Annotated in this window: 48 protein-coding genes and 1 tRNA gene (1 of these 49 running past the window's edge); 21 read left to right on the forward strand and 28 right to left on the reverse strand. The window is 59.3% G+C overall.

Translation table 11 applies throughout. The features are described 5' to 3' along the window. Window positions 1-572: 572 nt before the first annotated feature. The 5 genes from ACUN9V_RS14940 to ACUN9V_RS14960 form a co-directional block, all read right to left on the reverse strand. Window positions 573-812 carry a hypothetical protein gene (locus ACUN9V_RS14940; protein WP_445511982.1) on the reverse strand — a complete coding sequence of 80 codons (240 nt, stop codon included), beginning with the start codon at window positions 810-812 and terminating at the stop codon, window positions 573-575. A gap of 165 nt (window positions 813-977) precedes the next feature. Continuing rightward, the gene (locus ACUN9V_RS14945) at window positions 978-3227 is read right to left on the reverse strand and encodes a flagellin N-terminal helical domain-containing protein (RefSeq protein ID WP_445511983.1); all 2250 of its coding nucleotides are present in this window, start codon (window positions 3225-3227) and stop codon (window positions 978-980) included. Between the two features lie 132 nt (window positions 3228-3359). Next, on the reverse strand, window positions 3360-3572 hold the full coding sequence (locus ACUN9V_RS14950; protein WP_445512052.1) for a flagellin: 213 nt from the start codon (window positions 3570-3572) through the stop codon (window positions 3360-3362). A gap of 241 nt (window positions 3573-3813) precedes the next feature. Next, window positions 3814-7845, reverse strand: a complete 4032-nt coding sequence (locus tag ACUN9V_RS14955) for an O-linked N-acetylglucosamine transferase family protein (RefSeq protein WP_445511984.1) — start codon at window positions 7843-7845, stop codon at window positions 3814-3816. Window positions 7846-8007: 162 nt separating this feature from the next. After that, window positions 8008-8883, reverse strand: coding sequence for a flagellin N-terminal helical domain-containing protein (locus tag ACUN9V_RS14960; protein WP_445511985.1), 876 nt, complete (start codon window positions 8881-8883; stop codon window positions 8008-8010). 822 nt (window positions 8884-9705) lie between these two features. On the opposite strand from ACUN9V_RS14960, the gene ACUN9V_RS14965 reads away from it, so the two are divergent. Next, window positions 9706-9948 carry a hypothetical protein gene (locus ACUN9V_RS14965; protein WP_246837788.1) on the forward strand — a complete coding sequence of 81 codons (243 nt, stop codon included), beginning with the start codon at window positions 9706-9708 and terminating at the stop codon, window positions 9946-9948. Window positions 9949-10179: 231 nt separating this feature from the next. Here the strand turns inward: ACUN9V_RS14965 and ACUN9V_RS14970 are convergent, their stop codons facing one another. Next, complete coding sequence (locus ACUN9V_RS14970) at window positions 10180-11904, reverse strand: PilZ domain-containing protein (RefSeq protein WP_445511986.1); 1725 nt, start codon at window positions 11902-11904, stop codon at window positions 10180-10182. Between the two features lie 457 nt (window positions 11905-12361). On the opposite strand from ACUN9V_RS14970, the gene ACUN9V_RS14975 reads away from it, so the two are divergent. Then, on the forward strand, window positions 12362-13813 hold the full coding sequence (locus tag ACUN9V_RS14975) for a mannose-1-phosphate guanylyltransferase/mannose-6-phosphate isomerase (RefSeq protein ID WP_445511987.1): 1452 nt from the start codon (window positions 12362-12364) through the stop codon (window positions 13811-13813). A gap of 130 nt (window positions 13814-13943) precedes the next feature. Here the strand turns inward: ACUN9V_RS14975 and ACUN9V_RS14980 are convergent, their stop codons facing one another. From ACUN9V_RS14980 to ACUN9V_RS14990, 3 genes are all read right to left on the reverse strand, one after another. After that, window positions 13944-15320, reverse strand: coding sequence for a mechanosensitive ion channel family protein (locus ACUN9V_RS14980; protein ID WP_445511988.1), 1377 nt, complete (start codon window positions 15318-15320; stop codon window positions 13944-13946). A gap of 148 nt (window positions 15321-15468) precedes the next feature. Next, the gene (locus ACUN9V_RS14985; protein ID WP_445511989.1) at window positions 15469-16455 is read right to left on the reverse strand and encodes a Bug family tripartite tricarboxylate transporter substrate binding protein; all 987 of its coding nucleotides are present in this window, start codon (window positions 16453-16455) and stop codon (window positions 15469-15471) included. A gap of 182 nt (window positions 16456-16637) precedes the next feature. Then, window positions 16638-17564, reverse strand: coding sequence for a LysR family transcriptional regulator (locus ACUN9V_RS14990; protein ID WP_445511990.1), 927 nt, complete (start codon window positions 17562-17564; stop codon window positions 16638-16640). A gap of 166 nt (window positions 17565-17730) precedes the next feature. On the opposite strand from ACUN9V_RS14990, the gene ACUN9V_RS14995 reads away from it, so the two are divergent. Continuing rightward, entirely contained in the window at window positions 17731-18984 is a 1254-nt protein-coding gene (locus tag ACUN9V_RS14995) for a CaiB/BaiF CoA transferase family protein (RefSeq protein ID WP_445511991.1), read from the forward strand. Beyond that, a complete protein-coding gene (locus tag ACUN9V_RS15000) occupies window positions 18984-19961 on the forward strand; it encodes a hydroxymethylglutaryl-CoA lyase (RefSeq protein ID WP_445511992.1) in 978 nt (325 codons plus the stop codon). Before ACUN9V_RS14995 ends, ACUN9V_RS15000 begins: the two co-directional genes overlap by 1 nt. Window positions 19962-19973: 12 nt before the next feature. Here the strand turns inward: ACUN9V_RS15000 and guaD are convergent, their stop codons facing one another. Genes guaD through xdhA form a run of 4 tightly spaced genes read right to left on the reverse strand, consistent with a single transcriptional unit; the run spans window position 19974 to window position 26329 of the window. After that, entirely contained in the window at window positions 19974-21305 is a 1332-nt protein-coding gene (guaD, locus tag ACUN9V_RS15005; protein WP_445511993.1) for a guanine deaminase, read from the reverse strand. Further along, window positions 21302-22276 carry a xanthine dehydrogenase accessory protein XdhC gene (xdhC, locus tag ACUN9V_RS15010; protein ID WP_445511994.1) on the reverse strand — a complete coding sequence of 325 codons (975 nt, stop codon included), beginning with the start codon at window positions 22274-22276 and terminating at the stop codon, window positions 21302-21304. Before xdhC ends, guaD begins: the two co-directional genes overlap by 4 nt. Continuing rightward, window positions 22273-24837, reverse strand: a complete 2565-nt coding sequence (gene xdhB, locus ACUN9V_RS15015; protein ID WP_445511995.1) for a xanthine dehydrogenase molybdopterin binding subunit — start codon at window positions 24835-24837, stop codon at window positions 22273-22275. The genes xdhC and xdhB overlap by 4 nt, the downstream gene beginning before the upstream one ends. Continuing rightward, window positions 24821-26329, reverse strand: a complete 1509-nt coding sequence (gene xdhA / locus ACUN9V_RS15020; RefSeq protein WP_445511996.1) for a xanthine dehydrogenase small subunit — start codon at window positions 26327-26329, stop codon at window positions 24821-24823. Before xdhA ends, xdhB begins: the two co-directional genes overlap by 17 nt. Window positions 26330-26589: 260 nt before the next feature. Here xdhA and ACUN9V_RS15025 point away from each other — a divergent pair, with 260 nt between their 5' ends. Beyond that, window positions 26590-27216, forward strand: a complete 627-nt coding sequence (locus ACUN9V_RS15025; protein WP_439282887.1) for a TetR family transcriptional regulator C-terminal domain-containing protein — start codon at window positions 26590-26592, stop codon at window positions 27214-27216. 385 nt (window positions 27217-27601) lie between these two features. On the opposite strand, the gene modC is transcribed toward ACUN9V_RS15025, so the two are convergent. The 8 genes from modC to ACUN9V_RS15065 form a co-directional block, all read right to left on the reverse strand. Next, on the reverse strand, window positions 27602-28729 hold the full coding sequence (gene modC, locus ACUN9V_RS15030; protein WP_445511997.1) for a molybdenum ABC transporter ATP-binding protein: 1128 nt from the start codon (window positions 28727-28729) through the stop codon (window positions 27602-27604). Then, window positions 28726-29439 carry a molybdate ABC transporter permease subunit gene (modB, locus tag ACUN9V_RS15035; RefSeq protein WP_110691745.1) on the reverse strand — a complete coding sequence of 238 codons (714 nt, stop codon included), beginning with the start codon at window positions 29437-29439 and terminating at the stop codon, window positions 28726-28728. Before modB ends, modC begins: the two co-directional genes overlap by 4 nt. 12 nt (window positions 29440-29451) lie before the next feature. Continuing rightward, a complete protein-coding gene (gene modA / locus ACUN9V_RS15040) occupies window positions 29452-30243 on the reverse strand; it encodes a molybdate ABC transporter substrate-binding protein (protein ID WP_445511998.1) in 792 nt (263 codons plus the stop codon). 90 nt (window positions 30244-30333) lie between these two features. Beyond that, window positions 30334-30717, reverse strand: a complete 384-nt coding sequence (locus tag ACUN9V_RS15045) for a winged helix-turn-helix domain-containing protein (RefSeq protein ID WP_110691747.1) — start codon at window positions 30715-30717, stop codon at window positions 30334-30336. 79 nt (window positions 30718-30796) lie between these two features. Further along, window positions 30797-32218 (reverse strand): PepSY-associated TM helix domain-containing protein, encoded by a 1422-nt coding sequence (locus ACUN9V_RS15050; protein WP_445511999.1) that lies wholly within the window; start codon window positions 32216-32218, stop codon window positions 30797-30799. 184 nt (window positions 32219-32402) lie between these two features. Then, window positions 32403-32798 carry a DUF2946 domain-containing protein gene (locus tag ACUN9V_RS15055; protein ID WP_075563784.1) on the reverse strand — a complete coding sequence of 132 codons (396 nt, stop codon included), beginning with the start codon at window positions 32796-32798 and terminating at the stop codon, window positions 32403-32405. Window positions 32799-32892: 94 nt separating this feature from the next. Continuing rightward, window positions 32893-33465, reverse strand: a complete 573-nt coding sequence (locus tag ACUN9V_RS15060) for a methylated-DNA--[protein]-cysteine S-methyltransferase (protein WP_445512000.1) — start codon at window positions 33463-33465, stop codon at window positions 32893-32895. Beyond that, window positions 33462-34841 (reverse strand): DNA-3-methyladenine glycosylase 2 family protein, encoded by a 1380-nt coding sequence (locus ACUN9V_RS15065; RefSeq protein ID WP_445512001.1) that lies wholly within the window; start codon window positions 34839-34841, stop codon window positions 33462-33464. The genes ACUN9V_RS15060 and ACUN9V_RS15065 overlap by 4 nt, the downstream gene beginning before the upstream one ends. 159 nt (window positions 34842-35000) lie before the next feature. Here ACUN9V_RS15065 and kdsA point away from each other — a divergent pair, with 159 nt between their 5' ends. Both kdsA and ACUN9V_RS15075 read left to right on the forward strand, forming a co-directional pair. Next, window positions 35001-35846, forward strand: a complete 846-nt coding sequence (gene kdsA / locus ACUN9V_RS15070; RefSeq protein WP_110691750.1) for a 3-deoxy-8-phosphooctulonate synthase — start codon at window positions 35001-35003, stop codon at window positions 35844-35846. Further along, the gene (locus tag ACUN9V_RS15075; protein WP_210403272.1) at window positions 35846-36421 is read left to right on the forward strand and encodes a KdsC family phosphatase; all 576 of its coding nucleotides are present in this window, start codon (window positions 35846-35848) and stop codon (window positions 36419-36421) included. The genes kdsA and ACUN9V_RS15075 overlap by 1 nt, the downstream gene beginning before the upstream one ends. Before the next feature lie 91 nt (window positions 36422-36512). Here the strand turns inward: ACUN9V_RS15075 and ACUN9V_RS15080 are convergent, their stop codons facing one another. Together ACUN9V_RS15080 and ACUN9V_RS15085 are read right to left on the reverse strand one after the other, a co-directional pair. Beyond that, complete coding sequence (locus ACUN9V_RS15080) at window positions 36513-37241, reverse strand: LrgB family protein (protein ID WP_445512002.1); 729 nt, start codon at window positions 37239-37241, stop codon at window positions 36513-36515. Next, window positions 37238-37606 (reverse strand): CidA/LrgA family protein, encoded by a 369-nt coding sequence (locus ACUN9V_RS15085; protein ID WP_445512003.1) that lies wholly within the window; start codon window positions 37604-37606, stop codon window positions 37238-37240. Before ACUN9V_RS15085 ends, ACUN9V_RS15080 begins: the two co-directional genes overlap by 4 nt. A gap of 243 nt (window positions 37607-37849) precedes the next feature. On the opposite strand from ACUN9V_RS15085, the gene ACUN9V_RS15090 reads away from it, so the two are divergent. Next, window positions 37850-37926, forward strand: a tRNA-Pro gene (locus tag ACUN9V_RS15090). A gap of 107 nt (window positions 37927-38033) precedes the next feature. On the opposite strand, the gene ACUN9V_RS15095 is transcribed toward ACUN9V_RS15090, so the two are convergent. Further along, the gene (locus ACUN9V_RS15095) at window positions 38034-39488 is read right to left on the reverse strand and encodes an SLC13 family permease (protein WP_439282904.1); all 1455 of its coding nucleotides are present in this window, start codon (window positions 39486-39488) and stop codon (window positions 38034-38036) included. Between the two features lie 304 nt (window positions 39489-39792). On the opposite strand from ACUN9V_RS15095, the gene ACUN9V_RS15100 reads away from it, so the two are divergent. From ACUN9V_RS15100 to ACUN9V_RS15150, 11 genes are all read left to right on the forward strand, one after another. Next, on the forward strand, window positions 39793-40275 hold the full coding sequence (locus ACUN9V_RS15100) for a DUF2489 domain-containing protein (protein ID WP_439282906.1): 483 nt from the start codon (window positions 39793-39795) through the stop codon (window positions 40273-40275). Window positions 40276-40674: 399 nt separating this feature from the next. Next, window positions 40675-41556, forward strand: coding sequence for an OmpA family protein (locus ACUN9V_RS15105; RefSeq protein ID WP_439282908.1), 882 nt, complete (start codon window positions 40675-40677; stop codon window positions 41554-41556). A 307-nt stretch (window positions 41557-41863) separates the two neighbouring features. Then, the gene (thrS, locus tag ACUN9V_RS15110; RefSeq protein WP_445512004.1) at window positions 41864-43777 is read left to right on the forward strand and encodes a threonine--tRNA ligase; all 1914 of its coding nucleotides are present in this window, start codon (window positions 41864-41866) and stop codon (window positions 43775-43777) included. Window positions 43778-43798: 21 nt separating this feature from the next. Further along, a complete protein-coding gene (infC, locus tag ACUN9V_RS15115; protein ID WP_075563794.1) occupies window positions 43799-44338 on the forward strand; it encodes a translation initiation factor IF-3 in 540 nt (179 codons plus the stop codon). Window positions 44339-44431: 93 nt separating this feature from the next. Further along, a complete protein-coding gene (gene rpmI, locus ACUN9V_RS15120) occupies window positions 44432-44626 on the forward strand; it encodes a 50S ribosomal protein L35 (RefSeq protein WP_071230088.1) in 195 nt (64 codons plus the stop codon). A 36-nt stretch (window positions 44627-44662) separates the two neighbouring features. Then, window positions 44663-45013 carry a 50S ribosomal protein L20 gene (gene rplT, locus ACUN9V_RS15125; RefSeq protein WP_075563795.1) on the forward strand — a complete coding sequence of 117 codons (351 nt, stop codon included), beginning with the start codon at window positions 44663-44665 and terminating at the stop codon, window positions 45011-45013. Between the two features lie 158 nt (window positions 45014-45171). Continuing rightward, window positions 45172-46191, forward strand: a complete 1020-nt coding sequence (gene pheS, locus ACUN9V_RS15130; protein WP_445512005.1) for a phenylalanine--tRNA ligase subunit alpha — start codon at window positions 45172-45174, stop codon at window positions 46189-46191. A gap of 28 nt (window positions 46192-46219) precedes the next feature. After that, entirely contained in the window at window positions 46220-48601 is a 2382-nt protein-coding gene (gene pheT / locus ACUN9V_RS15135) for a phenylalanine--tRNA ligase subunit beta (protein WP_445512006.1), read from the forward strand. 28 nt (window positions 48602-48629) lie between these two features. Next, window positions 48630-48938, forward strand: a complete 309-nt coding sequence (gene ihfA, locus ACUN9V_RS15140) for an integration host factor subunit alpha (protein ID WP_075563798.1) — start codon at window positions 48630-48632, stop codon at window positions 48936-48938. A 131-nt stretch (window positions 48939-49069) separates the two neighbouring features. Next, window positions 49070-49531, forward strand: a complete 462-nt coding sequence (locus tag ACUN9V_RS15145; RefSeq protein ID WP_445512007.1) for a flavodoxin domain-containing protein — start codon at window positions 49070-49072, stop codon at window positions 49529-49531. 23 nt (window positions 49532-49554) lie between these two features. Then, the gene (locus ACUN9V_RS15150; protein WP_075563800.1) at window positions 49555-49923 is read left to right on the forward strand and encodes a hypothetical protein; all 369 of its coding nucleotides are present in this window, start codon (window positions 49555-49557) and stop codon (window positions 49921-49923) included. 253 nt (window positions 49924-50176) lie between these two features. On the opposite strand, the gene ppnN is transcribed toward ACUN9V_RS15150, so the two are convergent. Both ppnN and ACUN9V_RS15160 read right to left on the reverse strand, forming a co-directional pair. After that, entirely contained in the window at window positions 50177-51541 is a 1365-nt protein-coding gene (gene ppnN, locus ACUN9V_RS15155; protein ID WP_439282918.1) for a nucleotide 5'-monophosphate nucleosidase PpnN, read from the reverse strand. Between the two features lie 33 nt (window positions 51542-51574). Next, on the reverse strand, window positions 51575-51862 hold the full coding sequence (locus ACUN9V_RS15160) for a YfcL family protein (protein ID WP_075563802.1): 288 nt from the start codon (window positions 51860-51862) through the stop codon (window positions 51575-51577). Window positions 51863-52261: 399 nt separating this feature from the next. On the opposite strand from ACUN9V_RS15160, the gene ACUN9V_RS15165 reads away from it, so the two are divergent. Then, window positions 52262-53182 carry a LysR family transcriptional regulator gene (locus ACUN9V_RS15165; RefSeq protein WP_445512008.1) on the forward strand — a complete coding sequence of 307 codons (921 nt, stop codon included), beginning with the start codon at window positions 52262-52264 and terminating at the stop codon, window positions 53180-53182. Between the two features lie 182 nt (window positions 53183-53364). On the opposite strand, the gene gcvP is transcribed toward ACUN9V_RS15165, so the two are convergent. Both gcvP and gcvH read right to left on the reverse strand, forming a co-directional pair. Then, window positions 53365-56265 carry an aminomethyl-transferring glycine dehydrogenase gene (gene gcvP, locus ACUN9V_RS15170; protein WP_445512009.1) on the reverse strand — a complete coding sequence of 967 codons (2901 nt, stop codon included), beginning with the start codon at window positions 56263-56265 and terminating at the stop codon, window positions 53365-53367. A gap of 104 nt (window positions 56266-56369) precedes the next feature. Further along, the gene (gcvH, locus tag ACUN9V_RS15175) at window positions 56370-56777 is read right to left on the reverse strand and encodes a glycine cleavage system protein GcvH (protein WP_075563805.1); all 408 of its coding nucleotides are present in this window, start codon (window positions 56775-56777) and stop codon (window positions 56370-56372) included. A gap of 669 nt (window positions 56778-57446) precedes the next feature. Here gcvH and ACUN9V_RS15180 point away from each other — a divergent pair. Further along, window positions 57447-57671, forward strand: partial view of an alanine/glycine:cation symporter family protein gene (locus tag ACUN9V_RS15180; protein WP_445512053.1) — the 5' portion only. The gene runs 1113 nt beyond the window's last position; 225 of the gene's 1338 nt are visible here — the first part of the coding sequence; its start codon is at window positions 57447-57449; the stop codon falls past the right edge of the window.

Consider the following 57671-nt stretch of genomic DNA (forward strand, 5'->3'; position numbering starts at 1 on the left):
ACCACACAGGCTGCTTCCTGCTTGAATTCCGGCGTAAAAGATCGTCGTTTCCTGCTCATCAGACACCTCGCTAATGGTGGCAAGATTACCACCTATGCTGATGTCCGGTGTCATTGGACCACTACACATACCAACCAGATAATCCGGATACCCAATATTCATTGACTTTTACTCCAACACTGTATCTGAAACAGAAATCGAGTGAAGGTGATGGAGCCGGGCATCTCGAGCAAGGCATGCTGGCGCTTACTCGAGGGATAAAATCCGAAAGGTCGGGGTACCGCACTATTACGACAAGCGCACTTGATGACTCTGTCGCTCGGCCCGTACTTTCAGGGCCTATCTACCGTCTAAAGCGACGGGGCATCTACCGGTGGCTGACGACACCAGTCTCTAGGGTTATCGACGGCGATGCGATAATCTGAAGGGGGGCGGTCTAGGCGGGTGCAAACTCACAAGCCGCGTTCGCGTCTCAACGGGCATTGGTATTAAACGTCGGCCTAGCCGCCATTCGATGTGTCCATCGAGATGTCTGTCTAATCCATGGAGGGCTGTCGGCTTTTTTCTATCGGTTAAGATTCACGGCAGAGCTGATTAAGTACCGACGGCTCGGATTCGACAAGATCGAGCATCGCATGCGTATAAGCCTTTTGTGACTTTACCGCACGTTGATATAGGGCATGCACTTTATGGTACTCCGCCGGCATCGACTCGTCGGCATTCTCGGCTTCGAACTTCGCCACCAATGCCTTGGCATCACCGATAACCTTTTGCAGTTCCTCGATAATGAATTCGTAATCTTCTATTGTCATTGAGGTCGACCTGGGCAGCGACATTTTGGTGCATTGAATCACAGAGAAGCGTGGGTGGTTAAACCGATAAAAGGGGCGTTTTAGTAATTTATCATGGGTTAAGTTTGGATACAAAAAGGCCGGCTTGCGCCGGCCTCGATTGCCACTTCAACTTCGTGTCGCGAATTACTGCAGCAGAGACAGAACGCCCTGCGGGACCTGGTTGGCCTGGGCCAGAACCGAAGTGCCGGCCTGCTGCAGGATCTGTGCTTTGGTCATCTGAGATATCTCAGTCGCATAATCGGCATCCATGATGCGCGAGCGGGCAGCGCTGAGGTTGACTGTCTCCGTGGTCTGCTGCGAGATGACGGAATCCAGTCGGTTATGCATGGCTCCCAGATGGCTACGTTTTGCATCGACGGTTGCGATGGCACGACCCAGCGCAGCGAGAGGATTTTCCGGCTGACGTAGCCGGATATCCTGATCGACTTCCGTCAAATTGATAGTCGTGTGGGCAATGCCATCGTCATCCACACCATTGGCATCCGTTTGAACACTAATATTGTAGACGCCAGAGCTGACGGTTTGAGACGGATGATAAATGATAACGTCGCCATTGCCGTTGACCGTCTTGATAAGAATATCGCCGCCTTCGTCGTCTACTAACGTGGCGGTTTTATAGCCGTCTTCACCAGAATCGTCGTTATTGACCGAGAAGTAGTAATTACCGTCCCCGTCCGTTCGTAGAACATCACTGAAAGTTTGGCCATCCCCATCGGTATAATTGACAGTGACGTTTCTCGGATCCAACGTGACGATCGAGTAGCCGGAAACCGTGTCGACCTGGTCCATGTCAGCATCGAAGACACTTGGAGTGCTGTCGCTCTGGATAGAAGCGATAATCGTGCTGGCAGCACCGTCAGACGTTACGCCGACAGCCGCGTGATGGAACCGATACTCACTATTGGAGACTTTTTCTTCGACATAATAGTCACCGGTGGTGCTCTGCATCAGGCGGGTCGTAGCGGAATCCATGGTAGTTCCATCAGCACGTTGAATCTCAATAGTATTGTCGACAGAGACCGTCGGAGAAGCTTCAACGGCGGTGACAGTACCGAAAGGCGCGGCCTGGCGTGCTGTGTCATCCTGGGGGGAGAACGTCAATGTCGTATTGCCGTCTTCATCGGTCACGGCAGTCGGGTTGGTCGCACGATAATAAACCGGCTCGCCAGCGTCCTCCGACTGAATATAGTAGTTGCCGCCGCCATCCTGAACGATCGATTCGGCGCCGCTCATCCACGAAGTGCCATCAGCCGCATGGTATTTAACGGAAACCCCGGCGTCCGATAAATCGTAGCCATCGACGTTGGTTACCGGACTAAACGTGGCGGCTGTGAGAACATCACCGGTCGAGGCACTGACCACGGCCCGGGCCGTATCCGCTTGATAATTCAACTCAGCAGCCTGATAGCGTAACTCTCCACTCGTGCTGTCGGTCGTTTGGAGGTAGTAGTGATCGTCGTCTCCGAGAACCAACGCGCGTTCGTTGTCGTCGCTCAATACCACATCGTTCTCGTCGCGATATTCGAACTGGCTGAAATTCTCGGCTTCAATGGTAGTGCTGGGTGTGTAAATCGGCTGGACGGTCTGAATGACTGTGACCTCGCTGCTATCGGTCGCAGTCGTGTGGTAAGCCTGAATGCCAGCGTTGTAAAACGCGGCGTTGCCCTCGGTGTCGGTCGCTTGGGTGTAGTAGCCAAATCCATTCGAGGCGGAATAACGCAGATCGGGGTCAGTCGCGGCGGTGTTCGTATAGGTGACATTGGTTGAACCGTCGTTCAGTTCGATATCGCGTGCTCGTCCCAGCACGGTATCGCGTGGCGTAACGTCGCCGCTGATGCCCACTATCGTGAAGTCCTTCAGCCCCAGCGACTCCGAATCGAAGCCGGGCGGCGTCAGATCGATCCCTAGTTCCTGACCGTCGTGAGTACCCACCTGCAACTTGACAACACCCGCCTGGCCGTTCAGAACGGAAATGCCATTAAACTCGCTCGTTTCCGCGAGCCGATCGATTTCCTTGAGGTTTAGATTAATCTCCGCCTGTATCGCATCGGCGTCGTCGAGGTTCAGCGTACCGTTGAGCCCCTGGACGGTCAGTTCACGCACACGCTGCAGCCGCTCGTTGATTTCATCAAGTGCGCCCTCGGCGGTTTGCGCCATGGAGATACCATCATTGGCGTTGCGCTGTGCCTGATAGTGCCCCTTGATCTCCGAAGTCATTCGGTTACCAATCGCCTGGCCGGCAGCATCGTCCTTGGCGCTATTGACGCGCAGGCCCGACGCCAGACGTTCCAGCGACGTCGAAAGCGCGTTGCCGGTGTGGCGTTGATCTTGTTGTGCCTTGAGAGAGGCAAGATTGGTATTGATAACAGACATGTGAGGTCTCTCTAGTTCTTAAGATCCTTATCGACAGAGCGGCTAAAATCTTGAATTTTTTTAACGAAACCGGAGCGTAAAAAGGCCGGCTTGCGCCGGCCTTTATTTACCACCTCAACTTCGTGTTGCGGATTACTGCAGCAGAGACAGAACACCCTGCGGGACTTGGTTGGCCTGAGCCAGAACCGAAGTGCCGGCTTGCTGCAGGATCTGTGCTTTGGTTATCTGAGATATCTCAGTCGCATAACCGGCATCCATGCTTTGCGAGCGGGCTGGGCGTTCAGACCGACTGTTTTCGTGGTTTGCTGCGAAATAACAATACCGATTAGTTAGAGCCGCTGAGATAGGAGTGAAATTGTACGCAAGCTCTTAACGTCGTTATTATTTTTATGAAAATAATTAGTAGGAATGTCCTGGCCTAATTGCAACCTTCTTAAGATTGCAAGTTAGTTTGATGTAAGGTTTAATTCACTTTAAATAAATGTAGTTTTTATGTAGGTGGCATATGTCGTGTTATTATAAGAGCGCTTTATGAATAAGCGTTAGGCGCAGGCATAAGCATGCCTGCGCATTCCAGATGCTTACTTTAGCTGAATATGCTTGACTCCCAATCGATTATGGCTTCATTGCGCGTTATGAATTTTTCGGGCACATGTTTGACACTTTTATACCTGGCAACAATTTCATCATAATTTTGACTTAGAATAGTATTCTCAGGGTCTAGGCCTTTAACTATCAATAGTCCTGTTGGATATGCATTTAAAAATGTAATATGCAAATTCGGTCTATATGCTTCTAATATTTCTACTAACTTCCAAACATCTCCTGTCCAGTTTTGTGTTATGCGCTCCCTAAGCGCTTGATTTGGATGGCCAGGAAAAATATCGTCAATAGCTACAATTGTATTGTAATGTGAGTGTTTCTCGACATTTATGAAATCTCTCAAAGCATACTCGAAAAGGTGCATGCCATCAATAAACGAAAAGTCAATGGTATCATCTATTGTTTCATTAGCCGTAGTTGCAAAAAAGTCATCGCTAGTCATGTTAAAAATAACATGATTGCTATTAAGTGGGTGCGAAATACATGGGTTCGGATCTATACCTATCGAATGACATTTAGCAAGAGCTAAACTTTTTCCTGTTTGAACGCCTATTTCTAAATAAATATTAGGCTTTGCTTTTGCATGAATAGTTGCTAAAACGACATGTTTGTCAACGTTACCAAAAACATACTCCTCGTCATAAAAAGTTCTATCTAGATTATATGGATTTTTCTGTAACCCAAACGTATTTTTTCGTCTGTTATTGAGGAGGTCTCGGTCATGCTTGTTACCTCCACCTGTTAAGGCTTTATTGTAGTCAATTTCAATAAGTACGCTATTCGAGTCATATATGAACTGATTAGTCATTTGCGCAATTTCAGTAATTTCATCATCAGCGCAGTGAGAGTTGTATTCATCAAAAAATAAACCTTGTGAATATATCTTACTCACCCAAGATGAACGGACCATGCCAAATGAAGCTATTGATCCTGCCCATTTCCCATCATTAAATGCCAAAAGTCCTTTTTTGGATTTTTCCATTGTTTTGTAAGCTATATCAAGCCAATGCATACCAGGGAAGGCATCCTGTGCTAAATATACAACATATTTGCTAGATAGCTTGTTAAAGACAGTATTGGCCGTGCTGATAAAGCCTAATCTTATGTCGTCTATGATAATATAAATATGGCATTTTTTAGCAGACCTAGCATGTAGTATAGCAGCTGTCTTAACTCCTTCTTCAAGGTTAATGCAGGGCATAATGACTGATATTTCATGGCCGTTATTTGAAGGCGTTTCAATATTGCTGGTACGTATGATAGTGGTTGCTTCGTCAAGTTTTATATTTTCCTGCAAAGAAAAGGAAAAGTAGTGTTCTGCAAGTTTTTTATCAAAAGCGCCTAGCAGTGCAAGCGACTTTTTGTTTCTCCCTAAAGCCAAGTGCAACAAAAACGCTGTCTTTAACTGTTGCTTCGCAGTGAGGTTTGAGTGTCGAACAAATATTGCATCTGCATAACTTAGATTGCCAGAAAAATCATTATCAAAAAGACAGTGAAGGTTTTCTTCTGTAGAGTATTTTTCGTTACATAATTTGTAAAAATAAAAATCGTTTTTGTTGGCCCAGCGTGTGAGAGATTCTAGATTTGCTTGGTCTTCGTACTCAAAACAGAAATTTACTCGAATCTGAAGTAATAGGGTCTTTGATAGCGCCCTAATACCGTGTTTCAGAATAGTCAAGTTGTTATGTCGGCCATCGAGGATCAACATGTCCAGGCTTTCCAAGCCTTCGATACTGTCTAGGGCGATGCTGGGAATTTCCAGTGTTTGGAGTGTATCGGCACCATTAGAGGTCATTGATTTCAGACTGGCAACATTGTCCTCGCCTTCAGCGATTGTGAGCGTGACGAGCTGGCCGTTGCCCAGCGTGACTTGCGGAAAGTGCTGGATTTCGCCGTATTGTGCCAGTTCCTGTGCATTGCCGGATGTGTTTATTGGGTCGAATGCCAGTACGGTGATGTTACCCGAGCCAAGCAGCTCCTTGGCGTCGCTGCGCATGGCGATATTGGCGCCGTTATCAAGAATCGTGACGGGGCTTTCCAGGTCCCAGTTAAAGCCAGTCTGCAACTCGGCAGATAGTTTTACGGGCTTACTTTCATCTTCGAACCAGGCTTGCCCGCCTTTGTTGAAAGTCAGAGCTGCCGGTGCCTTACCTTCACAATGGCGTTGCCAGATGGCGCGCAGCGTCTTATGTAGATGGCGCCCGAATCGTGGTCCATCGCAGACGGGAGACTGCTCGAGATACGTCCGCAACGCAGCTCGAATTATTGCTAGGCTTGGTAGATCCGAGGCAAGTTCGATAACACGCTGGCGATACTCTTCCCAACTGCTAACGACCAGTTCCTGCATTCCCGCGTTGGTCAGGTGCGTTGCCGAGTGTCGCCCGGCGAAGGTTGAGCCAGGCAGAGTGACTACGGGTACGCCCATCAGCATGGCTTCGCAAGTAGTCAAGCCTCCGGAGTAAGGCCAGGGGTCCAGAGCAATATCGACGCGATTGTAGCTTCGGAGCAATTCCTGATGCTTGGATGGACCTTCAAGAATCAGGCGTTCTTCGGTGATGCCAGTTTCGGCCATCGTGTTGCGGATTCGCTCGCAAACCTCGGGGCTCGAGTATTGCCCGCCTTTTAGAAATAGACGGCTATTAGGCAGCTCATGCATGAGCTCGGCCCATTTCTGGAGAACTACATTATTCAGCTTAGCTGGATTGTTGAAGCATCCCAGCGTGATATAGCCATTGGCGATTGCGGGCAGAGCGGTAATGGCCGGTGTGTAGTAGGGCGGGTGATAGCAAACATAATCGTCTGGCAGGCGAATTAGCTTTTCGGTGTACTGATCATCCACGCCGGGTGGCGTTTCAATGCTGTCGCTCAGGAAGTAGTCGAACTCCGGAATGCCCATGCTACTAATCTGGGTACCGACCCACTTGATAATCAGTGGCGCCGGTTTCATTACGATGGCGGGTAAGCGGCTATTGGAGCCATGCCCTGCCAAGTCGATCAGGATATGGACCTCGTCGCTGTGAATATTTTCGGCAACCTGCTCATGCTCGAGATGATAGATGGGACGCCATTGCGTCGCGATTTGCTGAATGCGCTGGGCAATGAAGTCACCGGGTTCACTGTCACTATAGACGTATAGCTCAATATCTTTCGGTAGATGAGATAGCGCGCTGGTGATCATCCAGCCGACAGGATGCAGGCGTAAACTACCGGAAATAATACCGACACGGAGCTTGCCTCCGCTTGCCACAGGATCAGGAGCGTGAGTGTAGGGGGACTCGCAGGCAAACTGCCGTTGCCATTCTTGTGCAGCTTCAAGAACATTCTCTAACGTACTGTCGGGGTTGTAATGCCGTGACAGGATCTCATTAGAGTAAGCTGTCGCATACTTAGGAGCTAGTTCTTTGGCTTTTTGATAATGCGCTTCAGCCTTGGCGAAGTCCGCCATATCCTTATAGTAGTTACCAAGACTGTTATGAACGGTCGGGTCTTTGGGCTGCAACGCATAAAGCTTCAGTAGCTCATCCATACCCTCTTGGAAGCGTAATGATAGCGAGAGCACGACGCTGCGCATGGAGAGTATTTGCGCGTTATCAAAGCCCAGCTCCTTGGCTTGGTCGAGATGCTGCAAGACGTCCTGACTATTCCCCGATTGATGCAGCATGCTGGCCATATTGTAATGACCCTGGGCATTGTCCGGCTCCAGCTCAAGACTTTTTTTCTGAAGTGCCAGCGCCTTATCAAGTCGGTTGGTATGAAAGCACGCTCGTGAGTATGCATTCAGTACCAGCGGATCTTCTGGCGTCAGATGAAAGGCGGTTTCCAGTGAGGCGGCAGCTTCGGCAAATTCCCCCGACTGCAGCAAGCAGTTACCGAGTGCCTTCCAGGCAAAGGCATCATTGGGATAGCGCGTGATGAGTTTCTCGGCTGTCCGTTTGGCTTCCCGAATGCGATGACTTTGATACAGCGTCATGAACTGTTTCTGCTCGGAGGGGGGCGTCTGCTGAGGTGTGGTCATGGTCACTATCACGTATGGGAGAACTGGGCTTTACGTGATTTTGACAGCACCTTGTCAGGGCAAAGCCGCAAATAGCGGCGGATTCGCATGAATACTTATGGAATAGGCAAAAAAAGGCCAGCGGATGCTGGCCTTTCCATAACTGCCTTGCTAACTGCGGAATTACTGCAGCAGAGACAACACGGACTGCGGTGTCTGGTTGGCCTGAGAGAGGACAGAAGTACCGGCCTGCTGCAGGATGTTGGCACGTGTCATGTTGGAAACTTCGACGGCGTAATCGGCATCTTCAATGCGCGAACGTGCAGCAGAGAGGTTGGTGGACGTCGTGGAGATATTGTCGATCGCGGATTCGAAACGGTTCTGGACCGCACCGAGGTCGCTACGCGCGTTGTCAACCGAGCTGACCTTCGTATCCAGATCCTCAAGCGCCTTGGCGGACATCACGTCAAAGCCAAAAGCGCTGACGCTACGGGCTTGACCATTGACAGAAGCCATTGTGCCAGTAGCGCCAGCAGTGTAAGAGGTGTCATAGGCGTTCCAACCGCTGGCAGAACCGATCTTGACATTGATCGTTTCACTGTCATTGGCACCAACCTGGATTTTGAACGTGGAATCCTCGGACTGGGAGAAGAGCGCAGTGCCGTTGAAGCTGGTCTGATCAGTAACCCGGTTAATCTCGTCCAGACGCTGATTGACTTCCTTCTGGATTGAGTCGATATCCTCAGCGCTGTTGGTGCCGTTCTGAGCCTGAACCGTCAGTTCACGGATACGCTGGAGGTTATCGTTGACCTGATCCAGTGAGCCTTCGGCGGTCTGGGCCAAAGAGATACCGTCGTTGGCGTTACGGCTGGCCTGATTCAGACCAGTTACCTGAGAAGACATGCGGTTGGCGATGGCCTGACCGGCGGCATCGTCCTTGGCACTGTTGATGCGCAGGCCGGAAGAGAGACGCTCCATGGCGGTGGACAGCTCATTGGCTGACTTATTCAGGTTCTGCTGACCGATCAGAGCGGTGATGTTGGTATTGATAACTGCCATTGTCGTGATTCCTTATCTCGGTTGAGAGGGCGCTTCTCTAAAGAGACCGCAACCTTAGGCCTGATCCGCTGCGCTAATGGCAGCTGGTGCCGGATCGTGGTGCAACGGCCCGTGGCCGTTGACCCAGTTATCGGCGCTACCCGGATTCGCTTTAGGACGATTTCACTTTTTTGATGAGGATGTTTGTAATGATTGGTAACGAGCTACGAGCTACGAGCTACGAGCTACGAGCTACGAGCTACGAGCTACGAGCTACGAGCTACGAGCTACGAGCTACGAGCTACGAGCTACGAGCGGAAGAGAGAAAGAGAGAAAGAGAGAAAGAGAGAAAGAGAAGGGAGGAAGGGAGGAAGGGAGGAAGGGAGGAAGGGAGGATGAGATTGCGTACCTGGCTGCGTCGGCGAGGTAACACTATGAATGCCTGGCAGCGCTGGCCGGAGGCCGCCACGATAGTGGCTGCGAAAGCTATCGCGACAGTGGCGCAGGCCGGAGGAGTGCAGGGTGAGGAATCTTGAGCGATTCTCGTGGTCCGAGATGTAGCGATGGCTGTCGCCGGCCGGTATTTTTGGTGACTATTTCCAAGCATTCAGCGCCGTACAATGCCTTTCAATGCTTGCCGTGACCGTTGATAGTCAAAGAAGGGTGGCGGTATTGATGATTTCTGGGGTGTTTTTCGCTAGACTCATGTGCTGTTTTAGAGAGCCACGGCACTATTTCCCGCCAGCAAATTTATCATCCCGTCCAACGCTGGCTCAGGCCGTTTTTCATCAGACTTTATCGACCCGCAATCGGGTCGTTTTTCAGGATGTTTAATAACCTATTATGTCTCGTATGATGGATGAACGTGAAAAACTTCGTAAGTTTCGGGAACTCGATGATGCCTTTGCACAGGCCCTTCGTGAGATGGATGGCGGCTCCCGCCCGGCATCGAGCAAACCGGAAGCGCCGGCCGCTCACCCTGAGTTCGAGCTGCGCCTGCAAGGTTTGATGGACGAGTACGCATTGAGCCAAGGCTGCGTGCACACCATGCTCAGCACGCTTTTGGAATTCAAGAAGATTGTCTAGCAGAAACAGGCTTTCCCCGTTTTATGACTGCTTTTAATAATCGAAAGTCGTATCGATGACCATTTCGTACTGGTCATCGATAAGTATCGTTTGAGTGATGATGTTTTCCGAAAATAATAATCTTTATTTTCCGTGCTGATTATCGTCTCGTTAGTAGCTTTGATGGTTTGATAGCTTTTGCCGAGGTTGTAAAGGACCTAAAGAGATAGTCACCAAAGAATTTTTACGACTTTAGACTCTGAGGGGCGTAAGTCCGTAGGTCAGTGGATTGACGATTTCTTCCAGTTTCCCTATTTGCGGAAAATCGTCGGCTACGAGTATGTAGTTGAGATTCATGTCCAGAAAATTCAAGTTCTTGACGACGGCGACCTTCATTGGAATACCCTTGGCGTCGATTTCCATGATCCACGCCAGATATCCTCTGGAAAACTTCGCCAGGCTGCCGATCGGATACAACCCGTACTGCTGGATATACTCGACGAGCAGGCTTTTATCGTAGGCGCCGGAGGCGTCGTTGATCCAGCGGTAAGCATCCAGTGGCGGCCTTCCCGGGTTGCCATTGCGACCGTGGGTCAGTTTGTTGACGGCTTTGATGACCGAAATCGTCTTGACGAGACTGGAGAGATCTTCGGACGATTTGCCTTGAGGATAGCCGGTGCCATCCAGCCGTTCATTGGCATTTTCGAGGATGTCGTGACAGACCGGGCTGGGCGACCATTCCAGGACCGAGAGTCTTTTCAGCAGCGTGGTCGAGTGGCCTTTGAGTATCGCTCTCTGGCTGGGTGTCATGTGGGCTTCGAGAGAGGGCAGCTCGGGGCTGATAAGCAGCGGTTTGCCCAGCGTATGCATGAGAGCGCCGACAACGGCCTCCCTGATCTGCGGAGAGTGGGGATCCTGCGTGATCAGCATATCCGCCAGCTGTCCCGCTACCTGCACGGCATGCCTGACCCAGTCCGGCTCCATCAGCAGCGAGGCCAGATCATATAGCAGCGCCTTGCGATCTCGCATCGCCATATCGATCAAACGGTCGGCACTGTCGTAAAATATCTTTTCGCGGAAATTGGTTCCGGCCTTGATGAAAAGAAACCCTATCTGAATCTGGTTGGCGATCTCGGCCACGCCACGCTGGATGGAGGGTTTCATTTTACCGCCTTGGCTATGGGACTGACGAAATTCCTTGTCCTTGTTATTCGCGATGAACAGGGGCGAATGATTCGTGATTTTCTGGTTGGTGCCACAGCGGTAGGCGGCTTCTCTTTCAGCATCCCTGACGTGCTGATAGATGGCTTCCTGCTGCTCGGAGTTCATGTTGATGAACTGTATGCCGACGGCGGTATAGCCCTGGCTGCCGATAGGCCGAATGTGCCGAATTTTGCCTTCCGAGAAAAAAGTCTCACCGTTAGGAAATTCCAGGGTAATGCCGGGAAGTATCTGATCGACTGTCAGGGCGATACTGTTGGCTATCGGAATCTCCAATAGACAACCGCCGATGGACAGATTATGCAGAAAGCCGTTGATACTCAGGCTGTGACGATAGACCTCCAGCCTGACGTCTGCATGCATCCCTAACACGAAGGGAACGCGAGCCGAGCGGCCGATACCCGCGCCGGCAATAGCGTCAGGTAACTGGCATTCGAGTCGGTAGCTGAAGGTATCGGTTTTCAATATCTTCGCCGGTGCCGAATAAACGCTGTAGACCTCTCGGTTCTGAGGGGCCGTGGGCTTGGCGGCTTCGATATCGAAATTGAAACTGCCTTCGTTGGCATACCTCTCGATATCTATATCATTGAGTTGGACTTTCAAGACTATTCGGCCGGAATCCTGATCGATATCGAGGATGTCGGCTTCAATGGAATAATCTTCGTTCTCCGAATAGACCGATAGCTTGTGCTGGTACTGCGTCAGTGACCGAATGACTCGGGCGGAGAGGTTGGGGGCGCGTGAGTTGCCATTCATAAGTCACCCTGCGTTGGTCGTGTGTTTTCTTTTTTTAATAGCTCTCGAGCAAAGCCGCTTAAGTATAGTTTGGTGATGCCGGTCAGCGGTCCGCTGCCTAATCCGCATTCTAGGTACTCCTTCAAGCATAGGGAAGATAGGTATATGTCTTTTGCTATCGCTTTTGCTTAAGCCCGGTGAAACTTCTTGTTGCTTTTCGGTCAATCGCGATCGTATTCGGATGCCGACGATGTCGACTCGATGTTTGTAGTCTAAGTTAACTTAGCTGGCTTGGCCGGGCGGGTTGCCGAATCTCACCCGTCGCTGAAGCGGTAGCGTCGTGAAGGCCAAAACCGTTTACCCTGACGACTGGGCGCGATGCCTGGCGATGCCTGGATGCATCGAGTTAGATATCGTGGCCTGTAGGAGAGAGCTCGATGCAGCAGATATCCATTCCAGCGAAGCCAAGGATGCGCGCATGCTGATCCCCGTTGTTCTGGCCGGTGGTTCCGGCACTCGCTTGTGGCCGATGTCGCGGGCGAGCTATCCCAAACAGTTTTTGCCGATCACCGGAACGCGCAGCATGCTGGTGGAAACCCTGGCGCGTTTCGAACCGCTGGCTCCGGGGGCGCCAATCGTCGTGTGTCAGGAGGCGCACCGGTTTGTGGTGGCCGAGCAACTGCGGGAGGCCGGTTGGTCGGCGGATATCCTGCTCGAGCCGGCGATGCGCAACACTGCGCCGGCCATTGCCCTGGCCGCGCTACAAGCCATGAGCCGTGATCCGAACTCGGTGATGCTGGTGTTGCCCGCCGATCATGCAATCGCCAATCCCGAGACTCTGATCCGTGCCATGACCCCGGCGCAGGCAGCGGCCGAGCAGGGCAAGCTGGTGACCTTCGGTGTAAAGCCGACGCGTGCGGAAACCGGCTACGGCTATATCGAAAAACGCACCGATACCGATACCGGGAGCGACCCCGAAACGAGCGAGCCACTCGGTAACGACAGCGCGGAGCGCGCGGTGCCGGTCGAGCGCTTCGTGGAGAAGCCCGATGCGGAGACGGCGCAGCGGTATCTCGATGGCGGTCGGCATCTCTGGAACAGCGGGATGTTCGTGATGCGTGCGGACCGCTACCTACGAGCACTCGAGCAGCATCGGCCGGCCATGCTGGCGGCGGTGACCCGCGCCTGGGAAGGCCGTCAAGCCGATCTCGATTTCCTGAGAGTCGGCGTCGAGGCCTTTAGTGCCTGCGAGGCGGAGTCGATCGACTGCGCGGTAATGGAAAATACCGCGGATGCCAGCGTGGTGGCGCTAAATGCCGGCTGGTCGGATGTGGGTTCATGGCAGTCGCTGTGGGAGATATCGGCCAAGGATGACAACGACAATGCGCTGCGCGGCGATGTGATCGTCGACGAGGTTTCCGGCAGCCTGATCCACAGCGAAAGCCGACTGGTGGCGGCGGTCGGCGTCCGAGACCTGATGGTGATCGAGACGCCGGATGCGGTCATGGTCGCCCATCGCGATGCCGCCCAGGCGGTCAAGCGGATCGCCGAGACGCTCAGGCATCAGAGTCGACCGGAGTGGGACCAGCACCGCCGTGTGCATCGTCCATGGGGCAGCTACGACGGCGTGCATCGCGCCGAGCGTTATCAGGTCAAGCGTATCAGCGTGAACCCCGGCGGCCGGCTGTCGTTGCAGAAGCATTTCCATCGCGCGGAACACTGGATCGTGGTCCGCGGCACAGCGCGAGTGACGCGTGGCGACGAAACCTTCCTGCTGGAAGAGAATCAATCGACCTATATACCCTTAGGCGTTGTCCATCGGCTCGAGAACCCGGGCAAGATCGAACTGGAGCTGATCGAGGTTCAGAGCGGAAGCTATCTCGGCGAAGACGATATCGAACGGTTCGATGACGTCTACCGGCGGGAGTGACCACCAGTCTCGATCATGATCCCGGCTGAACAGCGTTGCCTTGACCGTCGCCCTGGGTCTGATTCGGTGTATCGCCCTGTGTGACGCCCTGCGCATTGCTCAGAATATCGCCCAGGGTGTCGCTCTGTGCCTAGCCCCTCACCAGCGAAGCGTCCGAATCCGATAGCGGTGGTTGCGGCGCATTGCCGCCGTCGCGTTGTGGCATATCCAGGCGAACGGTCGGCAGGTGCTCAGGATAATTCCGGCAGATGAAGTCGATCAGACCTTCACGGATCTCGCAGCGTAGATCGAAGGTATTGGGGCCGCCGCTACTGCTGACCAGCACGCGCAGTTGCTTGTTGCGCTCGGTCATCTCCAGCAATTGCACCTTGCAGACCCGGCCCGTCCAGAACGGCGACGCCTCGGCGATTCGCTGGCACTCGGCGCGTAGCGGCGCCATCGGCAGGTGATAGTCGGCGTAGAGAATGACCACGCCGATGAGATCCTTGTCGCGCCGAGTCCAGTTCTCGAACGGATGGTCGACGAAATAGGTGATCGGCAGTACGACTCTCCGCCAGTCCCAGGTGCGCACGACGGCGTAGGTCAGCGTCAGTTCTTCTACCCAGCCCCATTCGTTCTCGACGATGACGGAGTCATTCAACTGGATCGGCTGGGTTAGTGCGATCTGGATGCCGGCGATCAGGTTGCCCAGCACCTTCTGTGCCGAAAAGCCGAGCACCACGCCCAATATCCCCGCCGAGGCCAGAATGCTGGCACCCAGCTGACGAACCTTGTCGAACACCATCAGCATCGAGGCGAGCGCCAGGATGATGATCACGAAATTGATCAGCTTGCGCAGCACCGTGATCTGGGTATGGACCTTGCGCGCGATGGCATCTTCGTCGTCGAATTTGTAGCGCTCGCTCAGCGCGCGCTCGCTGATATTCACGCCGTGAATCAGCACCCCGGCGATGACGCCGATCAGAATCAGACTGGTGAGATCGTGCAGCGCCGCATCGAGACTGACCGAGGTGATGAAAATCGGAAAGAGGGAGAACAGCACGAGGATAGGAATCAGCGCGGCCAGGCAGCGCGCCATGAACGGCACCAGGAAGCGCTCAAGTATCGAAGTACGCGAATCGCCCCAACGGTCCATGGTGTTGACCAGCCGCCGAGCCAGGCGGATCAGTAGCCAGACGCCAAGCAGCGCGGCGCCGAAATGCGCCACGGTCATGATCAACGAGTGGCCCTCGACTTCATCGGGAATCAGGAAGTAGCCGGCGCCGAATAATCCATAGATCCACAGCACGCCCACTAACGGCGGATGTACCGCTTTTGCCGTCGTGCCGAGCAGGTGCAGGCGGCCATCATCGAGCCGCCGCAAGCGGAAGTGAATATATTTGAGCAGCGCGTGGGCAACGACGGTCGCGCCGATAATGGCTGCCGCCGTGATCCAGAACGGCAGCGCATCGAGCCAGCTTGCGATGAGGGTGTTGATGAACGTCGCATTGAGGACGGATTCGTTCATGGATGAGCCTGTTATTGATGTTGTCGACTCATTCCAGCTTAGGCGCTTTGGCTACGACTTTCGTCGCAAATTGCATTTCTCTGATCGCCGCAAATGGAAAACGCGCTCGCTCGGAGCTCGAGCGAGCGCGTCCAGCGGGATGTCCCGGTTACTGGGAAAGGCCAATCTGGCGCGAGATATCAGTGATCTGAGCGATCTGGTCGTTGACGAACGTCGTGAAGGCCTGGCCATGCATCTCGAAGGGCATCAGACCGTTCTGAGACATTACGCCTTTCCACTCGTCGCTGGAGTACAGGGTATCGATGGTATCGACCCACCAGTCGTAGGCGTCGTCGGAGACATCCGCCGGTATATAGAAGCCACGCCAGTTGGGGGCGACGGTATCGATCCCCTGTTCCCGCGCCGTCGGCCATTCGTGCAGCTTACCGGGCAACCGTTCTTCGGAAAGGATCGCCAATGGCCGCAGGTCACCGGACTCGATAAAGCTGATCACTTCCGAAATATCACCGGTGAAGGCGTCGACGTGACCGCCCAGCGTCTGTGTCACCGCTTCGCCGCCGCCGTTGTATCCCAGATAGGCAATGCGCGCCAGATCGTCCACCCCGGCCTCGTCGGCGGCCATCAGCAGCTTCAGATGATCCCAGCCGCCGGTGGCGGTGCCGCCGGTAAAGCTCACCGCACGAGGATCCTTCTTGAGCGCCTTCATCACCTCGGGCAGCGATTGATAGGGAGAGTCCGCGGCGACGGCAATCACACCGTAGTCGGCGCCCAGCGTGCCGATCCAGTTGACCATGCTGGCATCCATGCCCGGAAACTGACCGCGAGCCAGACCGGTGGTGGTCACGGTGCTGGCGGCAACGATCACGTTCTCCTGGCCGGCGCGCTTCTGCACCACGTGGGAGAAACCGACGCCGCCGCTGGCACCCGGCATGTTGATGGTCTGGACGTTGCCGTCGACCAGTCCGAGATCGGCGAGAACGCGTCCGACGGAGCGACAGGTGAAATCCCAGCCGCCGCCCGGATTGGCCGGAGCGATACAGTCGATCTTTCCGGTCTGTTCGAAAGCCTGGGAGGTACTGGCTGCACCCCAGAGTAGGCCTCCGGCAATGAAAGTGATCAGGGTGGATCGAATCATGGCGTGCTCCTTCGTCTTGTTATCGGTCTATATCGCTCGGCAAAGAGCAACTGGCCCAGAGCCGTGGTCGATGAAGGCCGTGGTCGATGAAGACTGTAGCGAGCGGCGTCAGGAGACAAAATTGTTATTTGAACAAGCGACCCTTCGCGGTTTCCGAAGGATTTGCACCTTGGTCGTAACCTTCACGATCTCGAATCGCCAGGGGGTTCAGCGTCTCGCGTACTGACACCGGCCAGATGCTCGACCATCTGGCGGGCGATCAGGGGCAGCGCCTCCAGGTCGCGCACGCCAATGACCAGCTCGCGTTCCGCCCAGGCATCGACCAACGGAATCGTCGCCAGCGACAGACTTTCGCGATAGGCCGCAACGGCGCGGGCGGGAAGAATCCCGATCCCCATGCCACGGTCGATCATCCGGCAGATGCCTTCGAAGCTGCGCACCTGAATGCGCATTCTTAGCGGCCGCGCCAGGCGCTGAGCGTCCTGGTGTAGCAGCGCCTGAAGTGAAGAGTCCTGCTCCAGGCCGATGAAGTCGTAATCCATCGTGTCGGCAAACGCCAGACTCGTCCGACTGGCCAGCGGGTGATCTCGCGCGGTAACCAGTACCAGCCGATCCCTTCGGTAAGGGCGAATCAGTAGTCCCTCGGCGGGGGTATGTCCCGAAAAGATGCCGATGTCGGTCAGGCCGTCGCGCACCGCCGCGATGATCTCGTGGCTCAGGCGCTCCTGCATGTCGATGCGAATCTGCGGGTAGCGCCAGGTAAAGTCGCTGAGGTCATCGGGGAGAAACTCGATCACCGCCGAGGTATTCGCATGCAGGCGCACGTGCCCCCGGATGCCCACGCTGTACTCGCTGAGATCGGCATTGAGATGGTCCAGGCTGTCGAGCATGTGTCGGGCATGATGCAGAAGCGCATGGCCGGCGGGCGTCAATTCGACGCCGCGAGGACGGCGGTAGAGTAGCGTCGTCGATAACTGGGTCTCGAGGTCGCTGATTCGTTTACTGACGGCCGCCAGTGCCAGATGCTCGCGCTCGGCGGCGCGGGTCAGGCTTCGCGAGTCGGCGATGGCAACGAACAGCTTGAGCGTCGTGAAGTCGAGTCGTTTCATGGCGATGGCGCCTGCGTGCGGCAATGATCGCCTCACTCTAGCGTTCGCGATCGGCGAAGCCTAGCTTGACGATCGCCTAATTGTTGCGCGTTGCTGACTGAGTCAATCTTGGTCGGGCGAGGTCTGCTGGATGAGTAGTGGATATGAAGTGATAAAGGAGATCGACATGGCGGCCAGCAACGACATGGCAGTCAACGACAATGCGCAGGCGCTAGCGGGACTCAAGGTGGTGGAACTGGGTCAGCTGATTGCCGGCCCTTTCGCCAGTAAGCTGCTGGGCGAGTTCGGTGCGGACGTGATCAAGATCGAGCCGCCGGGAACGGGGGATCCGCTGCGCAAGTGGCGTGTGCTCAAGGATGACACGTCACTGTGGTGGCACGTCCAGACCCGCAACAAGCGTTCGCTGGCGCTCGATCTGCGCTCCGAGGAGGGCCAGGAGATCGTGCGGCGACTCGTCGATGAGGCGGACATCGTGATCGAGAACTTTCGTCCCGGCACGCTGGAGAAGTGGGGGCTGGGTTGGGAGGCGCTGAGCGAGCGCAACCCGGGCCTGATCATGGTGCGCATCTCCGGTTATGGCCAGACCGGCCCTTATCGCGACCGTCCGGGATTCGGCGTGATCGGCGAGGCGATGGGCGGGCTGCGTTATCTCTCGGGCCATGCCGGGCAGCCGTCGGTGCGTGTGGGGATCAGCATCGGTGATTCGCTGTCGGCGCTGTACGGCGTGATCGGCGCTTTGCTGGCGCTGCAGGAGCGTCATCGCAGCGGCCGGGGCCAGTACATCGATGTCGCGCTCTACGAATCGGTATTCGCGATGATGGAGAGTCTGATTCCCGAGTACGACGGCGCCGAAGTGATCCGCGAACCCAGCGGCAGCGCCTTGCCGGGGATCACGCCCTCCAATGCCTATCTCTGTGCGTCGGCCGAGGCCGAGGGTGAGGGTCAGGGTCAGGGCGAGGAATACGTGCTGATCGCCGGCAATGGCGACAGTATCTTCAAGCGCCTGATGACGGCGATCGGCCGTCAGGATCTCGCCGACGATCCGCGCTTCGCGCATAACGACGGCCGCAGTCGTCACGCCGAGCTGATCGACGGCGCCATCGCTGACTGGACCCGGCAGCACCGGCGCGATTACGTGCTCGACGTGCTGGAGAGCGCGCACGTGCCGGTCGGTTATCCCTATACCGCGAAGGACATCGTGGCCGATCCGCACTATTTAGCTAGGGAGATGATCGAGACCATCCAGCTGGGAAATGGCGAAACGCTCAAGGTGCCGGGCGTACTGCCCAAGCTGAGCCGGACGCCGGGTCGCATCGACGGGGGCGGACCGGCGTTGGGTCAGCACACGCAGGATGTGCTCGACGAACTGGGCATCGACCGCGAGACCCAGGCCAAGATGCGTGAAAGAGGAGTGATCTGATGACCGATTTGATGCCTGGTTCGATGCCTGATTCGATGATCCGGACGAACACGCAGCCTCGCATTACCATCAACGATGTGGCGCCACGAGACGGTCTCCAGATCGAATCGCGATTCGTGCCGACGGAAGAGAAAATTCGGCTGATCGATGCGCTCTCCCGCACTGGCCTGGCCAAGATCGAGGCGACGTCGTTTACCTCGCCCAAGGCGATTCCCAGCCTGCGCGATGCCGAAGAGGTGATGCGGGGGATCGAGCGTGTACCCGGAGTCGACTACGTCGTGCTGGTGCCCAACGAGAAGGGTGCCGAACGTGCGTTGGCCTGCGGCGTCGACGAGATCAATCTGGTGCTGTCGGCCAGCGATAGTCATGGTCGTGCCAATCTGCGCATGACGGCCGAACAGTCGCTCGAACGCTTCGCCAACATTCTCGAGATCACCAAAGGCAGCAACGTCTTCGTCAACGCCTCGATCTCGACGGCATTCGGCTGCCCCTTCGAGGGTGACGTGCCCTTCAAGCGGGTGCTCGGGATTACCGAAAAACTGCTGGCACTGGGCGTTCAGGGAATTTCGCTTTGCGACACCACCGGCATGGCCAACCCGCGCCAGGTTGCCGACCTGTGTCGTGAAACGTTGAGCCGCTGGGCGTGGCTGCCGTTGACGCTCCACTTTCACAACACGCGCGGCATGGGGCTGGCCAATGCGCTGGTGGCGTGGCAGAACGGCGTCACCCGCTTCGATGCCTCGCTCGGTGGATTGGGCGGCTGCCCTTACGCGCCGGGCGCCACCGGTAACGTCTGCACCGAGGACCTGGTGCACATGTTCGAGCAGATGGGCGTGGACACCGGCGTGGATCTCGAGCGTCTGATGGCGGCCGCCGAGCTGCTGCCGGCGATGATCGGCCATGAGGTGCCGGGGCAGGTGGTCAAGGCCGGTACCTCGGATCGGCGATATCCATTACCGGAAGCGGCTGGCGGCTGATCTCGTCCGGTGTCATGCCGCTACCGCATCGCGCTCGTGAACCAGACGACCGTTGGCCCAAGTCGCCGCCACGGTGCGATCGTCGCCCAGCATCATCATCGCGAACAGGCGCTCCGAGAGCGTCTCCGTCTGGGAAAGCCGGCGTGACATCAATGGCGTCGCGTCCGGGTCGAGCACGACGATATCCGCCTCGAACCCGGCCTGCAGGCTGCCGATCTTGTCAGCCAGATGGAGCGCCCGCGCGTTACCTAGCGTGAGGCGGTAGAACCCCTGCCAGCCGGTCAGCGCCTGACCGAGCAGTGCGCCGACCTGATAGGCGCCTTGTAAGGTGCCGAGACCGGATAGTGTGGTTCCCGCACCGACGTCGCTGGCAAGCGATGTCGTAAGACCCGCATCACGACACGCCAGCCGATCCATCAGTCCGCTACCCAGAAACAGATTCGAGGTCGGGCAGAAGGCGATATTGGCGCCACGCTGAGCCAGGCGGCGGCGCTGATCGTCATTCAGATGGATGCCATGGGCGAAAGTACTGCGCGGCCCGACCAGGCCATAGCGCTCGTAGACGTCCAGATAGTCCCGGCTTTCCGGAAACAGTTCCGCGACCCAGGCCACCTCGCCGCGATTCTCCGATAGATGGGTCTGTAGATAGAGATCGGGGGCGTTGTTCAGCACGCCCCCCACGGCGTCGAGCTGCTCGCGGGTGGAGGTCGGTGCGAAACGTGGCGTCAGCGTATAGCTCAAGCGGTCGCGGCCGTGCCAGTCGGCGATCAGACGTTCGCTGTCACGCACGCCACCCAGCGTATCGTCGGTCAGGGCGTCCGGCGCGTGACGATCCATCAGCACCTTGCCGGCAATAATGCGAAGCTGACGGCGCTGAGCGGCACTGAAGAAGCTGTCGACCGACACCGGATGCGAAGAGCAGAACACCTGGGCGGTGGTGGTGCCGACGCGCAGCATCTCGTCGAGGAATCGCTCGGCGCCGGCCTCGGCATAAGCGGCATCAGCGAACCGGCATTCGGCCGGGAAGGTGTAATCGTTGAGCCAGTCGAGCAGCTCGCGACCGTAGGACGCCATGATCTCGAGCTGGACGTAATGGACGTGGCTATCGATGAAGCCGGGCATCATCAATTTGTCGCGGTAGTCGACGATCTCGATACCGGGCGGCAGTTGGTCGGCGAGTACCTCGAAAGGCTCGACAGCACGGATATGCCCGTCGACGATCCAGATCGCGCCATCCTCGAGATAGCGCGTGGTGGCGGCCAGCGGCGTCGCTTCCTCGCCGGGATCGTCGAGGCAGGTGAAAAGCGGGCCGCGCAGCAGACGTTGGTGAGTGTTCATGGTCATTCTCTAGCAGGATCTTTGACGAATGGGGCGCTCTCGAGCGGTTCGAAAGCGGAGAAGGTATCACGCCAGGTTTCCGGGGAAATGCCGCGCTGGGCCGGTTTGCTCGACGGTCGTTGCTGGGCCAGCAGCTCGGCGGCAACGCTGATCGCGATTTCCTGCGGACGTTTGTTGACCGTCGAACCCAGGCCGATGGGGCAGCGAACCCGGGCCAGCGCGGTATCGTCGAACCCGGCGGCGGCCAGGCGCGAGCGAAAGCTGGCCCATTTGCTTCGCGAGCCGATCATGCCGATGGATCGCCATGCCTCTTGGCTCGAGTTTGTTCGAGATAGTAGTGCCGCGATCAGCGCACGATCCTGGGCGTGATCATGGGTCATCACCAGTACATGGCTGGCGGGCGGAATCGCCGCCACGGCGCGGTCGATCCCTTCGGCGTCCGGGGTCAGCTCCATCGGCCGAATGCGAGCAGGATAACCGTCGTGGCCGTTTTGCAGCGGAAACGCCTCGGCGCGGCTATCGTACCAGTCGATGCGCCAAGGTAATGGCGCCAGAAGTTCCACCAGCGCCTGGCCGACATGCCCGGCGCCGAACAGCGTCAGATGACTTTCGGCACCGGCGAAGACTTCGATCAGCACGTGGACGAAGCCGCCACAGCACTGACCGGAGCGACCGCCCAGCGGAAACGCTTCGAGATAGGTGCCTGCCGCCACGGGCGTTGCCTTGAGATGCCGGCGAGCGGCCTCGATCACCTGCTGTTCGAAGTGGCCCCCGCCCAGGGTGTCGATGACCTCCGTCGGGGTAACGACCAGCTTGGCGCCGGGCTCGCGCGGGGTCGAGCCGGCGGCGCCGACCACGCTAGCCAGGGCGTGGGGCGCCGCGCTTTCCTGCAGTCGATGCAGCGCGGCGTGCCAGGTTTCGTGCTGGTCCAGGGCTTCGAGAGAGCCCCGCGTCTCGGGCGAGTCGCCAGCGCTCATGGTGTCGCTCCGGTGTTCGAGTTTTCGGCTTCCGGCTTTTGGGCGCTCGGCTTTTGGGAGCGCAGCGCTTCGGCGGCCATCAATACGCGCTCCGGCGTGGCCGGGGTATCCAGCGGCGGGCTGACGCGATAATCGGTGAGGCTCGCCAGCGCGTCGCGCAGCGCCGACCACACCGAGATGCCCAGCATGAACGGCGGTTCGCCCACGGCCTTGGAGCGATAGATACTAGCCTGGGAGTTGGGATGGCCTTCGAGCAGTTCGACGTTGAAGATCGGTGGCAGGTCACCGAACGTCGGGATCTTGTAGGTGGCGGGGCCATCGGTCAGCAGACGGCCGTCGTCGTTCCACTTCAACTCTTCGCTGGTCAGCCAGCCCATGCCCTGAATGAAGCCGCCTTCGACCTGACCCAGGTCGATCGCCGGATTGAGCGAATCGCCGACGTCGTGAAGGATGTCGACGCGCTCGACGCGGTACTCGCCGCTCAGGGTATCGACACTGACCTCGCTGACCGATGCGCCGTAAGCGAAATAGTAGAACGGCCGCCCCTGCCCGCTGTCGCGATCGTAGTGAATCAGCGGGGTGGAATAGAAGCCGGTCGCCGACAGCGAGACCCGGCCGAGATAGGCGGCCTGGATCAGTTCTCCCCATGACACCACGGCCGTCGACGCGCCGGTGTCGGTGACGAGCTTGCCGTTTTCGAGATGCAGCCCTTCGCGGTCGAACTGATAGTGCTCGGCGGCGAAATCGAGCAGGCGCTGGCGGATCTGGGTAGCGGCATCGCGTGCGGCCATGCCGTTGAGATCCGCGCCGCTGGAGGCCGCGGTGGGCGAGGTGTTGGGGACCTTGTCGGTGCGGGTGGCGCTGATTCTCACCGAGTCGAAATCGATACCGAGCTCCCGGGCGACGACCTGACACACCTTGGTATGCAGACCCTGGCCCATTTCGGTTCCGCCGTGATTGATCATCACGCTGCCGTCGGTATAGACGTGAAGCAGGGCACCGGCCTGATTGAGATGCTTGGCAGTGAACGAGATGCCGAACTTGACCGGCGTCAGCGTCAGGCCACGCTTGATCACGCTACTTTTGCGGTTGAATTCACGAATCGTGTCGCGCCGTTGCCAGTAGTCGCTGCTGCGCTCCAGTCGTTCGATGATCTCCACCATCAGCGGATGCTGGTCGACGTGCTGGCCATAGTGGGTGGTGTCACGTCCTTCGCGGTAGAGATTTCGCTTGCGTACGGTCAGTGGATCCTGGCCGACATGGCGGGCGATATCGTCCATCGCCCGTTCGACGATCATCATGCCCTGGGGTCCGCCGAAGCCGCGGAAGGCGGTATTCGAGGCGGTGTGGGTACGGGCACGATGGCCGGTCACGCGTGCCGCGCCCAGCGAGTAGGCGTTGTCGGCGTGGAACATGGCGCGATCGACCACCGCTTCGGACAGATCCGGCGAATGGCCGCAATCGCCGATCAGGGTGATATCGCCGCCGACGATCACGCCGTCACTGTCGAAGCCCAGACGGTAACGATTGTGGAACGGGTGGCGTTTGCCGGTAGCGCGGGTGTCGTCGGCCCGCGGCAGACGCAGGCGTATCGCGCGTCCCGTGCGGCGGGCCAGCAGCGCCGCCATGCACGCCCAGGGCGCGGCCTGAGTCTCCTTGCCGCCGAAGCCGCCGCCCATGCGGCGATTCTCCACCGTCACCGCGTGGAACGGGATATCCAGCACCTCGGCGACCAGTTTCTGGGTCTCGCTGGGATGCTGGTTGGAAGTGTAGACGGTGACGCCTTCATCTTCGCTGGGCACGACGAGGCAGGCCTGGCCTTCGAGGTAGAAATGTTCCTGACCGCCGACGAACTGCTCGGCCTCGAGCACGTGGGGCGCGTCCGTCAACGCCTGCTGCCAATCGCCGCTGACCTGCACGTGCGTCGGCCGCACGAATTCGCCGGCCTCGGCGGCGGCAACCGGATCGAAACGGGGCGGCAGCGGCTCGATTTCGACGACAGCCGCCCGGACGGCGCGGCGTGCTTCGGCATAGCTGGTGGCGGCCACGGCAAACAGCGGTTGCCCGACATAACTCACTGTCTCGTCGGCGAACATCGGATCGCCCGGGAACACCGGGCCGATATCGCGATGCCCGGGAATATGCTGCGCCGCGATGACGTCGACGACGCCGGGCATCTCGCGTACCGCGTCGAGATCGAGTCGCGTCACCCGCCCATGAGCGATCTGACTCAGACCGACCATGGCGTGCAGCGTGCCGTGAGGCGCTGGCAGATCATCGATATAGCGGGCGCGACCGGTGACATGCTGGGTACCACTTTCATGAGCCTGGGCGTGCTTGTTGGCCGTGGCTGATGGGCGCGGCGTGACGGTGTCACGGGCCACCGGCTCGTCGCCTTCGAGGCGGCCGGTCTCCCGGTCCGGCTCCGATAACTCGGATTCGATCTGCGCTTCCAGCGACGCCTCGGTATCTTTCCGTGGCGCTGCGGTTTCGGACTCGGACCTAGCCGTTACGGTCGTGGCACGTGAAGAGTTGAACAGCCGTTTAGTGAGCGTACGCATCGAGAGCCACCTCCGGCGTCGGAACGTTCGAGTCGGCCCGAGCCAGCGTCAGCCGCCAGCGTTCGAGCAGATTGACCGCGGCGATAAGGCGGTAATCAGCGGAGCCACGGGCATCGCTCATGGGCGTGAGTGAATCGCGCAGCGCCTTTTTGGCGATTTCGAAGGCTTCTTCGCCGGGCGCCTGGCCTTCCAGTGCCGCCTCGACGGCCTGGAGCCGCAATGGAGTCGCCGCCATGCCGCCGTAGGCGACGCGGACGTCCGCGAGAACGCCGTCCCTCAATCGCCAGCGAAAAGCGCCCAGCAGTGTCGAAATATCGTCCTCACGGCGTTTGGAGAGTTTCCATACCCGCAGCTCGTGATCGGCCCGGGGTTGGGGCAGATAGATGGCGGCAACACACTCGCCGGGCTCGAGCGCCGTCTTCTTGTAATCGAGGAAGAACGATTCGAGCGGCAATTCGCGGATACCCTCAGGGCCGGCCAGACGCAGCCTGGCATCCAGCGTCAGCAGCACCGGCGGGGTATCGCCGATCGGCGACGCATTGGCGATATTGCCGCCCACGGTAGCGCGGTTGCGAATCTGGTCCGAGCCCAGCCGGGTCAGCAGATGCGCGAACGCCGGATAGTGCTCGGCCAGCAGCGGCTCCCATTCGCGATAGGTAACCGCCGCACCGATCCACCAGCCGTTGGCGTCTTCCTCTATCTGGCGCAGTTCCCGTACCTGACGCAGATCGATCAGCGTATCCAACCGCTCAAGGCGCTGGGTCACGTCGAGCCACAGGTCTGTTGCACCGGCCACCAGCGGCGCCTCGGGATGGCGTTGCATCGTGGCGATGAGTTCGGCCAGCGTGGCCGGGGTCTGATAGCCGGGAGTCGACGAGTCGTCATCGGCTTCTGCGGGTTGGCGAGTCAGCGCGCGAATCTGGTTCTCCAGCGCCGGATCATCGGCCCAGGGCGGCCGAACGTCGGCGCGGTCGACCATGCTCGAGGCGGCATCCCGAATCGGGCGATAGCCGGTACAACGGCAGAGATTGCCGCCCAGGCTGGCTTCGAGTCGGTGAGGATCCAGTGCTGCACCCGGCGTCTTGCGCTGCTGCTCGTGCAGGGCGAACAGTGACATCACGATGCCGGGCGTACAGAAGCCGCACTGGCTGCCATGGCACGCCACCATCGAGGCCTGCGCCGGATGCAGCGCGTCACCTCGGGCGAGACCTTCGACGGTGATCAGGTGCGCGCCCTGAAGCTGGTGCGCCGGCGTGATGCAGGCGTTGGCCGTGCGATAGGCGAGTGCTCGGGGGGCGCCTTTGGGATGGCCGTCTTGGGGATGGCCGTCTTGGGGATGAGCGATCGCCACGGTGCAGGCACCGCAGTCGCCGGAGGCACAGCCCTCCTTGGTACCACACTGGCCGAGCGGACCCCGTAACAGTTCCAGCACGCTGGTGTCGGGGGTGACGGCCACGCGTTGGGATTGGCCGTTGAGAAAGAATTCGATCATCGGGGACCCGTCGTTATCATTGTTTTGGTCAATGCGAGAAAGCGGTTCGTCAAAATCCTGACCGATCGGTCAACTTTGAACAGCGTCTTCGATTCCAGCCGCGATGGCAAGTGCTCTCTACCAGCGTTTGAACCGACCCGCCGGCAGACAACCCACCCAATTCAGCATAGCATCGGCACCGTGGACCACTAGGGCGCGTCCCGGGGCGGGCGATTTCATTTTGATAGATGTTTGCAGATAGATGTGTGCAAGGAGCTCAGGTGGATAATCACGATCTTCCCGAAACCACGGCTCGGGAGCGTAACGAGCAGCGCATTTTCGAGGCTGCGGAAACCATCTTCGCCCGGCACGGTTACCGTGGCGCCAGCATCCAGGCGATCGCGGCGGCGGCCGGCATTCCCAAGTCGAACGTTCTCTATTACGTCGGCAGCAAGCGACGGCTCTACGTCACGCTGCTGGAACGCACGATGTGGCGGTGGAACGAGATGTTGAGCGATATCGATGTCGATGATTCCCCGGCAGAAGTGCTCGAGGCCTTCATTCGCAGCAAGATGCGGCTGAGTCAGACCCATCCCCAGAGTTCACGGCTTTTTGCCAACGAGATACTTCAGGGAGCGCCGTTTCTGAAGGAATCGCTCTTCGACGAGATGCGGGAATGGATGGACGCTCGCACCCGGGTTTTCCGTCAGTGGGCGGAGCGCGGGCTGATGGATCCGGTGGATCCCGTCTGGCTGATATTCCTGATCTGGTCGGCGACCCAGCATTACGCGGACTTCGAAACCCAGATCGTTGGCATTACGCCTCGCAACGAGCTTGGAGAAGAGGACTTCCAGTCGGCCAGTGACTTCCTCTGTCAGGTCATCATCAAGGGGTGCGGGGCGCGCTAGCGAAACCGTCGATCGGTATTGGCAGGGGACGAAGGCTATCGATTGGGAATCGGGTAGAAAACGGCGGGGGGCAGAAGAGCGAAGATAATAACCACTGATTCAAACTCGGATGCGAATCCCTTCGCGCTCGACTTCCTGTCGAGTCTCAACCTTGAGGGCCGGCAACGTCCTGTTGCACTGCTGTCGATCCCTGAACGCGCTCCTTGCGAGTGCGTATCATCCGTGAAGGTGCCTCCTTGCCGCAGCGGCATCCTGCCGTTGCCAGTGTAGCCGACTCGGGATCGACAAAGCGAACCGGAAACTCGCTAAAAATCGTTAATTTACAAAGTGATACGCCTGTTTGTTTGTTCGCTTGCTAGCTTTCTTCAAGTCATTGTTTTGTAGACTATAATCGGGAGTCGAACGCGACGCTTCGGATCAGCGCGACGATGGAATCGCCCACTTCGAGTTGCATTTCGTCACAAGCCTGACGAGTGAGTCGGGCGCGAAGCCGCTGGCGGCCGAAAATCAGTCGGACTTCGTTGGCGCTGGGTTCTTGCGGCGATGGCTCTATCGCCTCGATGGTGGTGTCGAGACCATTGCGATAGCTGGTGCCCTGGGGCATGGCATGCGCCAGAGCCACATCACGGACGCCGACGCTGAGACGTATCGACGTGCCGGGAGGCTGGTCGACCGCGGGGATGCGTAGCGTCTGGCCGTCATCGAGTGTGACCCGTGTCAGCGAATAGCGGTGATCGTGATCGACGACTTTGGCGCTCAGCCGCGTGGTGGCATCGAAGCCGCCCAGCCGATCGGTGAGGTCGAGCCGCATCATCAGCTCGTCCAGTGGTCCATGAGCTGACAGCCGCCCCTGTTCGATCAGCGCGAGATGGTCGGCGATCGCGACGATTTCCGCGGTGTCGTGGCTGACGTAGAGCACGGGGATGTCGATCTCCCGGGTCAGCCGTACGAGATAACGCAGCAGTTCCTGCTTGCGCTCGCCATCCAGCCCGGTCAGGGGCTCGTCCATCAGCAACATTCGTGGCTGAGTCAGCAGGGCGCGACCGATGGCAACGCGACGGGCCTCGCCGCCGGACAGCGTCCCCGGTAAACGTTCCAGAAGTGATTCGATACCCAGCAGCGTCACGAGATCGTCGAAGCGCGAGCGAGCGGCCGGCGGCATGCCATAGGTCAGGTTGCCGCGAACGCGGTAGTGCGGAAACAGTCGCGCTTCCTGAAACACGATGCCCAGCTGGCGTCGATGAATCGGTACATGAATCTCCTGCTGGATATCGCTCAGCGTACGCTCGCCGAGCCGGACGTATCCGCCATCCGGGCGGTCGAGACCGGCAATCAATCGCAACAGACTGGTCTTGCCGCTGCCGGACTGGCCGAACAGCGCGGTCACCCCGCTGGCAGGCACGGCGAGCGAGACATCCAGATCGAAATCTCCCAAGCGCTTGTACACGCGGCAGGCCAGGGCGTTGCTGTCGTCGCTCGTACGGTCGGTGTGATGATGCGAAACATCGTTCATCGATCACGCTCCTCGAGACGCTGCCGGGCCCGGCGAGCCAGCCATTCCGACGCCATCAGTGAGAGCATGGCGATCACGATCGACAGCACGCACAGGCGCGCCGCGGCGGCTTCCTTGCCGGGTGTCTGGATCAACGTGTAGAGCGCTAACGGCAGGGTGCGCGTTTCACCGGGAATGTTCGAGGCAAAGGTGATGGTGGCGCCGAATTCCGACAGCGCCCGGGCGAACGCCAGCACCGTCCCGGTCAGCAGTCCCGGTATCGCCAGTGGCAGCGTGATCGTGAACAGTACGCGCCAGCGATTGGCGCCCAGCGTCCCGGCGGCCGCTTCCAGTTTGGGGTCGACCGCTTCGAGCGAGAGCCGCACGGCGCGAACCAGCAGCGGAAACGCCATCACGCCGCCGGCAATCGCGGCGCCCTGCCAGGTAAAGGGCAGCGACAGGCCGAAGCCTTGATAGAGCCACTGGCCCAGCCAGCCGTTGCGTCCCAACGATAGCAGCAGCAGATAGCCCACCACGACCGGCGGCAGCACCAGCGGCAGATGAAGCAGGCCGTCGAGCAGGGCCTTGCCGCGAAACTCGTGGCGCGCCAGTAGCCAGGCGACGGCGATGCCGGGAAGCAGAATCCAGCCGACCGCACTGCCAGCGATCTTCAGGCTGAGGGTAATGGCCTGCCATTCGGCATCGGAGAGCGCTATCGACTCGAATAACATCAGGATTGTGACTCAGTCGGCGTTCGCAGGGGTGAACCCGTAGCGGGAAAAGATCGAGAGCGCATCATCGCCGGCCAACCATTGCCGAAACGCTTGGGTCGCATCGCTCGGCTGCGGGTCGACCACGGCGAGGGGATAGGTGATCGGATCGTGACTGTCGTCGGGGAAAACGCCGACCTCCTTGACCCGGTCACTGGCTTTGGCGTCGGTTTCGTAGACGATACCCAGCGGCGCTTCGCTACGTTCGACCAGCGCCATGGCAGCGCGCACATTGTCGCCGTTGGCGAGGCGCGATTCCAGCGCATCCCATTCGCCGATCGACTGCAGCGCCTCCTTGGCGTAGATGCCGGCCGGCACATGACTGGTCTCGCCCACCGATAGGCGTTGGCCGTCTTCGAGCTGCGACGCGATCGAGGTGTCGCCGCCGGGCGTGAAGTCCGCGATGTCGCTTTGCGCCGGCGCGATCAACACCAGCCGGTTCCGGAGCAGGTCCACGCGCTCGCCGAGCGTTACGTGCTGGTCGTCGAGCCAGTCCATCCACTGTTCATTGGCGGAGATATAGATGTCGGCCGGCGCGCCGCTGGCGATCTGGCGCGCCAGCGTCGACGATGACGCGTAGACCGGGACGATATCGACGTCATGATCGGCTTCATAAGCGTCAATTGCGTCGTCCATGGCATTGGTCATCGAGGCAGCGGCATAGACCTGGACCTGTGCTCCAGAATCGCCGGCATGGGCCGCAACCGGGAGGAAAAAGAGTGCTGCCAGCCAGTGGCGCTGAATTCGATGAGCCGGAGAAGTCATGGGTTTCTCGCTATGTCTGAATGGAAATAACGGGAAATCACTATAGACGCCGGCGATGCATTGGTCGACAGAAAAAACGAGGGCTGGTTATCAGTCGGCGCCGTTTTCTTCGGCCGGAGGCCGGGGGGAGAGATGATTCAGCAGCGCTTCGCCGTGGCGATTGCAGGCCAGATCGGCCATTAGCCGGTGGTACTCCTCGATGAGCGCGTGGCCATGAGCGGTCAGCGTGGCGCCACCGCGCTGGGTACCGCCGGTGACGGTATCGATCACCGGCGCAGCGAGATGGCGATTCATGGTCTCGAGAAGCTGCCAGGCCTTCTTGTAGCTCAATCCCATTTCCCGGCACGCCGCGGCGATCGAGCCATGCCGCCCGATCGCCTCCAGCAGCTCGATCTTGCCGGGACCGATCACGATCTCCTTGTCGACGACCAGACGAAGTTGAAATCGCGGCGACGGGTGGTGCGTTCGGGTCATGGCGGCATCATGGTGGTGGCGAGGTCCTCATATTAACACGGGCTCGTTTTAACACAGACGCTCGCCTTGGGCCCATGGTTCACGCCGTCTGCGCGACTTCGCGGTAGGTGCCGAATCGCCAGCGCAGCCAGTCCACGATCACGAACAACGCCAGGCTGGCTCCCATTACCGGCAGCGCGTAGCCGCAGGCCAGCGCGATGAGAATGGTGCAGATCTGGGACCGTCGTCCCATGCGCCGGAAGAGCGCGGTCAGCGTCTGCGTGTCGCGGGAAGCCGTGGCTCGCCGACGCCACCACATCACGTAGCCCCAGCAGATCAGTGTCGCGAGGCTCGCAGCGAAGGCGACCAGCACCAACTGATTGGCCAGTCCGAACAGTACCCCCATGTGCAGATCGATCCCCCACCGGGTCAGCTTGGCGGCCAGCGGGAAGGTGGCAAAGTCGGTTCGATCGGTAACGGCAAAGGTCTGCGGGTCCAGTGCGACCTGATCGACCTGGGTCGGCCATTCCCGGCCGATCTCGCGAATCTGCCAGGCCTTCTGCGGCGAATCCGGCGGCACGATCTCGATCTTGTCGGCATCGATGCCGGCGGCTCTGGCTGCATGCAGGGCTTGGTCAAAGTCGTCCAGCGACAGTGCCGTTTCGTCGGTCATGTCCATCCCGGCGTGTTGCTTCGCGGCATGATGGGCGGCGTGAGGATCGGCGTTTTGCGCCGAGCCGGAATGCCCGGCCAGATCGGTGGAGACGCTGGGCGTGCCCCAGCCCCAGGCATGGCGCAGCTGCGCGATGTTACCGCCGGCCCACTGAGACCAGGTCAGTCCCGTGGCGGAGAAGAACAGCAGCCCGATCAGCGCGAAGGCCCCCAGGGTTGCATGACGCTGGCGCAAGCGCTGCGGTCCGTTCGCCTGCCGTACGGCGCGTCGTCTCTGCCACCACAGAAAGCCGCCACCCAGCGCGGCGATCCACAGCCAGGAGGCAGCTAGCTCGCTGTAGAGACGGCCGACATCGCCCAGCAGCAGGCTACGATGGAACTGATCGATGGTGGTGCGCAGCGGTAATACGCCGCTGGTCCCGTAGACCGGCATGTCGCCTCGGATCTCCAGCGTCACCGGGTCGACGAACAGCGCGCGATGTTCCGAAGCACCGTAGTCATCGCCGCCGAACATCACCCGTGTCGTCATCCCCGCTTCTGGTGCGGGCCGAACGGCCGCGGGCGGGGAAGCGATCCCGGCTTCGGGGGCTTGAGATGAGCCTCCGAGGGCGTGCTGGGCAGCCTCGATCTGGCGTGACAGTGGCTGCGCTTCGCCGCTGCTCTGCGTAGTCAGGGCGTCATGATAGAGCCAATTCTCGAGCTGCGGGGTCAGCGCGTAGGCAATGCCGGAGAGCGCGGCTACCAGCAGGAAAGGGCCGATGAAAAGGCCGACGTAAAAATGAAGGCGCATGATCAGTGCGACCCATGCGGAAGACGTGCGGCGATCGGCCGCCGGGGGAGCGGTGTCCATGGTGGAACTCCAAGCCTGAGCCAGTATGCAGCGCCAGGATGCCGAAGCATCGAGCGCGTACGGAACGTCGCCGGCCATGCATCCCACGAAACTGCAATCTCGAAGAATGCAGTCTCGGGGAATCCGGTCGCGAAGATTTCTATCTCGCGAGACGGCAGGCAGCGGCGATGAGAGACGAGTGGATTCAGGCTCGGGGCGGTGCTCGCGAGGCGTAGCGGGGGTAGACCGGTGCAGTGGACGGCGACGTTTCGATCGCCAGCAGTGGGCGAGCCGCTGGCGGCGGCGTCACCGGGGGCATCACTCGAGGTGGTTCGATCCCCGGGGCATGCAGGAAGAGCTCACAATAGCCGCACGCGGCCATGTCGAAGTGGTGGACGAACTGGGCATCACCGACTGCCCGGGGATGATCGTGGCCGTGAGACCCGGCATCGCCCTGGTGGGCCATCTCGGTCATGCCGCCGGTCGGCATCTCCATCAACCGCTGCATCTGGCTGATCAACGGCCCGGTGAACGCCATCAGCATGGCGAACAGCGCAAGCGCGGTCAGCGGGCGGTACCAGCGGTGCCAGAAATGCGTCATATCCGTTCCAGGACGCCATCGTCAGTCCGCGACTCTACCCGTTGGCGGTTTTGTCGCCAATCCTGTCTGGCCGGGTGTGGGGTTATGTCGCACCCTAAGTCGCACCCCAAGTTGCGCTCAAAGTGAAGTCCTGTCGGGCCGACACGGTCTCGACTTTCGCTCGCTCGTGCTCGAGCAGCCAGCGCTTTCTGTCGACGCCGCCGGCGTAACCGGTCAGCTTGCCGTTGCTGCCAATGACCCGGTGGCAGGGCACGATCAACGACAGCGGGTTGCGTCCGTTCGCGGCACCGACTGCCCGAACCGCGAGCGGCGCATCGACGGCGACGGCGATGTCGCGATAACTCCGCGTGTGGCCGAAAGGAATGGCTTGAAGCGCCTGCCAAACGCGAGTCTGGAACTCGGTGCCACGTGGTGCGAGAGGCAGATCGAAGGCGGTCAGCTCACCTCGGAAATACGCTTCGAGCTGCTCTGCGCAGCGCTCGGTAATGGCGTTGGGGTGCTCGGTGATATCGCTGCTTGCCGAAAATGCCAGCCAGGTCAGGCCGCGATCGGTTGCGCGTATCACGATGGGACCGAGCGGGATCGACGCCGGCGGATGATAGATCTGGACGTAGTCTTCATGGCGGGCCGGAAGGCGTGGATCATCGAGGGGCGAGAAATGTTTCATAGGATCTGATTCCACAGTTGCAGGGTGAGATAGCTGCGCCAGGGCGAGGCGGCAGCGGTGTCGATCGGCGACGGCACTGATGCATCCATGGCGGCGAGTGCGCGGCGCACGCCAACATCGCCGTCCAGCCAGACATCCGGATCGCCGTTGCCGCGAAAGGCGACCACGTTGGCCGTCCAGGGCCCGATGCCCTTGAGCGAGAGCCAATGATGAGGATCATCCCCGATCTCCCCGCTGGCGTAGGCAGTTGCCAACCGGCGAACGGTGTCGCGGCGACTGCCGGGCAACTTGAGAAAACTCAGATCGCTTTTGGCAATGGTCTCGGCGGTGGGAAAGCGTCGGTGGCCATGGCCGTCGACTTCACCCAACCGATCGACCAATTGCTGGATCAGCCGGTTGGCGGCGGCGATCGAAATCTGCTGCCCCAGGACGGCGCGGATACCGGCCTCGAACACGTGCCATGCGCCCGGCAGACGCAGGCCCTCGGCCAGTGCCATCCCGGGGACCGACTGCCGCAGATGATCTTCGATGGTGCGGGTGTCGGCATCCAGATCTAGCATGCGGCGGATCTGGCGAACGATTGCGTTGAGATCGCCTAGCTCGCTGAGCTCTAGCGTCACGTCGAACTGATGGTGCTCGGGATCGTGTACGGCCTCGAAGTGACCGGTCGTCGTGCCGTAGCGGATCGTGCGGCCGAACGAGCCTTTGCCTACCCATTCCAGACCTTCGATGAGATGAAGCGCGTAGAAATGGCGTAGCCGTTCCCACTCATAAGGCGGGCGGTAGGCCAGTTTCAGGTTGAGTGCGGCACCGGGTTGGCTACGACGGCGTCGGATAGCGGAAGGCGTCAGCGACATCTGGCGTTTGAAGGCGTCGTTGAAGCGGCGCAGGCTGGCGAACCCGCTGGCATGGGCGATATCGGCTACCGGCAGGGTCGTTTCGTGAAGCAGTTTCTTGGCGAACAGACACTGGCGGTAGAGGGAGTAGGCCTTGGGCGATACGCCGAAACGCTGTTGAAAAAGCTGGCGCAGATAGCGCTCACCGATCCCCAGCCTCTCGCAGAGCGTGGTGATATTGCCGCTCTGCAGCGCGCCGTCGTCGATCAGGCTTGTGGCTCGCGTCAGCGTGGTTCTGGTGCCCATCCATGCGGGAGAATCCGGGGCGCTGTCCGGTCGGCAGCGTAGACACGGCCTGAAACCTGCGCTGGACGCTGCCACCGCCGACTCGAAGTAGCGCACGTGGCGTTCCTGTGGGAGCGTTGCCGGGCAGATGGGACGACAGAAGATCCCGGTGCTGCTGACGGCAATGAAGAAGTGACCGTCGAAGCGGGCGTCGCGGGCCAGGCGTGCACTTCGGCATTGTCGGGGATCGAGCATGGCGTGCGTCCTGATCATCGTCTCGGAGCCATTGTAACGCCTGACCACGGATTGGCTGGCCGGATCCGGCACTCAATGATACTCCCATCCGCGAAGCGAATTCGCTAAGCTGGCGGGACGTGAAAAGTTGTATTTTATGGGCCGAAATGAGGGAACTCGATGAAATCCGTATCGGTAGGCGGGCTATCCGTAGCCAATGATTCGCCGTTTACTCTGTTCGGCGGTGTCAACGTGCTCGAGGATCTGGACAGCACGTTGAAGGCCTGCGAAGCCTTCGTCGAAGTGACGCGAAAACTCGGCATTCCCTTTGTCTTCAAGGCCTCTTTCGACAAGGCCAATCGGTCCTCGATTCACTCCTTCCGGGGCGTCGGGATCGATGAAGGGATGAAGATATTTGAGGCGGTCAAGCGCGAATTCGACGTGCCGGTGATCACCGACGTGCACGAGATAGAACAGGCACAGGCGGTCGCCGATGTCGCGGACGTGATTCAGTTACCGGCGTTCCTGGCCCGCCAGACCGATCTGGTGGTTGCCATGGCCAGGACGGGCAAGCCGATCAATATAAAGAAGCCGCAGTTCTTGAGCCCGGGCCAGGTCAAGAACATCGTTGCCAAGTGCGCCGAAGCCGGTAACGAGCAGGTAATCCTGTGCGAGCGCGGCAGCTGCTTCGGTTACGACAATCTCGTCGTCGACATGCTGGGTTTCCGGGAAATGATGGACGTCAGCGGCAACGCGCCGGTGATCTTCGACGTGACGCACAGTCTTCAGCGCCGCGACCCGACCAGTGAAGCGTCGGGCGGTCGACGTCGGCAGGTTCTGGAACTCGCGCGTGCCGGAATGGCCGTGGGCATCGCCGGACTTTTCCTGGAGGCGCATCCCGACCCCGACAATGCGCGTTGCGATGGCCCTAGCGCATTGCCGCTGGACAAGCTCGAGCCGTTCTTGGCTCAGGTCAAGGCGGTCGATGATCTGGTCAAGAGTCTGTCCCCGCTAGAGATCAAGTGATGACAAGCCGAGATCGAGTGATGGCGCGCCCGGATCGTCGTGATCGTGTCGAGCTGGTGCTGTTCGACGTCGATGGGGTGCTGACGGATGGCACGCTGTTGATCGGGCCGGAAGGGGAAGCGCTCAAGCCGTTCAACGTCCGCGACGGCGTCGCAGTCGGCCTGCTGCGCCATCACGGTATCAAGAGCGGTGTACTGTCGGCCAAATCGAGTCGACCCTTGATCACCCGAGCGACACAGCTGGGCATGGACGTGATCAAGATCGGTTTCAGCCACAAGCTCGAGGCCATTCGTCAGATTGCCGAGGAGCAGGGCATTGCTGCGGATCGTATCGCTTTCGCGGGTGACGACATCATCGATATTCCGGTGATGCGGGAAGTCGCCGCGGCCTACGCGCCGGCCGATGCGCATCCTCTGGTTCTTGCCGCAGCCGACCACGTGATGAAAACCAACGGCGGCCGTGGCGTCGCCCGCGAGATTGCCGAGGACCTGCTGCTCGCGCGGGGGCTGGATCTGGCCGACATGTACGCGCACATGCTGGATGACGGTCACGGTCTGCATGGCATCGTTCAGTAGTGCGCACGGTTGGTGGTCAGTAGTGCGAGGGTCTGGCAGTGAGAGGGCGTGAAGCCGTCGTCAGCCGGCGTCGTCTCCTGACGGCGGACTCTCAGAAACCGAAGAGATGAACCATGGCCGGCAGCACGAAGGCCGTTACCAGGCCGGACAAGCCCATTGCCAATCCCGAAAAGGCGCCGGCCACGGCGCCTATGGAGGCGAAACAGTAGGCCGTGCCGAAGCCGTGGGCTGCCAGCCCCATCGAGTAGCCTTGGATGGTGGGATCCGTGATCCGGGTCAGTCGGAAAATCCACGGCCCGACGATGCACCCCACCACGCCGGTCAGCAGCACCAGCCCGGCCGTCAACGAAGGAATCCCTCCGATTTTCTCGGCAATCCCCATCGCAATCGGAGACGTGACCGATTTGGGTGCCAGCGACAGCACCGTTTCGGGCTCGGCCCCCAGAACCATGGCGATGCCGACGGCAGAAATCACTGCGGTCACCACGCCGGCCAGGGTGCCGATAACGATGGGCCATAGCATGCGACGCACGCGTTCGCGATGATCGTAGAGCGGAATGGCCAGTGCAACGGTTGCCGGGCCGAGTAGAAAGTGCAGAAACTGAGCGCCGTCGAAATAAGTGGCGTAGTCCGTGTCGGTCAGAAGCAGGAATCCGATCAACAGGGCGATGGCCACGATGACCGGATGCAGAAGCGGAGTTCCGCCCGCCCAGCGGTTGATCCTGGTGGCCACGATGAAAGCCAGCAGGGTGGCGAATAGATGCAACAGAGGACTGGCGGACAGGTAGACCCAGACCTGTGCAAGGCCCAAACCGCTCATGTCTTGCCTTCCCGAGAGGGTTTGGTTCTGCTGGCGATACGCTGCAGAATCTGGCTGGTCACCAGAAGGGTCACCGATGTCGATACGATCAGCGTGATGATCAGAATCCCGAATTCCCGGCTGATCAGACCGAAATGCTGGATGAGCCCTACGCCGGCGGGGACGAACAGCAGCGTCAAATACTTGAGCAACCCTTCGCCCGGCATCCGCAGGCTGGCGGGAACGCTGCCTCGTATCATCAGACCGATCAGCAGAATCAGCATGCCCAGAACCGGTCCGGGAACGGGGAGCGCGAGGGCGCGGCTGATGATCTCGCCGAGAAACTGGCAGCCGAGCAGAATGCTCATCCCGATGATCAGTGCCATGGCAGTATCCTTAGACTTTGGTCTTAGCGCTGATGGATTGTACCTGCGGCTCCAGCAGGAGACGAGGCTCGGGGCAAATCATCAAAGCGATAGGGAAGCCGTATCCGGATCGACCGGGCGCGGAACCGCATGCCTTCGCAAGCAATTGAAAAAAAAGCCTTAAGAAGCGCTTTCCATTTCTCGGGGTGCAAGGTAGTATACGCAGCGTTTCGCAGGGACCGAACTTCGGCGACTGATCGAAACCGGAGCGTGGCGCAGCTTGGTAGCGCGCTGCAATGGGGTTGCAGAGGTCGCAGGTTCGAATCCTGTCGCTCCGACCAAATATGAAAATGGCCATCAGACATTGTTTGATGGCCATTTTTTTTGTGTCGACTTTTCAGTCGCTTTCGATAGGGATGCTAGGCCGCAGGTCGTGGATCGATCCGAATCATAGCCAGAGCAGTTCGATCAGGCCCATCCCGATCAACGTGACCAGTACCGTGCCCACGATATTCAACAGGAACCCGGCTCGAATCATCGATTGGATCTTCATGTGTCCGGTGGCGAAGACGATGGCGTTGGGGGGTGTGGCTACCGGCATCATGAATGCACAGCTGGCGGCGATGGCGGCCGGCACGGTAATCAGCAATGGATCGACGCCCAGCGACATGGCCAGTGCGCCGAGCAGCGGCAGGAAGGCAGCGGCCGTTGCGGTGTTGGATGTCAGTTCGGTCAGGAAGATGATCACCAGTACCACGATCCCGATCAGCAGCAACAACGGTAGCGCACCAAACACGCTCAGCTGATTGGCGATCCAGTCGGCGAGCCCGGAGCCGCTGATGGTGCTGGCGAGAGCGAGGCCGCCACCGAACAGCAGCAGGATTCCCCAGGGCAGGTCCCTGGCGTCTTCCCACAGCAACAGCGGACGATGGCGCTCATTGCCGCTGGGGATCAGGAAAAGTGCGACACCGGCCAGCAGAGCGATAGAGGTATCGGAAAGCCATTCGACGCCCCAGTCGTTGAGTAGCGGACGAGTTACCCAGGCCAGGGCCGCCAGCAGAAAGACGATGCCGACACGGGCTTCCGCGGCGCTGAGCTTGCCCAGTTTAGCCAGCTCATCGCCGATGACATTGCCGCTGCCGTCGTCGAGCTTCAACTTGAAGCCGCCGCGGGTTAGCCACCACCAGGCGACAACCATCATCGCGATGCTGACCGGCAGCCCGACGATCATCCATTGCGCGAAGCCCAGTTCGATATTCTGTTCGCTCGACAGGTAACCCGCGAGAATGGCGTTGGGCGGCGTACCGATCAGCGTGGCGATACCCCCGATGCTGGCGGAGTAGGCGATGGCCAGCAGCAGGGCGGTGGCGTAGCGTTTGACCTCGCCGGAATCCGCGCTGGCGAACAGGGAAACCACCGACATGCCGATCGGCAGCATCATGATGGCGGTCGCGGTGTTGGAAACCCACATGCTGATGAAGCCCGTCGCCAGCATGAAACCGGCAATTTGTTGCTTGGGCTTCTGGCCGACGACGTTGAGAATGCGCAGCGCGATACGGCGATGCAGATTCCAGCGCTGCATGGCGATCCCCAGCAGGAAGCCGCCCAGGAACAGGAAAATCGTGGGGTTGGCGTAGCTGGCGGCAGTACCCTTGAGCTCGGCGATGCCGAGCGCGGGTGCCAGCGGAATGGGAAGTAGCGAGGTCGCCGGGATCGGTATGGCCTCGGTCGCCCACCAGGTCGCCAGCAATAGCGCCAGTCCGACGCAGTGCCAGGCGGCGGGTTCCATGCCGGCTGGTGCCGGCAAGACCTGTGTCAGGATAATCCAGATCGGACCGAGAACGAGGCCGATGCGCGCGGCCATCGACGGGGCGCTTGGCACTTGATCTGTAGCTTCCGCCATCAGGTGAATTCCTTTTCGGGTGGCTTGAGTCGTGTCTATTCTACTTAAGATGTAGGCGCCCTGATGGTGTCGTGTCTTAGCCTTTGGTCTAATCGATAAGGCGGCCGCACATTCTCCGATCTGGCGGTACCTTGCATTCCTGCGTTGGAGCTGTCTTCGCTATGGTCATGGTTCGTGGATCAACGTTCACGGATTAGGTGGCAGAAGCATAAATAGGTGAGCTATTCGAGATGCTGTTACCCTTTTGGTCTCGAACCTTTGACCGCGGTCAAACATTTTCCCTTATAAGGTGGCGTTGACTGTCATGTCGTTTCCCTACGTAGCCGGATTCGCGATTCTCGCCGTTGTGATCATCGCCGCGCTCTCGATCTATGCCTGGCGGCTGTGGAGCGAGGTGAAGCGCCGGCGAGCGCTTCGAGCCGCTGAAATCGATCGTGCTAATCAGAACTGCATCGACAGTCTGGACGCGTTGTCGCAAGCGATGACGGAGCGTCAGGTGGATTTGGTGGAAGGGGCGTTACGGTGCAAGGTACTGCTCGATATCATCGATAATCGCCTCGTCGACCGCGAAGCCTGGCGGGTGCTCGGTGAAGTGCAAGACGAGGCCGAACATCTGCATACCCATCAGGCCCGCCGCGAGCTGTCTCCGCGTGAACGCCACCGCGAGGATCGCCAGCGAGAAGAAATGGCTCAGCGCCACGAGCATCGACTGCATCTCGCAGCGATCGAGCTTCGGCAATTTTGTCGAGAGTGGAAAGGACGCAGCGGGTCTGCCGTTATTCATTGAAAATCGCTTCCGGCATCCGAGAAGAATGGGTTCATGGATCTGGGGGACAGGAGCTATCTCGCCACGGAAATGCGGTGTTCGGAATGCGGAGGCATAAAGAAAAAGTGCAAAGTTTTCGCTAATCCGCTTTGCCAATCTGGGAAATGGTGCTAAAACAGAACAGTGTTTCCCGACACCGGTTTGCATCTCGGGTTGGAATCGATAATGCTGTTGCGGAGCTGCAAAGGAAAGAGGCAAGGGGCATTGACCGCCGTTCATAGCGGTGTTGATGACGCCAGCCAAAGTTTTCTTTGTTATCAGGAGGGAGGGACCCCTTCCTCTTGGCGAATTCGGCTTCTATACTCGAAGCCGCTGGGTAACGCCCGTTACGACTAGCGCTGTGTTAAGAAGGAGTCTTACATGAAAAAATCAACGACTGGCCTGCTACTGGGTTCTGCTCTGGTAGTCGGTCTTTCTGGTTGTGCCAGTTCCGGTATGGAATCTACTGGTAGCTCGTCCGACCAGGCTTGGTACCAGTCTCCGTTCGTCTGCGGCATTGCCGGCGGTCTGATCGGTGGCGGTGTCGGTTATGCTACTAGCGGCGAATCCGACGAAGATACCGGTGCTGCAGTTGGCGGCGTTGCTGGTGCAACTGCCGGCGCTCTGCTGTGTGCCGATTACTCTTCGGACGTCATGGACAGCGACGGCGACGGCGTGCCGGACGATCGTGACCAGTGCCCGAACACACCGGCTGGCGTAGCAGTTGACGCTGTTGGCTGCCCGCTCGACACCGACGGTGACGGCGTGCCGGATTACATGGACGAATGTCCGGGAACCCCGGCTGGCGTTGAAGTCAACGCTCAGGGCTGCCCGCTGGACTCCGATGGTGACGGCGTGCCGGACTATCAGGACCAGTGCCCTAACACCCCGGCCGGTGCCGAAGTCAACTCCTTGGGTTGTGAAGAAGATGTCGTCCTTCGCGACGTCAACTTCGAATTCGACTCCGCCAAGCTGACTTCCAGCGCAGAATCCATTCTGGATGGCATTTCCGACAAGCTGATGACCAACGACAAGCTGCGCATCCGCGTTGAAGGCTACACTGACTCCGTCGGTTCAGCAGCCTACAACAAGGATCTGTCACAGCGTCGTGCCGACTCCGTGAAATCCTACCTGGTTAACAAAGGATTCTCCGGCGACAACATCAAGACCACGGGTCATGGTGAAGAGCAGCCGATCGCCAGCAACAACACTGCTGAAGGTCGTGCTCAGAACCGTCGCGTCGAACTGGGTGAGTGGAAGTAAGCTTTCCACTACACGTAGTTGGTGTGATGATGAGGGCGCCTTCGGGCGCCCTTATTATTGGGTAAAAGAAAACTGGGTTGGCAAGAGAAGGTAGTGCTGAAAATCGGCGTCTTTGCCAGCGATGGTGAAGGCGTTTTCTCGTTGCTAATCTACGTTTTCGCGATTATTGCCATATCACGCGAAACCGCATCTTTCGAGCAACAGTGGGTTCGCCCGTATGCGAACCGGCGACAAGTGGTCCTTCTGCTTCATAAACGAGTTCATGTGATCCTTGGTGTGGACCACCACTGAACGTAAGGAATGTTTCATGCCTATTGTGACACTGCCTGACGGCAGTCAGAGAACTTTCGAAGAACCCGTGACGGTCATGCAGTTGGCCGAGTCCATCGGCCCTGGTCTTGCCAAGGCGTGTATTGCCGGCAAGATCGACGGGGTCGAAGTCGATGCTGCCGATATCATCGATCGCGATGCCGAAGTGGCTATCCTGACCGCCAGAGACGACGAAGGCGTGGCGATCATTCGCCACTCCTGTGCGCACCTGCTGGGGCACGCCATCAAGCAGCTGTATCCGGATGCCAAGATGGCGATTGGTCCGGTGATCGACGATGGTTTCTACTACGACGTCGACTTCGAAACCTCTCTCTCCTCCGAGGATCTGGAAGCGATCGAGGCGCGGATGAAGTCGCTGATCGATCAGGAGTACGAGGTCGTTCGGGAGTACGTGGGTCGATCGCAAGCGTTGGCTACCTTCGCGTCAAGAAACGAGCCTTACAAGCAGGAAATCGTCGAGAGCATTCCGGAAGGCGAGACGATTCGTCTCTATCACCATCAGGAATATATCGACATGTGTCGCGGCCCACACGTGCCGAACACGCGCCATCTGAAAGCCTTCAAGCTGACCAAGCTGGCAGGCGCCTACTGGCGTGGAGATGCCTCGAAGCCGATGCTGACCCGGATTTACGGCACGGCCTGGGGTGACAAGAAGGCGCTGAAAGCCTACTTGCTGCGCCTCGAAGAAGCGGAAAAACGCGACCATCGCAAGCTGGCTCGTCGCTTCGATTTCTTCCATATGCAGGAAGAAGCCCCGGGGATGGTGTTCTGGCATCCTCGCGGATGGACTCTCTGGCAGGCCGTCGAGCAGTACATGCGTGGCGTCTACAAGCGTAGTGGCTACCAGGAAATAAAATGTCCCCAGATCATGGATGTGTCGCTGTGGAAGAAATCCGGACACTGGGACAATTACGCCGACAACATGTTCTTCACCGAATCGGAAAAGCGTGAATACGCGCTCAAGCCGATGAACTGTCCGGGCCATGTCCAGGTATTCAATTCCGGTCTGCGAAGCTACCGCGAGCTGCCGATTCGTTACGGCGAGTTCGGCGGCTGCCATCGAAACGAGCCTTCGGGCGCATTACACGGTATCATGCGCGTTCGGGCCTTCACGCAGGATGATGGTCATGTTTTCTGTACCGAGAGCCAGATCGAGCCCGAAGTCACGGCGTTTCATCGTCAGGCGCTGAAGGTCTACGGCGATTTCGGATTCGAGGACATCGCCGTCAAGATTGCCCTCCGGCCGGAAAAGCGTCTCGGAAGCGATGAAACGTGGGACCGTGCCGAAGAGGCGTTGCGAGCCGCCTTGGGCAACTGCGACGTCGAGTGGCAGGAACTGCCCGGCGAAGGCGCGTTCTACGGCCCGAAGATCGAGTATCACATGAAAGACTGCCTCGGTCGCGAGTGGCAGGTCGGTACCATGCAGGTCGACTTCATGATGCCCAGTCGTCTGGGCGCGCAGTACGTCGCCGAGGACGGTTCTCGTCAGGTGCCGGTCATGCTGCACCGGGCGATCGTCGGCTCGATGGAGCGGTTCATCGGTATTTTGATCGAGCATTACGCAGGGGCCTTGCCTTTGTGGCTCTCTCCGGTCCAGGCTGTCGTGCTCAATATCACGGATGCACAGCGTGATTATGCCGAAAATCTTGCCAAACGCTTGCGTGAAGCCGGTTTTCGGGTCGAGTCGGACTTGAGGAATGAGAAGATCGGCTTTAAAATCCGCGAGCATACGCTGCAGAAGATTCCTTATCTGCTGGTTGTTGGTGATAAGGAAGTCGAATCGGGTGCCGTTGCATTACGTACCCGGTCCGGTGAGGATCTAGGATCTGTGACTGTCGATGCGCTGTTAGCGCAGCTTCAGCAGGCCAATCAGCCGGAGCAGCAACGTTAATCGCCAAATGGAGATCTAACGATCAAGCGTAATAATCAGCGCGGGCGCCCTCAGGAAAAGCGCGCGCCCATTAATGACCGTATTCATGCAGACGAAGTTCGCCTGATCGACGCCGAGGGTGAGCAGCTGGGAGTCGTTCCCATGCAGGAGGCGCTTCAGCGCGCCGAGGAAGCCGGAATGGATCTCGTCCAGATTTCCAATGCCGATCCTATCGTCTGTAAGATCATGGATTACGGCAAGTTCCTCTTCGAGCAGAAGAAGCAGAAGTCGGCTCAGAAGAAGAAGACCAAACAGATCCAGGTCAAGGAAGTCAAATTCCGTCCTGGTACGGACGAGGGTGACTATCAGGTGAAGCTCAAGAACCTGATACGTTTCCTCGAAGGTGGCGACAAGGGTAAGGTCACGCTGCGTTTCCGCGGTCGCGAAATGGCACACCAGGACATCGGTCGTCGACTGATGGAACGGATTGCCGCCGACCTGGAAGAGCTGGCCGCTGTCGAATCCTTCCCCAAGATGGAAGGCCGACAGATGATCATGATTCTTGCGCCCAAGAAGAAGTGATCCGCGGGCAAGTCGAACGGGAGACGGCGAGCGAATGGCGCCCGCCGTTTCCGGCCTCGGGTTTTCTAAAAAAAGCGGAGTGGAGTTTTTCCCATGCCGAAAATCAAGAGTAACAGTGGCGCTGCCAAGCGCTTCAAGAAGACTGGTAACGGCTTCAAGCACAAACAGTCTTTTCGTAGTCACATCCTGACCAAGAAGTCCACCAAGCGTAAGCGTCAGCTGCGTGGCATGAAGCAGGTACACGCTGCCGACAAGCAGCTCGTAACTCGCATGCTGCCCAATCTGTAACACTTGGTAGTCAGTCTTTAACGTCAGGAGAAAACTATGTCTCGCGTCAAGCGTGGTGTCGTCGCACGTCGTCGTCACAAGAAGATCATGAAGCAGGCCAAGGGTTACTATGGAGCGCGTTCGCGTGTCTTCCGCGTAGCCAAACAGGCCGTCATCAAAGCCGGTCAGTATGCGTATCGCGACCGCCGCCAACGGAAACGCCAGTTCCGCGCTCTGTGGATCACGCGTATCAATGCGGCGGCCCGCATCAATGGCATGTCCTACAGCCGTTTCGTGGCAGGTCTGAAAAAGGCCGGCATCGAAATCGACCGTAAGGTGCTGGCTGATTTGGCCGTTCACGAGAAAGCGACCTTTACGGCGCTTGTCGAGAAAGCCAAAGCTGCATAAGCGAGTCAAGTTCACCTTACGGGTGACGAGTCGCATGACCGATCCAGGGGAAGAGCAGCTGCTCTTCCCCTGTTTTTTTAGCGTAGGTTTTATATCGTATCGCCGCGTCGTTCGTGACCGACGGCGCTGCGCCATGAATCACAAGCGGAGCTCGACGGATGGATCATCTTCCTGCCCTGGTCAACGAGGCGAGAGCGGCCATTGCCGCCGCTGAAGACGCCCAGGTACTCGATCAGGTGCGTGTTCGCTTTCTGGGCAAGAAAGGCGAGATTACAGCGCTACTCAAAGGGCTAGGGCAGCTGTCTGCGGAGGAGCGCCCTGCCGCCGGGGAACGGATCAACGAAGCCAAACAGGCCCTGCAGCGTGAGCTCGAACAGCGCAGGCAGATCATCGAGCAAGCCGCGATGCAGAGTCGGCTCGAGGCCGAGCGCATCGATGTGACCCTACCGGGGCGAGGCCAGGTCAACGGTGGCCTGCATCCCGTGACGCGGACGCTGGAACGGATCGAGTCGCTATTTCAGCACATCGGTTTCGAGGTCGCCGTCGGGCCGGAAATCGAGGATGATTTCCACAATTTCGAAGCGCTCAATATTCCCGCGCATCACCCGGCCCGCGGGATGGCGGATACCTTCTACTTCGATGCCACGCGGCTGCTGCGTACCCATACCTCGCCCGTGCAGGTGCGCACCATGCAGTCCCAGGAACCGCCGATTCGTATCGTCTGTCCCGGGCGCGTCTATCGCAGTGATTCCGATCTGACTCACACGCCGATGTTTCATCAGGTGGAGGGTCTGCTGGTCGATGAAGGGGTCAGCTTCGCCGATCTCAAGGGCACCATTGCGGATTTCCTGCAGGCGTTTTTCGAGCGCGACGATCTGAATGTGCGCTTCCGGCCCTCCTATTTCCCTTTCACCGAACCTTCGGCCGAGGTCGATATCCAGTGCGTGATGTGCCAGGGCAACGGCTGCCGAGTGTGCTCGCACAGTGGCTGGCTGGAAGTGATGGGCTGCGGCATGGTTCATCCTGAGGTATTTCGCCATTCGGGGATCGATGGCGAACGTTATACCGGCTTCGCTTTCGGCATGGGGGCGGAGCGGCTGGCGATGCTGCGCTATGGCGTCAACGACCTGCGCCTGTTCTTCGATAACGATCTGCGTTTTCTGAGTCAGTTCAACTGATGTCCTCGCCCAGTCAAGGAGTATTCCGATGAAGTTTTCCGAAGCGTGGCTGCGCGAGTGGGTGTCACCGGCTCTCGACACCCAGGCGCTGGCCGATGCCATCACCATGGCGGGCCTGGAAGTCGACGCGGTCGAGCCCGTTGGTGCCATCTTCGAGGGCGTGGTCGTGGCAACGGTCATCGCCAAGGCGCCGCATCCCGACGCCGACAAGCTCAATGTCTGTCAGGTGGATGATGGATCCGGCGACCCGGTGCAGGTGGTCTGCGGCGCGCCCAACGTCGATACCGGTCAGAAAGTCCCGTTCGCGCGGGTCGGCGCGGTGCTGCCCGACAATTTCAAGATCAAGCAAGCCAAGCTCCGCGGCGTCGAATCCCGAGGCATGATCTGCTCGGCCTCCGAACTCGGTCTGGAAGAAGGGCGTTCCGAGGGTATTTACGTGCTGCCGGCGGATGCGCCTGTGGGAAAAGACTTCCGGGCCTGGCTACAACTGGATGATCACACCATCGAGGTCGATCTGACGCCCAACCGCGGGGATTGCCTCAGCCTGCGTGGCATGGCGCGTGAGGTCGGTTGCGTGACGGGGACCAAGGTGAACGAGCCGGGCATTGCGACGGTCGTGGCCCGCAACAACGCGCAGTTTCCGGTCGTTGTGAGCGATGGAGAACGTTGCCCGCGCTATCTGGGCCGGGTCGTTCGCGACGTGGACATCACGGCGAGTACGCCGCTGTGGATGTGCGAGCGTCTCCGCCGTAGCGGTATTCGCAGTATCGATCCGGCAGTTGATGTCACCAACTACGTCATGCTCGAGCTGGGGCAGCCGATGCACGCTTTCGATCTCGACGCCCTGAACGGCGGGATCGAGGTTCGTCGGGCGCGATCGGACGAGCGGCTGACGCTGCTGGACGGACAGGAGGTGGTGCTGGACGGGGACACACTCGTCATCGCCGACCATGATCGTGCGCTGGCGATCGCCGGGGTGATGGGGGGTGAGGCAACCGGGATCAGTGGCGAAACGCGCAACCTGTTTCTGGAAGCCGCCTACTTTTCACCGCTCGCCGTCGCTGGCAAGGCACGCGAGTTCGGGTTGCACACGGACGCGTCGCACCGCTTCGAGCGCGGCGTGGACCCGGATATCACGCGCCCTGCAATGGAGCGCGCCACCGAGCTGCTGACCGCCATCGTTGGCGGGTCGCCGGGCCCGATCACCGAAGTCAGGCAGCCGGCGCATCTTCCTCGTCGTCCGGATGTCGAGCTGCGTCGAGAGCGGCTGTCGGCCTGTCTCGGGACTCGTCTGCCCGATGAAGACATCCAGCGAATTTTCCGATCCCTGGGGATGACGAGTTCTGCGCCGGGGCAAAGCTGGCACGTCCAGATTCCGAGCTGGCGTTTCGATATTTCGGTCGAAGAAGACCTGATCGAGGAAGTCGCGCGTATCCATGGCTATAACCGGTTGCCGGTGCGCCGGCCTCAGGCGCGGCTGAGCCTGACGGCGGACGACGAGGCGTCCCAGCCGCTTCGCCGTCTGCGCCGCCATATGGTCTCGCGCGGCTACCAGGAGGCGGTGACCTACAGTTTCGTGTCGCCGGAGCTGCAGGCGTTGATCACGCCGGGCGCACTGTCTCCGACGCTGGCCAACCCGATTTCCAGCGACATGTCGGTCATGCGACATAGCCTCTTTCCGGGGTTGATCAAGGCACTGATACACAACCTCAATCGTCAGCAGCAGCGCGTGCGACTGTTCGAGACCGGGTTGGTCTTCCAGGGCGAGCTGGACGCGCTGGTGCAGACCTCGATGTTCGGCGGCCTGATCTGCGGTTCGCGGGAAGTGGAAGGCTGGTCTTCTTCCCGCGACGGTGTCGATTTCTTCGATCTCAAGGGCGATCTCGAGAGCCTGATCGCGCTGAGCGGCGAGGCAGATGCGTGGAGCTTCATCGAGGAAACGCATCCTGCCCTTCATCCGGGGCGGTCGGCACGCCTTTATCGCCAGGGTAAAGCCGTGGGCTGGCTGGGAGCACTGCACCCGGCCGTTCGCGCGGAGCTCGGCATCAAACCCGAAGTCTATCTGTTCGAAGTGGAGCAGGAGGCATTGACCCGCGGCGTGATTCCGCGCTTCACACCGCTATCGCGATTCCCGGAAGTGCGTCGGGATCTGGCCTTCGTGGTCAGCGATGACGTGGGCGTCGCGCCACTGCTGGACGCCATCCGCGCCCGGGCCGGAGAATGGCTCACGCAGTGGCAGTTGTTCGATGTCTACCAGGGAAAAGGGGTCGAGGAGGGCTTCAAGAGCATTGCCTTGGGCTTGACCTGGCAGCATCCTTCGCGCACTCTCAATGATGAGGAAATCAATCAGTTAATCGCAGGCGTGGTCGAAGTGGCACAAACTCGTTTCGGGGCCACACTGCGAAGTTGATCCGTCATCCTGCGCGAAGGGAGCGATCATGGGAGCGCTGACGAAAGCTGAGCTTGCGGAGCATCTTCACACCGAACTCGGGTTCTCCAAACGGGAAGCCAAGTACATGGTGGAAACGTTCTTCGAAGAGATTCGCGGCTGTCTGCGCGAGAACGAACAGGTGAAACTATCCGGTTTCGGTAATTTCGACCTGCGCGACAAGCGGGAACGGCCCGGGCGCAATCCCAAGACCGGCGAGGAGATTCCGATCTCCGCCAGACGGGTCGTGACTTTTCGGCCCGGGCAGAAGCTCAAGGCCAAGGTCGAGAGTTTCGACGGCGAGTTGCAGGAAGACTGAGCCGTTCTCGTGATCGCCATGACAGCCCGCCAGCGAATCGCTGGCGGGCTGTCATGCTTTGGACTTTGCCCCGTGAGCCCGCCTGAGGTCTATGCTAAGCTCCCGCGCAAATCAATTGCTGACAGAGTGTTATGCCCAAGCTAAAGATTATCGTCGGTACCGTCTACGGGGGTGCGCTCGACGTGGCGGAACAGGTTTCCCCGGTGTTCGAACAGGCGGGTTACGACGTTGTCATCATCGAGCAGCCGTCGGTGAACGACCTGATCGACGAGCCGCCGGATCTGGCGCTGTTCTGCGTGTCGACCACCGGGAGCGGTGATTTCCCGGGCGACTTCGTGCCGTTCGTTCGTCAACTCAAGTCCCAGCCGCCCAGCCTCGCATCGCTTCGCTACGGTTTGATCGCGCTCGGCGACAGCTCGTATGGGGATACGTTCTGCGGTTCCGGCCGGGCGCTGGACGAGATTCTGGCGGATCTGGGCGCGCAGCGTCTGGGGGAGCGGCTCGAGATCGACGCCATGGAAACTTTCATGGCGGACGATGCCGCACTCCCGTGGGTCAAATCATGGATCGAATCCCAGGGGCTGAGGACGTGAATGAGTCGCGCGGGCCTTCGCGCATGCCTTTGACCCGAACGCTGACCGCCACGCGCTGGAGCACGCTGCTGGGTCTGGGTTTGGTCATGCTGCTGTCACTGCCGCGCTACTGGTTCCTGCACGACACTCCCCGGCTGACGCTTCTGCTGATTCTGGCGGCCGCAATCGTTGTCGCGCTGATCGGATTCTGGCGGGTAATGGGGCCGGAGGCGCGCAGTCGTTGCCCTGGAGCGATCAAACATCTCGCTACCTGTCTGCTGGGCGGGATAGTGCTGATAATGGTCTGGCGCTGGTTCGATACGGCCGCCGATCATTGGGCGGTCGTCTTGTCCCAAGGCGCAGCGCTGGGTTTGCTGCTGCATGTGGTGGCTCGGATCTGGCGTCGTCGCTGAAGCCGTTACCACTGACCTGGTAGCGCGGGCGGGATAGATTGACGCCGAGTCGAGAGCACTTCGATCGGGCATCAGCGCCTTGCGAGCTCGAGCACAAACGAGCTCGAGGATAGACGAAGACGGCGGGCCTCGATGGCCCGCCGTCTTCGTTTCTAGGTTTCTAGGTTTCTATTTTTTCGTTTCTTTGCTTATTGGCGTCTGGCATCCGTGACCTGCGATCGAGTGGGTGCCAACGGCGGCCGGCGGTACGACGTCAGCCAAGGGTGTAGCAGGGAACGTAATCGCTGCCCGGTAGTTTCATCCGGCCCTGGGCCACGAATGAGGTCAGCAGTGTATCCAGCCTAGTCATCAACTCCGGCTCCGCATGCAACCGGAAGGGGCCGCGAGCCGCGATGGCGCGCAAGCCGGGTTCCTTGACGTTGCCAGCGACGATGCCCGAGAAGGCCCGTCGGAGATTGGCGGCGAGCTCATGATTGGGCTGGTCGTGATGTAACGCCAGCGCGGACATCGCCTCGTGCGTCGGTTCGAAGGGCTGCTGGAAACCGGCGGCGATGTTGAGACGCCAGTTGAAGTAGAACGCGTCATTCTTTTCGCGCCGAAACTCCGCCACTTCCTGGATGCCGTCGCGCATCAGGCGCGCAACGCTGACCGGATCGTCGACCACGATGCGATAGTGGCGGCGAACTTCCTCGCCCAGCGTATAGCGCAGGAACTCGTCGATGCGCTGGAAATAGTCGTGGGCGCTCTCCGGGCCGGTGAAGATGACCGGAAAGGGGATATCCCGGTTGTCCGGGTGCATCAGAATGCCGAGCAGATAGAGGATCTCTTCCGCTGTCCCCACGCCGCCGGGAAACACCACGATACCATGGCCGATCCGCACGAACGCCTCCAGGCGCTTCTCGATGTCCGGCATGATGACCAGTTCGTTGACGATCGGATTGGGGGATTCGGCGGCGATGATGCCCGGCTCGGAAATTCCCAGATATCGACTGCCCTTGCGCCGCTGCTTGGCGTGGGCGAGGTTGGCGCCTTTCATGGGTCCTTTCATGGCGCCGGGACCGCACCCGGTGCAGATATCCAGCCCGCGCAGCCCCATGTGATAACCCACCGCCTTGGTGTAGTCATACTCTTCGCGGGTGATCGAATGGCCGCCCCAGCACACCACCAGGCTCGGCTCCTGTGAGGTGCGCAGCGTGCTGGCGTTGCGAAGGATATGGAATACCGCGTTGGTGGCGCCTTCGTTGGTCCGCAGATCGAACCTGGGGTTGTTCTGGATCTCGTTGTAGACGTAGACGATGTCGCGCAGCACCGCGGACAGCTGTTCGCGTACGCCACGAATCATGTGTCCATCGACGAACGCGCAGGCCGGAGCGTTGGAAAGCTTGAGCCGGATGCCGCGATCCTGTTGCAGGACTTCGATATCGAAATCCTTGTACGCTTCCATGACCGCCAGGCCATCGTCGGTCGGGGTGTCGCAATTGAGAACGGCCAGCGCACAGCGCCTGACCAGATCGTGAAGACCGCTCGTCGACGTATCTCTCAGCCGGTTGACTTCGGACTGGGACAGGACCTCGAGACTCCCCTCGGGGGAGACGATGGTTGATAGCGTCTCAGGCATGGACGGCATCCTTGTGGCAATGAAATCGGTAAATTAGTGCGCGGCACGTGCGGCGGCGGTCTGCCATAGCGCGGCAATCTGCTCGCGGTCGGCTTCGCTCATGTTGTCCTGAGCGAAGGTGCTCTCCAGCCACTGCCAGTAGGTCGCGTCGAAGTCGTCGGCGTCGACCTCGGCGGGATCGTATTCGGCCAGTTCCTGAACCAGACCGATTTGCGGAATCATGTAACCGAGGGCAAAAAGTTCGCCGTCATCGGCATTCTCTTCCATCACGAGTAGCGTTTGCTGCACGGCCTTGGCGCGCTGCGCGAAGGGATCAGACATAGCGTTCTTCAATCCTGGGTGAAAGTGGGTCGATTCTAACATGGGCGTTCGCTCACCGCCGAGCCGGGCGGAGTCCGGCACAATGGGTGAAGGGCGTCCCGGGGGCGCGTAGGACCTGACGCGTAGGGCTTGAACAGGCAGGCGTTTTTCACCTCGGCCACGGCGTCGTTCACGCTCGTCCCCAGGCTCGTCCCCAGAGTGAGCGATGACAGTACTCGACGCTGATTGGCCGACGATTTGTTCACGGCATTCGCGCGCGCGGACGATGCCACGATCTCCATAATCTGCTATGATTTAAACGCCCGCGGGCGACAACGAGACGTTATCGAAGTGGGACAGACAGCTCAGGCCATTTCGAGACGTTTTATCAGCCGTACAGTGTGAGTGATCCGCGCTTCCATGTTCAACGCTCAGTATTTTCGTACTTACATGATGCTCGTCGAAACGGGGAGCTTCACCCAGACTGCGGGTAAGCTCGACATGACCCAGCCCGGCGTCAGTCAGCACGTGCGCAAGCTGGAAGAGTATCTCGGACGATCGCTGCTGAATCGCCATGGTCGGCGCTTTTCACTGACGGATGCCGGCCGCCGCACCTATGACTACGCGGTCAAGCTGTTTGCCGAGCACGAACATTTTCGCCATTCGCTGGATGACGATTCGCCGGACAGCGGCGAGTGCCGTATCGCATCACCCGGTAGCGTGGGATTGATGTTCTACCCGTTCCTGCTGGGCTATCAGCAGATGCACCCGGGGCTGACGGTCAACTACAGCTTCGCCTTCGATCATGAGATCGCTCAGGACGTGGTAGCCGGTCGCTATGATATCGGTATCGTCACCGAGATCGGCAAGCAGACCGATCTCAATTTCGAAGCCTGGCATCAGGAGCCGCTTTGCCTGGTCGTGCCGGCCGATTTCACCGGAACTACGCTGAGCGAGCTGGTGGCGTTGGGATTCCTCAATTATAACGACGGCAATGCCAACGCGGGCCTGCTGCTGCGGAGCAACTTCGGCAGCGAATTTCGCAGCATGAGCCATTTCCCGCGCCAGGGGTTTACCAACGAAGTGGGACAGGTTCTGGATGCGGTGGCCCGAGGGCTGGGGTTCACGGTAGTGTCTCGCCCGGTTCTGGAAACCTCGCCCTGGCAGCGTCAGGTCAAGGAGATGTCGCTGGCGCAACCGGTCTACGAAACACTGCACTTGGTCTCGCGCAAGGATGTGGAGCTACCCAAGCGCTACCGCCAACTGCTGTCATCCTTCCGTCAGCAGCGTCTCAATGCCCTCTACGGCTATAGCGAGCTACCTACGCTGGAAAAGAGCTGATATTCGGGTCTTCGATTGACGCTGTTCGCTCCGTTGGCAATAACGATACCGTGGCTCATCATGCCAGTCAGGAAGCGAAAAACGGCCGCTCAATGAGCGGCCGTTGTCGTTTCTATCATTCCACCAAGACTTATATTCCACCAAGACTTATATTCCACCAAGACTTAGTATTCCACCAAGCCTCATGAGGCATCCCGATAGGCATCGATCGGCGGACAGCTGCAGATCAGGTTCCGATCGCCGAAGACGTTATCGACGCGGTTGACCGCCGGCCAGTACTTGGCCTCCCGCACGGCCTGGGTCGGAAAGGCGGCCCGCTCGCGAGAGTAGGGGCGATCCCACTCTTCTTCGGTCACGTCCGCCATGGTATGCGGCGCCAGCACCAGCGGATTGGCATCTTTTGGCCAGTCGCCGGCTTCCACGCGTGCGATCTCCTCGCGTATCGCGATCATGGCATCGCAGAATCGATCGATCTCATAGCGGGATTCGGACTCCGTGGGCTCGACCATCAGCGTGCCGGCCACCGGGAAGGACATGGTGGGCGCGTGGAATCCGTAGTCCATCAGACGTTTGGCGATATCTTCCTCGCTGATGCCGGAGGCCGCCTTGAGCGGGCGCACGTCGAGAATGCACTCGTGGGCCACCGTCCCGTTGGCACCCTGATACAGCACCGGATAATGCGTTGCTAGCCGCTTGGCGATGTAGTTGGCGTTGAGAATCGCCAGCTCGGTGGCTTCGCGCAGCCCGCGAGCGCCCATCATCTTGATGTAGGCCCAGGAGATCGGCAGGATCGAGGCACTGCCGAAGGCGGCCGCCGATACCGCGCCGGAATCCTTGGCGATGCCTTCCTGCGGTGTCATCACGTGATTGGGCAGGTGAGCGGCGAGATGTGCCTTGACGCCGATCGGGCCCATGCCCGGGCCACCGCCACCGTGAGGAATGCAGAACGTCTTGTGCAGATTGAGGTGCGAGACGTCGCCGCCGTAATCGCCGGGTCGGCAGAGGCCGACCTGGGCGTTCATGTTGGCACCGTCGATATAGACCTGACCGCCGTTGTCATGAACGATCTGACAGGCCTGGCGGATGTTTTCTTCGAAAACTCCGTGAGTCGAGGGATACGTCAGCATGATCGCCGAAAGCTTGTCACGGTGCTGGGTCGCCTTGGCCTCGAGATCGGCCATGTCGATATTGCCGTCACGATCGCATTCGACCACCACGACTTTCATCTGCGCCATCGCTGCGGACGCCGGGTTGGTGCCGTGAGCCGAGCTCGGAATCAGGCAGATGTCACGCTCCCCCTGATCCACCGCGGCCTGATAGCGACGAATGGCGACGAGACCCGCGTACTCACCTTGGGCGCCGGAATTCGGCTGCATCGAAATGCTGTCGTAGCCGGTGATCTCGATCAGAAAGTCGCTGAGCTCGGTGATCATCTGGCGATAGCCGCTCACCTGTTCGCTAGGCGCAAACGGGTGGATATTGGCGAACTCCGGCCAGGTGATGGGCATCATCTCGCTGGTGGCGTTGAGTTTCATGGTGCACGAGCCCAGCGGGATCATCGTGTGAGTGAGCGATAGATCGCGATTCTCGAGGCGCTTGAGGTAGCGCAGCATTTCCGTCTCGCTGCGGAAGCGCTGAAAGTTGGGATGCTGCAGGAAGTCGCTGTCACGACGATAGGCGGCGGGAATGCCGGTGGTGCCCTGATCGACGGCCTGGCGATCGAGTTCGCTCACCGATAGACCGTGCTCCTCGCCAATCAGCACGTCGAAGAGCTCCGCCAGATCGGCGGCGGTCGTGGTCTCGTTGAGGCTCACGCCGACCTCGCCATCGGCGGGATAGCGAAGGTTGATCTCGCGGGTCAGCGCGCGTCCCTGAATCCGGTGGCTGTCGACTCCTGTCAGCGTCAGGGTGTCGAACCAGCTGTCGTGCTTGAGTGCGATGCCGTGCTGCTTGAGGCCCGCTGCCAGCAGCGTGGTCAGCCGGTGAATGCGGCCGGCGATGGTCTGCAGGCCTTCGGCGCCGTGATAGACGGCGTAGAAGCCGGCGATATTGGCCAGCAGCGCCTGGGCGGTACAGATGTTGGAGGTCGCCTTTTCACGGCGGATATGCTGCTCGCGGGTCTGCATCGCCATGCGCAGTGCCGGACGGCCGCGGCTATCCTTGGACACGCCGATAACACGACCCGGCAGCGATCGCTTGAGGGCCTCGCTGGTCGCGAAAAACGCTGCGTGAGGGCCACCGTAACCCATCGGCACGCCAAAGCGCTGGGAGTTGCCCAGCACGATATCGACGCCCATGGCGGCGGGTTCCTTGAGCATGATTAGGCTCATCAGGTCGGCCGCCACGCAGGTCATGATCTGGCGCGAGCGCGCCGTGGCCACCAGATTCTCGAGATCGCCGATGTCGCCATCGACGCCGGGGTATTGCAGCAGAGCGCCGAACACCTCTTCGTCGGCCAGTCGAGCCGCGGGTGCGACGACCAGCTCGAATCCCAGGTAGGCAGCACGGGTGCGCAGCACGTCCAGGGTTTGCGGGAGTACGTCATCGGCAACGAAGAAGCGCTGACTCTTCTGTTTCTTGTTCGAACGCCGGCACAGCGCCATCGCCTCGGCTGCCGCTGTCGCTTCGTCCAATAGCGACGCATTGGCGATCGCCATGCCGGTCAGATCCATCACCATCTGCTGAAAGTTGAGCAGACCCTCCAGCCGACCCTGGGCGATTTCCGGCTGATAGGGCGTGTAGGCGGTGTACCAGCCCGGGTTTTCCAGCACGTTGCGCTGAATCACCGCCGGCAGATGGGTGGGGTAATATCCCTGGCCGATATAGCTCTTGAATACCTTGTTCTGCCGCGCCAGGCCGCGCAGATAGTCCAGCGCTTCCGACTCGCCCCGCGGGCCATCCAGCGCCAGTTCGCCGTCGAGACGAATTCCCTTGGGAATGGTTCGATCGATCAGTGTCGCCATCGAGGTCATGTCGAGCGCCTTGAGCATCTCGGCGACATCGTGGCGGGTAGGGCCATTGTGACGCTGAAGAAAATCGGCGTGATTGGCCAGTTCGGTCAGGGGGCGAGTCTCGGTGGGCATAGTCTATCCGGCGAGGTTGGCAAGAGATTGCTGGGAAAGCGAGACGGACCGTTCGGTGATGGAAGCACCGAACGGCCGGATCGGCGGGCGAGAGAGGAGGGCGATCAGCTGTCGTCCTGATCTTCCTCGGCCGCAACCAGTTCTTTATAGGCTTCGGCCGACATCAGGGATTCGAGATCGCCCTGATCGGCCAGCTGCAGCTTGAGAATCCAGCCGTCGCTGTAGGGTGAGTCGTTGACTGTCTCGGGGCTGTCTTCCAGAGCCTCGTTGACTTCGACGATTTCACCCGCCAGCGGAGAGTAGAGATCTGACGCTGCCTTGACCGACTCGATAACGCCGAACTCGTCGCCAGCATCCAGCTCACGGCCGGCTTCCGGCAACTCGACGAAAACGACATCACCCAGGGCTTCCTGAGCGTGATCGGTGATGCCGACGGTCACGGTACCGTCGCCGTTGTCCAGCACCCATTCATGGCTGTCGGTGTAGAGCAGGTTGTTCGGGATTTCGCTCATGAGGTTTCCTATAAGAAACAAATTTCGATACGGGGGATTTTGGCGAGCATTATGCCTCAACACGGGATCGAATGGCATAGTCTCGCGTGCTTCCATCGCAGCTTCTCGCGAATCGCGCTTCTAGGTTGACCCCAGATCCGGAAAACGTCCAGTCCCAAGAAGACCAACAGCGGCACCAGCGCTTCTCCACGCCGTTTCCCGCGGCGCGGATGCGCATTATCGATGGATGCCGGGATACTGCTCGGGAGACGACAAGACGACTCGTACCCGGTGCTCGATGCCGTGGCGGTGTTTCTTATTGGAAACAAAGGCTCTTTTCGCTATGGTGCCTTAACCTATCTAACTCGGTGCCTGGACTCAGTACGTAGAGTCCAGTACGTGGATTCCAGTGCGTAGATTCAATATCTGGGATTAGACCCCAATTCAGGGCGTCAACGAGACCGGCTTCATGACCATGGACAGTGTGGCATCGAGTCAGCTTGCCAAAAGAATGCTATTGGATAATTGTGGGTGGATAGTCGAATCCTCTAATGTGGCGCCGCTTTGTATGCAACGACGTGATCGATAAGCGATAACTGACCAATACACAACAACGTGCCGATGGAGTTCGCCGTGGATTCATTGACTGCCGTATTTAGCGCCATTAATGGCGTGGTATGGGGCCCGCTGATGCTGATTCTGCTGTTCGGGGTCGGTATCTATCTGCAGCTGGGTCTCAGGTTGCTGCCCATCCGTAAACTGGGCTTGGGTTTCAGCCTGTTATGGCGGGGGCGCCGCAGTGAAGCCGATAGCCATGACCAGGGCGAGATATCGCCGTTCAACGCGCTGATGACGGCGCTCTCGGCCACTATCGGGACCGGTAACATTGCCGGGGTGGCCACGGCGATCGCCCTG

The organism is Salinicola sp. V024 (assembly GCF_052645315.1).

Coding starts and splice junctions, on each gene's coding strand:
- ACUN9V_RS14940 (WP_445511982.1), bottom strand. CDS start 812: ATGACAATAGAAGATTACGAATTCATTATCGAGGAACTGCAAAAGGTT.
- ACUN9V_RS14945 (WP_445511983.1), bottom strand. CDS start 3,227: ATGTCTGTTATCAATACCAATCTTGCCTCTCTCAAGGCACAACAAGAT.
- ACUN9V_RS14955 (WP_445511984.1), bottom strand. CDS start 7,845: ATGACCACACCTCAGCAGACGCCCCCCTCCGAGCAGAAACAGTTCATG.
- ACUN9V_RS14960 (WP_445511985.1), bottom strand. CDS start 8,883: ATGGCAGTTATCAATACCAACATCACCGCTCTGATCGGTCAGCAGAAC.
- ACUN9V_RS14965 (WP_246837788.1), top strand. CDS start 9,706: ATGTCTCGTATGATGGATGAACGTGAAAAACTTCGTAAGTTTCGGGAA.
- ACUN9V_RS14970 (WP_445511986.1), bottom strand. CDS start 11,904: ATGAATGGCAACTCACGCGCCCCCAACCTCTCCGCCCGAGTCATTCGG.
- ACUN9V_RS14975 (WP_445511987.1), top strand. CDS start 12,362: ATGCTGATCCCCGTTGTTCTGGCCGGTGGTTCCGGCACTCGCTTGTGG.
- ACUN9V_RS14980 (WP_445511988.1), bottom strand. CDS start 15,320: ATGAACGAATCCGTCCTCAATGCGACGTTCATCAACACCCTCATCGCA.
- ACUN9V_RS14985 (WP_445511989.1), bottom strand. CDS start 16,455: ATGATTCGATCCACCCTGATCACTTTCATTGCCGGAGGCCTACTCTGG.
- ACUN9V_RS14990 (WP_445511990.1), bottom strand. CDS start 17,564: ATGAAACGACTCGACTTCACGACGCTCAAGCTGTTCGTTGCCATCGCC.
- ACUN9V_RS14995 (WP_445511991.1), top strand. CDS start 17,731: ATGGCGGCCAGCAACGACATGGCAGTCAACGACAATGCGCAGGCGCTA.
- ACUN9V_RS15000 (WP_445511992.1), top strand. CDS start 18,984: ATGACCGATTTGATGCCTGGTTCGATGCCTGATTCGATGATCCGGACG.
- guaD (WP_445511993.1), bottom strand. CDS start 21,305: ATGACCATGAACACTCACCAACGTCTGCTGCGCGGCCCGCTTTTCACC.
- xdhC (WP_445511994.1), bottom strand. CDS start 22,276: ATGAGCGCTGGCGACTCGCCCGAGACGCGGGGCTCTCTCGAAGCCCTG.
- xdhB (WP_445511995.1), bottom strand. CDS start 24,837: ATGCGTACGCTCACTAAACGGCTGTTCAACTCTTCACGTGCCACGACC.
- xdhA (WP_445511996.1), bottom strand. CDS start 26,329: ATGATCGAATTCTTTCTCAACGGCCAATCCCAACGCGTGGCCGTCACC.
- modC (WP_445511997.1), bottom strand. CDS start 28,729: ATGAACGATGTTTCGCATCATCACACCGACCGTACGAGCGACGACAGC.
- modB (WP_110691745.1), bottom strand. CDS start 29,439: ATGTTATTCGAGTCGATAGCGCTCTCCGATGCCGAATGGCAGGCCATT.
- modA (WP_445511998.1), bottom strand. CDS start 30,243: ATGACTTCTCCGGCTCATCGAATTCAGCGCCACTGGCTGGCAGCACTC.
- ACUN9V_RS15045 (WP_110691747.1), bottom strand. CDS start 30,717: ATGACCCGAACGCACCACCCGTCGCCGCGATTTCAACTTCGTCTGGTC.
- ACUN9V_RS15050 (WP_445511999.1), bottom strand. CDS start 32,218: ATGGACACCGCTCCCCCGGCGGCCGATCGCCGCACGTCTTCCGCATGG.
- ACUN9V_RS15055 (WP_075563784.1), bottom strand. CDS start 32,798: ATGACGCATTTCTGGCACCGCTGGTACCGCCCGCTGACCGCGCTTGCG.
- ACUN9V_RS15060 (WP_445512000.1), bottom strand. CDS start 33,465: ATGAAACATTTCTCGCCCCTCGATGATCCACGCCTTCCGGCCCGCCAT.
- ACUN9V_RS15065 (WP_445512001.1), bottom strand. CDS start 34,841: ATGCTCGATCCCCGACAATGCCGAAGTGCACGCCTGGCCCGCGACGCC.
- kdsA (WP_110691750.1), top strand. CDS start 35,001: ATGAAATCCGTATCGGTAGGCGGGCTATCCGTAGCCAATGATTCGCCG.
- ACUN9V_RS15075 (WP_210403272.1), top strand. CDS start 35,846: ATGACAAGCCGAGATCGAGTGATGGCGCGCCCGGATCGTCGTGATCGT.
- ACUN9V_RS15080 (WP_445512002.1), bottom strand. CDS start 37,241: ATGAGCGGTTTGGGCCTTGCACAGGTCTGGGTCTACCTGTCCGCCAGT.
- ACUN9V_RS15085 (WP_445512003.1), bottom strand. CDS start 37,606: ATGGCACTGATCATCGGGATGAGCATTCTGCTCGGCTGCCAGTTTCTC.
- ACUN9V_RS15095 (WP_439282904.1), bottom strand. CDS start 39,488: ATGGCGGAAGCTACAGATCAAGTGCCAAGCGCCCCGTCGATGGCCGCG.
- ACUN9V_RS15100 (WP_439282906.1), top strand. CDS start 39,793: ATGTCGTTTCCCTACGTAGCCGGATTCGCGATTCTCGCCGTTGTGATC.
- ACUN9V_RS15105 (WP_439282908.1), top strand. CDS start 40,675: ATGAAAAAATCAACGACTGGCCTGCTACTGGGTTCTGCTCTGGTAGTC.
- thrS (WP_445512004.1), top strand. CDS start 41,864: ATGCCTATTGTGACACTGCCTGACGGCAGTCAGAGAACTTTCGAAGAA.
- rpmI (WP_071230088.1), top strand. CDS start 44,432: ATGCCGAAAATCAAGAGTAACAGTGGCGCTGCCAAGCGCTTCAAGAAG.
- rplT (WP_075563795.1), top strand. CDS start 44,663: ATGTCTCGCGTCAAGCGTGGTGTCGTCGCACGTCGTCGTCACAAGAAG.
- pheS (WP_445512005.1), top strand. CDS start 45,172: ATGGATCATCTTCCTGCCCTGGTCAACGAGGCGAGAGCGGCCATTGCC.
- pheT (WP_445512006.1), top strand. CDS start 46,220: ATGAAGTTTTCCGAAGCGTGGCTGCGCGAGTGGGTGTCACCGGCTCTC.
- ihfA (WP_075563798.1), top strand. CDS start 48,630: ATGGGAGCGCTGACGAAAGCTGAGCTTGCGGAGCATCTTCACACCGAA.
- ACUN9V_RS15145 (WP_445512007.1), top strand. CDS start 49,070: ATGCCCAAGCTAAAGATTATCGTCGGTACCGTCTACGGGGGTGCGCTC.
- ACUN9V_RS15150 (WP_075563800.1), top strand. CDS start 49,555: ATGCCTTTGACCCGAACGCTGACCGCCACGCGCTGGAGCACGCTGCTG.
- ppnN (WP_439282918.1), bottom strand. CDS start 51,541: ATGCCTGAGACGCTATCAACCATCGTCTCCCCCGAGGGGAGTCTCGAG.
- ACUN9V_RS15160 (WP_075563802.1), bottom strand. CDS start 51,862: ATGTCTGATCCCTTCGCGCAGCGCGCCAAGGCCGTGCAGCAAACGCTA.
- ACUN9V_RS15165 (WP_445512008.1), top strand. CDS start 52,262: ATGTTCAACGCTCAGTATTTTCGTACTTACATGATGCTCGTCGAAACG.
- gcvP (WP_445512009.1), bottom strand. CDS start 56,265: ATGCCCACCGAGACTCGCCCCCTGACCGAACTGGCCAATCACGCCGAT.
- gcvH (WP_075563805.1), bottom strand. CDS start 56,777: ATGAGCGAAATCCCGAACAACCTGCTCTACACCGACAGCCATGAATGG.